General features: G+C 34.9%; 56 protein-coding genes and 3 tRNA genes (2 of these 59 running past the window's edge). 27 read left to right on the top strand and 32 right to left on the bottom strand.

The window, feature by feature from the left end; genetic code table 11:
* The 3 genes in view from MHHB_RS03475 to MHHB_RS03485 are tightly spaced (at most 46 nt apart) and all read left to right on the top strand, a layout consistent with a single transcriptional unit that may run on beyond the window.
* Positions 1-672, top strand: partial view of a TIGR02253 family HAD-type hydrolase gene (locus MHHB_RS03475; RefSeq protein ID WP_131007221.1) — the 3' portion only. 18 nt of this gene lie to the left of the window's left edge; 672 of the gene's 690 nt are visible here — the last part of the coding sequence; its start codon lies off the left edge, out of view; it ends in the stop codon at positions 670-672.
* Between the two features lie 6 nt (positions 673-678).
* Positions 679-1,461, top strand: coding sequence for an adenosylcobinamide-GDP ribazoletransferase (cobS, locus tag MHHB_RS03480; protein ID WP_131007222.1), 783 nt, complete (start codon positions 679-681; stop codon positions 1,459-1,461).
* 46 nt (positions 1,462-1,507) lie between these two features.
* Positions 1,508-1,852 carry a roadblock/LC7 domain-containing protein gene (locus MHHB_RS03485; RefSeq protein WP_131007223.1) on the top strand — a complete coding sequence of 115 codons (345 nt, stop codon included), beginning with the start codon at positions 1,508-1,510 and terminating at the stop codon, positions 1,850-1,852.
* Between the two features lie 12 nt (positions 1,853-1,864).
* Here MHHB_RS03485 and MHHB_RS03490 read toward each other — a convergent pair whose 3' ends face one another.
* The 6 genes from MHHB_RS03490 to MHHB_RS03515 all read right to left on the bottom strand — a co-directional run bounded on the left by MHHB_RS03490 (position 1,865) and on the right by MHHB_RS03515 (position 7,671).
* On the bottom strand, positions 1,865-2,827 hold the full coding sequence (locus MHHB_RS03490) for a PLP-dependent aminotransferase family protein (protein ID WP_131007224.1): 963 nt from the start codon (positions 2,825-2,827) through the stop codon (positions 1,865-1,867).
* A 661-nt stretch (positions 2,828-3,488) separates the two neighbouring features.
* On the bottom strand, positions 3,489-3,848 hold the full coding sequence (locus MHHB_RS03495; protein WP_131007225.1) for a molybdenum cofactor biosynthesis protein MoaE: 360 nt from the start codon (positions 3,846-3,848) through the stop codon (positions 3,489-3,491).
* Positions 3,849-3,859: 11 nt separating this feature from the next.
* Positions 3,860-4,612 (bottom strand): TatD family hydrolase, encoded by a 753-nt coding sequence (locus tag MHHB_RS03500; RefSeq protein WP_131007226.1) that lies wholly within the window; start codon positions 4,610-4,612, stop codon positions 3,860-3,862.
* Between the two features lie 256 nt (positions 4,613-4,868).
* Positions 4,869-5,558, bottom strand: coding sequence for a DNA/RNA nuclease SfsA (sfsA, locus tag MHHB_RS03505; protein WP_229701921.1), 690 nt, complete (start codon positions 5,556-5,558; stop codon positions 4,869-4,871).
* 221 nt (positions 5,559-5,779) lie between these two features.
* A complete protein-coding gene (locus tag MHHB_RS03510; RefSeq protein WP_229701916.1) occupies positions 5,780-6,679 on the bottom strand; it encodes an MraY family glycosyltransferase in 900 nt (299 codons plus the stop codon).
* Positions 6,680-6,687: 8 nt separating this feature from the next.
* On the bottom strand, positions 6,688-7,671 hold the full coding sequence (locus MHHB_RS03515) for a transcriptional regulator (RefSeq protein WP_131007228.1): 984 nt from the start codon (positions 7,669-7,671) through the stop codon (positions 6,688-6,690).
* Positions 7,672-8,518: 847 nt separating this feature from the next.
* Between MHHB_RS03515 and argJ the strand changes: the two genes are divergently transcribed.
* From argJ to MHHB_RS03560, 9 genes are all read left to right on the top strand, one after another.
* Complete coding sequence (gene argJ / locus MHHB_RS03520; protein ID WP_131007229.1) at positions 8,519-9,733, top strand: bifunctional ornithine acetyltransferase/N-acetylglutamate synthase; 1,215 nt, start codon at positions 8,519-8,521, stop codon at positions 9,731-9,733.
* A gap of 84 nt (positions 9,734-9,817) precedes the next feature.
* Positions 9,818-9,895, top strand: a tRNA-Arg gene (locus MHHB_RS03525).
* A gap of 23 nt (positions 9,896-9,918) precedes the next feature.
* Positions 9,919-9,993: transfer RNA gene (locus MHHB_RS03530), tRNA-Glu, on the top strand.
* Between the two features lie 42 nt (positions 9,994-10,035).
* Positions 10,036-10,767, top strand: a complete 732-nt coding sequence (locus tag MHHB_RS03535) for a biotin--[acetyl-CoA-carboxylase] ligase (RefSeq protein WP_131007230.1) — start codon at positions 10,036-10,038, stop codon at positions 10,765-10,767.
* Positions 10,768-11,277: 510 nt separating this feature from the next.
* Entirely contained in the window at positions 11,278-12,039 is a 762-nt protein-coding gene (locus MHHB_RS03540; RefSeq protein WP_131007231.1) for a 4Fe-4S binding protein, read from the top strand.
* Positions 12,040-12,675 carry a CBS domain-containing protein gene (locus MHHB_RS03545; protein ID WP_131007232.1) on the top strand — a complete coding sequence of 212 codons (636 nt, stop codon included), beginning with the start codon at positions 12,040-12,042 and terminating at the stop codon, positions 12,673-12,675.
* A gap of 130 nt (positions 12,676-12,805) precedes the next feature.
* Positions 12,806-13,228, top strand: coding sequence for a translation initiation factor IF-2 subunit beta (locus MHHB_RS03550; protein WP_131007233.1), 423 nt, complete (start codon positions 12,806-12,808; stop codon positions 13,226-13,228).
* 224 nt (positions 13,229-13,452) lie between these two features.
* The gene (locus MHHB_RS03555; RefSeq protein ID WP_131007234.1) at positions 13,453-14,559 is read left to right on the top strand and encodes a 60S ribosomal export protein NMD3; all 1,107 of its coding nucleotides are present in this window, start codon (positions 13,453-13,455) and stop codon (positions 14,557-14,559) included.
* Between the two features lie 554 nt (positions 14,560-15,113).
* Positions 15,114-16,787, top strand: a complete 1,674-nt coding sequence (locus tag MHHB_RS03560; protein WP_131007235.1) for a glutamate--tRNA ligase — start codon at positions 15,114-15,116, stop codon at positions 16,785-16,787.
* Between the two features lie 230 nt (positions 16,788-17,017).
* Here MHHB_RS03560 and MHHB_RS03565 read toward each other — a convergent pair whose 3' ends face one another.
* The 4 genes from MHHB_RS03565 to MHHB_RS03580 all read right to left on the bottom strand — a co-directional run bounded on the left by MHHB_RS03565 (position 17,018) and on the right by MHHB_RS03580 (position 20,698).
* On the bottom strand, positions 17,018-17,683 hold the full coding sequence (locus MHHB_RS03565; protein ID WP_131007236.1) for an METTL5 family protein: 666 nt from the start codon (positions 17,681-17,683) through the stop codon (positions 17,018-17,020).
* A 1-nt stretch (position 17,684) separates the two neighbouring features.
* Positions 17,685-18,563: an RIO1 family regulatory kinase/ATPase domain-containing protein gene (locus tag MHHB_RS03570; RefSeq protein ID WP_131007418.1), complete on the bottom strand. Its 879-nt coding sequence runs from the start codon at positions 18,561-18,563 to the stop codon at positions 17,685-17,687.
* Between the two features lie 184 nt (positions 18,564-18,747).
* Positions 18,748-19,146 carry a 4Fe-4S binding protein gene (locus tag MHHB_RS03575; protein ID WP_131007237.1) on the bottom strand — a complete coding sequence of 133 codons (399 nt, stop codon included), beginning with the start codon at positions 19,144-19,146 and terminating at the stop codon, positions 18,748-18,750.
* A gap of 13 nt (positions 19,147-19,159) precedes the next feature.
* A complete protein-coding gene (locus MHHB_RS03580) occupies positions 19,160-20,698 on the bottom strand; it encodes a homocysteine biosynthesis protein (protein ID WP_131007238.1) in 1,539 nt (512 codons plus the stop codon).
* Positions 20,699-20,947: 249 nt separating this feature from the next.
* Between MHHB_RS03580 and MHHB_RS03585 the strand changes: the two genes are divergently transcribed.
* Complete coding sequence (locus MHHB_RS03585; RefSeq protein ID WP_131007239.1) at positions 20,948-21,292, top strand: UPF0058 family protein; 345 nt, start codon at positions 20,948-20,950, stop codon at positions 21,290-21,292.
* A 30-nt stretch (positions 21,293-21,322) separates the two neighbouring features.
* Positions 21,323-22,684: a CCA tRNA nucleotidyltransferase gene (gene cca, locus MHHB_RS03590; protein ID WP_131007240.1), complete on the top strand. Its 1,362-nt coding sequence runs from the start codon at positions 21,323-21,325 to the stop codon at positions 22,682-22,684.
* Between the two features lie 108 nt (positions 22,685-22,792).
* On the opposite strand, the gene MHHB_RS03595 is transcribed toward cca, so the two are convergent.
* The 6 genes from MHHB_RS03595 to MHHB_RS03620 all read right to left on the bottom strand — a co-directional run bounded on the left by MHHB_RS03595 (position 22,793) and on the right by MHHB_RS03620 (position 26,719).
* Positions 22,793-22,871 (bottom strand) — tRNA-Met (locus tag MHHB_RS03595).
* Positions 22,872-22,994: 123 nt separating this feature from the next.
* Entirely contained in the window at positions 22,995-24,218 is a 1,224-nt protein-coding gene (gene glmU, locus MHHB_RS03600) for a bifunctional sugar-1-phosphate nucleotidylyltransferase/acetyltransferase (RefSeq protein ID WP_131007241.1), read from the bottom strand.
* A 71-nt stretch (positions 24,219-24,289) separates the two neighbouring features.
* Positions 24,290-25,108, bottom strand: coding sequence for an NAD(P)H-hydrate dehydratase (locus MHHB_RS03605; RefSeq protein ID WP_131007420.1), 819 nt, complete (start codon positions 25,106-25,108; stop codon positions 24,290-24,292).
* Between the two features lie 2 nt (positions 25,109-25,110).
* Entirely contained in the window at positions 25,111-25,671 is a 561-nt protein-coding gene (locus tag MHHB_RS03610) for a DUF3343 domain-containing protein (protein WP_131007422.1), read from the bottom strand.
* Positions 25,672-25,772: 101 nt separating this feature from the next.
* On the bottom strand, positions 25,773-26,243 hold the full coding sequence (locus tag MHHB_RS03615; protein ID WP_131007242.1) for a YeeE/YedE thiosulfate transporter family protein: 471 nt from the start codon (positions 26,241-26,243) through the stop codon (positions 25,773-25,775).
* A gap of 8 nt (positions 26,244-26,251) precedes the next feature.
* Positions 26,252-26,719, bottom strand: a complete 468-nt coding sequence (locus tag MHHB_RS03620; RefSeq protein ID WP_131007243.1) for a cytochrome C — start codon at positions 26,717-26,719, stop codon at positions 26,252-26,254.
* A gap of 127 nt (positions 26,720-26,846) precedes the next feature.
* Here MHHB_RS03620 and pstK point away from each other — a divergent pair, with 127 nt between their 5' ends.
* The 3 genes from pstK (at position 26,847) to map (ending at position 29,835) form a co-directional block, all read left to right on the top strand.
* The gene (gene pstK, locus MHHB_RS03625; protein WP_131007244.1) at positions 26,847-27,617 is read left to right on the top strand and encodes an L-seryl-tRNA(Sec) kinase; all 771 of its coding nucleotides are present in this window, start codon (positions 26,847-26,849) and stop codon (positions 27,615-27,617) included.
* Between the two features lie 205 nt (positions 27,618-27,822).
* Positions 27,823-28,923: an OBG GTPase family GTP-binding protein gene (locus MHHB_RS03630; protein WP_131007245.1), complete on the top strand. Its 1,101-nt coding sequence runs from the start codon at positions 27,823-27,825 to the stop codon at positions 28,921-28,923.
* A 9-nt stretch (positions 28,924-28,932) separates the two neighbouring features.
* A complete protein-coding gene (gene map, locus MHHB_RS03635; RefSeq protein WP_131007246.1) occupies positions 28,933-29,835 on the top strand; it encodes a type II methionyl aminopeptidase in 903 nt (300 codons plus the stop codon).
* A gap of 229 nt (positions 29,836-30,064) precedes the next feature.
* On the opposite strand, the gene hacA is transcribed toward map, so the two are convergent.
* Both hacA and sucD read right to left on the bottom strand, forming a co-directional pair.
* Positions 30,065-31,318: a homoaconitase large subunit gene (gene hacA, locus MHHB_RS03640; protein WP_131007247.1), complete on the bottom strand. Its 1,254-nt coding sequence runs from the start codon at positions 31,316-31,318 to the stop codon at positions 30,065-30,067.
* A 193-nt stretch (positions 31,319-31,511) separates the two neighbouring features.
* On the bottom strand, positions 31,512-32,372 hold the full coding sequence (gene sucD, locus MHHB_RS03645; protein ID WP_131007248.1) for a succinate--CoA ligase subunit alpha: 861 nt from the start codon (positions 32,370-32,372) through the stop codon (positions 31,512-31,514).
* A 180-nt stretch (positions 32,373-32,552) separates the two neighbouring features.
* On the opposite strand from sucD, the gene MHHB_RS03650 reads away from it, so the two are divergent.
* The 5 genes from MHHB_RS03650 (at position 32,553) to cobM (ending at position 38,863) form a co-directional block, all read left to right on the top strand.
* The gene (locus tag MHHB_RS03650; RefSeq protein ID WP_131007249.1) at positions 32,553-33,008 is read left to right on the top strand and encodes a 30S ribosomal protein S15; all 456 of its coding nucleotides are present in this window, start codon (positions 32,553-32,555) and stop codon (positions 33,006-33,008) included.
* Positions 33,009-33,097: 89 nt separating this feature from the next.
* On the top strand, positions 33,098-34,582 hold the full coding sequence (locus tag MHHB_RS03655) for a thiamine pyrophosphate-binding protein (RefSeq protein WP_131007250.1): 1,485 nt from the start codon (positions 33,098-33,100) through the stop codon (positions 34,580-34,582).
* 69 nt (positions 34,583-34,651) lie between these two features.
* Positions 34,652-35,587 carry a topoisomerase DNA-binding C4 zinc finger domain-containing protein gene (locus MHHB_RS03660; protein WP_131007251.1) on the top strand — a complete coding sequence of 312 codons (936 nt, stop codon included), beginning with the start codon at positions 34,652-34,654 and terminating at the stop codon, positions 35,585-35,587.
* An 826-nt stretch (positions 35,588-36,413) separates the two neighbouring features.
* Positions 36,414-37,916 (top strand): phenylalanine--tRNA ligase subunit alpha, encoded by a 1,503-nt coding sequence (gene pheS, locus MHHB_RS03665; RefSeq protein WP_131007252.1) that lies wholly within the window; start codon positions 36,414-36,416, stop codon positions 37,914-37,916.
* Positions 37,917-38,095: 179 nt separating this feature from the next.
* Positions 38,096-38,863 carry a precorrin-4 C(11)-methyltransferase gene (gene cobM / locus MHHB_RS03670; protein ID WP_131007253.1) on the top strand — a complete coding sequence of 256 codons (768 nt, stop codon included), beginning with the start codon at positions 38,096-38,098 and terminating at the stop codon, positions 38,861-38,863.
* Positions 38,864-38,903: 40 nt separating this feature from the next.
* Here cobM and radB read toward each other — a convergent pair whose 3' ends face one another.
* The 7 genes from radB to MHHB_RS03705 form a co-directional block, all read right to left on the bottom strand.
* Positions 38,904-39,545, bottom strand: a complete 642-nt coding sequence (radB, locus tag MHHB_RS03675; protein WP_131007254.1) for a DNA repair and recombination protein RadB — start codon at positions 39,543-39,545, stop codon at positions 38,904-38,906.
* 348 nt (positions 39,546-39,893) lie between these two features.
* Entirely contained in the window at positions 39,894-41,141 is a 1,248-nt protein-coding gene (locus MHHB_RS03680) for a tRNA(Ile)(2)-agmatinylcytidine synthase (protein WP_131007255.1), read from the bottom strand.
* 208 nt (positions 41,142-41,349) lie between these two features.
* Positions 41,350-41,826: a hypothetical protein gene (locus MHHB_RS03685; RefSeq protein WP_192893814.1), complete on the bottom strand. Its 477-nt coding sequence runs from the start codon at positions 41,824-41,826 to the stop codon at positions 41,350-41,352.
* 342 nt (positions 41,827-42,168) lie between these two features.
* Positions 42,169-43,371: a tripartite tricarboxylate transporter permease gene (locus tag MHHB_RS03690; RefSeq protein ID WP_131007256.1), complete on the bottom strand. Its 1,203-nt coding sequence runs from the start codon at positions 43,369-43,371 to the stop codon at positions 42,169-42,171.
* A 7-nt stretch (positions 43,372-43,378) separates the two neighbouring features.
* Positions 43,379-43,954 (bottom strand): zinc ribbon domain-containing protein, encoded by a 576-nt coding sequence (locus MHHB_RS03695; protein ID WP_131007257.1) that lies wholly within the window; start codon positions 43,952-43,954, stop codon positions 43,379-43,381.
* Between the two features lie 82 nt (positions 43,955-44,036).
* The gene (locus MHHB_RS03700) at positions 44,037-44,507 is read right to left on the bottom strand and encodes a hypothetical protein (protein ID WP_131007258.1); all 471 of its coding nucleotides are present in this window, start codon (positions 44,505-44,507) and stop codon (positions 44,037-44,039) included.
* 425 nt (positions 44,508-44,932) lie between these two features.
* Positions 44,933-45,265 (bottom strand): DUF4870 domain-containing protein, encoded by a 333-nt coding sequence (locus MHHB_RS03705; protein ID WP_131007259.1) that lies wholly within the window; start codon positions 45,263-45,265, stop codon positions 44,933-44,935.
* 262 nt (positions 45,266-45,527) lie between these two features.
* Between MHHB_RS03705 and MHHB_RS03710 the strand changes: the two genes are divergently transcribed.
* From MHHB_RS03710 to MHHB_RS03725, 4 genes are all read left to right on the top strand, one after another.
* Positions 45,528-45,968, top strand: coding sequence for a transcription elongation factor Spt5 (locus MHHB_RS03710; protein ID WP_131007260.1), 441 nt, complete (start codon positions 45,528-45,530; stop codon positions 45,966-45,968).
* A gap of 68 nt (positions 45,969-46,036) precedes the next feature.
* Positions 46,037-46,519: a 50S ribosomal protein L11 gene (locus MHHB_RS03715; RefSeq protein WP_131007261.1), complete on the top strand. Its 483-nt coding sequence runs from the start codon at positions 46,037-46,039 to the stop codon at positions 46,517-46,519.
* 273 nt (positions 46,520-46,792) lie between these two features.
* Entirely contained in the window at positions 46,793-47,290 is a 498-nt protein-coding gene (locus MHHB_RS03720) for a hypothetical protein (protein ID WP_131007262.1), read from the top strand.
* A 42-nt stretch (positions 47,291-47,332) separates the two neighbouring features.
* Positions 47,333-48,259 (top strand): hypothetical protein, encoded by a 927-nt coding sequence (locus tag MHHB_RS03725; RefSeq protein ID WP_131007263.1) that lies wholly within the window; start codon positions 47,333-47,335, stop codon positions 48,257-48,259.
* A 94-nt stretch (positions 48,260-48,353) separates the two neighbouring features.
* On the opposite strand, the gene MHHB_RS03730 is transcribed toward MHHB_RS03725, so the two are convergent.
* From MHHB_RS03730 to MHHB_RS03740, 3 genes are all read right to left on the bottom strand, one after another.
* Positions 48,354-49,235: an AIR synthase related protein gene (locus MHHB_RS03730; RefSeq protein WP_131007264.1), complete on the bottom strand. Its 882-nt coding sequence runs from the start codon at positions 49,233-49,235 to the stop codon at positions 48,354-48,356.
* Positions 49,236-49,630: 395 nt separating this feature from the next.
* Complete coding sequence (glmM, locus tag MHHB_RS03735) at positions 49,631-50,974, bottom strand: phosphoglucosamine mutase (protein WP_131007265.1); 1,344 nt, start codon at positions 50,972-50,974, stop codon at positions 49,631-49,633.
* Positions 50,975-51,242: 268 nt separating this feature from the next.
* The gene (locus MHHB_RS03740) at positions 51,243-51,779 is read right to left on the bottom strand and encodes a V4R domain-containing protein (RefSeq protein WP_131007266.1); all 537 of its coding nucleotides are present in this window, start codon (positions 51,777-51,779) and stop codon (positions 51,243-51,245) included.
* Positions 51,780-51,930: 151 nt separating this feature from the next.
* Between MHHB_RS03740 and MHHB_RS03745 the strand changes: the two genes are divergently transcribed.
* Positions 51,931-54,609, top strand: coding sequence for a valine--tRNA ligase (locus tag MHHB_RS03745; protein WP_131007267.1), 2,679 nt, complete (start codon positions 51,931-51,933; stop codon positions 54,607-54,609).
* Between the two features lie 130 nt (positions 54,610-54,739).
* On the opposite strand, the gene MHHB_RS03750 is transcribed toward MHHB_RS03745, so the two are convergent.
* From MHHB_RS03750 to serS, 4 genes are all read right to left on the bottom strand, one after another.
* Positions 54,740-55,297 carry a DUF483 domain-containing protein gene (locus MHHB_RS03750; RefSeq protein WP_131007268.1) on the bottom strand — a complete coding sequence of 186 codons (558 nt, stop codon included), beginning with the start codon at positions 55,295-55,297 and terminating at the stop codon, positions 54,740-54,742.
* A 245-nt stretch (positions 55,298-55,542) separates the two neighbouring features.
* On the bottom strand, positions 55,543-55,686 hold the full coding sequence (locus MHHB_RS03755) for a 50S ribosomal protein L40e (protein ID WP_131007269.1): 144 nt from the start codon (positions 55,684-55,686) through the stop codon (positions 55,543-55,545).
* 20 nt (positions 55,687-55,706) lie between these two features.
* The gene (locus MHHB_RS03760; RefSeq protein ID WP_131007270.1) at positions 55,707-56,222 is read right to left on the bottom strand and encodes a DUF367 family protein; all 516 of its coding nucleotides are present in this window, start codon (positions 56,220-56,222) and stop codon (positions 55,707-55,709) included.
* 279 nt (positions 56,223-56,501) lie between these two features.
* A protein-coding gene (gene serS, locus MHHB_RS03765; protein ID WP_131007271.1) for a serine--tRNA ligase crosses the window boundary here: on the bottom strand, positions 56,502-57,671 show its 3' portion. Its footprint extends 369 nt past the window's final position; 1,170 of the gene's 1,539 nt are visible here — the last part of the coding sequence; its start codon lies beyond the right edge, outside the window — the gene reads right to left on this strand; the stop codon is at positions 56,502-56,504.

Here is a 57,671-nt window from a genome sequence, read left to right on the forward strand (position 1 = left end):
TTATTCGATTTAGATGATACCCTTTACGATTCTACCACCTTTGTAGATAGGGCTAGAAAAGAGGCCATAAAGATGATGATAGATGCTGGGTTAAATGCTACAGAGGAAGAGGCTTATAACATCCTCCAGAGGATTATTAAACAGAAAGGTTCGAATTACGGTCACCATTTTGATGATCTAGTAAAGGCTATAGAGGGACAGTACAACCCTAAGATAGTTACCATGGGCATAATCACCTATCACAACGTTAAATTTGCTCTTCTAAGACCTTACCCAGATACTATAAAAACCCTCATAGAGTTAAAAAAGATGAGATTGAAACTGGGGGTAGTTACAGATGGTATTACTGTAAAACAGTGGGAGAAACTTATAAGGCTAGGGATAGCAGATTTCTTTGATGAGGTTGTAACTTCAGAAGAGTACGGACTTGGAAAACCGAATATCGAGTTCTACAGATATGCCCTTAAGAAGATGAACTTAAAAGGGGAAGAGGTAGTATATGTAGGGGACAGAATGGATAATGACATTATACCGGCGAGTAAAGTAGGTATGCATACTATAAGAATACTTAGGGGTAAATATAAAGATATGAAAGGTAAATGTAAATACGAAGTTAAAAGTTTAAGGGAGGTTGTAGATATAGTAAAAAAATTGATAGAGGAAGGAGTGTAGGATAAGATGAAAAAACTAGGTGATGCCATAGATGGGATTAAGGGATTGATCGCCTTTATGACTAGGATACCTGTAGGAAACTTCCACAGTGATCTCGAGGAGATTTCTAAGTACCTACTGTTTGTCCTGTTGATAGGAATGTTTATAGGATTCTTAGGATCTCTTGTAACCTTTCCCTTTTACTGTTTGAAGGTGGATGCTCCTATTTTGATAGGTACTTTAGTACTTTTCACCATGTTATATATACAAGGTTTCCATCATGTAGATGGGTTGGGGGATTACGGAGATGCCTGGATGGTAATGGGAGGTGCCAGGAGGAAATTAGAAGTGATGAGAGATGTATATGTAGGTGTTGGGGCCCTTGTGTTCATATTTTTCATAGAGATGATCTCCTTAACATCCATAGGTTACCTCTACTCTAAACTTCCATTCCTAACATTTTTGAAGTTAATGATACTAACAGAGGCATCTTCTAGGTTAGGACTTCTCACCTGTGCATGCTGCGGTATTCCCTCTAAAGAAGGTACAGGGAGGTACTTTGTTAAGAATACTAACGAATATCATCTATCCTTAGGTTATCTCATAATGATGATACTCTCATTTCTCTTAGACATGCCAAAGATTGGAGTGTTATGCTCTACTGTTGCTGTGTTCTTTGCTATGGCTGTTGCAAAGAAATCTAACAGTGAGATAAACTGTGTCACTGGAGATGTGTTAGGGGCCACCGTCGAGATGACAAGGGCAGTGGTTTTACTAAGTGCATACCTCGGGACAAATTTATATATATGATCACAGTAAAAAATAGAGAACTACAATAATTATTTTGGTGAATACTATGATCGATAGAATCTTGGCAGATCTGAACAAGGTAGAAGGTATAAAGGGTTCAATGGTTGTAGGTAAGGATGGACTTGTAATAGCAGCCCAGATGCCTCCTGGAATAGATGTGGAGTTAATAGGTGCAATGGCCTCAGCAGCCTATGGTTCTGCGGAGAGAACAGCATCTGAAATGAACCAGGGAGCCTTACAACAGATGATGATAGAAGGTGAGCATGGTAAAACACTTATGACCGATGTGGGAGATAGCATATTGGTAGTACTTACAGATACCAATGTAAATTTAGGATTAATAAGGTTAGCCATGAAGAGAAGTACAGAGAAGGTTAAGAATACCCTTTAAATTGAAAAGTCTTTACAGTATATTTTTAAGTATATTTGCTATCTCATAGATATCCTCGAGAGAGAGGGAGTTAATATCTATCTTCTTCATCTCGAGTACAATACCTTTTTTCAATACCCTTTCATAGATAGGGCATTTAGTGATGAAGGATTTTCCATTATCCAACTTTATAACTTTATTTATTTTTTTAGACACCTCTCCTGGATTTTCATGTTCCACAAATACACATACCCCCTCTTCACCTTTGAAGTAGGCTTTCTCCAATTTCTCCTTTAGAATATCACAGTATTCTACCAATTTTCTATACGTCTTTCTTGCATTGAGAGCTTCCTCTTTCATAAGGCCGTATATATTAATTACCTTGAAGGCTTTTAAGAGATTCTTTAACTCTTCTATCTTACCATTATCCCTGAGAATATCTTCTATTTTTTTATTTATACCTAGGAATCCTCCATAATCACAGTTTATTATTTTAGGAGATCCTGTTGAACAAACTACTATATCTCCATACCCACAGGTTCCCCCTACGCCTCCGGAGGCATCTTCTACAAGTATCACATCCATGTCTTCACACACCTTTTTTATCTCCTCCATAGGCTGATGTACTAAATAGCCTCCAAGGGTTGTTAAAAATAGAGCGTGGATATCATTTTTCCTTAAAATATCCTCCAACGTACATGGATCCACCATGCCTAAGTTAGTTTTAAGTTTCACAACGTTAAATTTAAACGTCCTTGGATACTCTAAGAAACCTTTCCATCCTCCCATATCAGGTACTAAGATATTTTCACATTCCTTTTTTTCAATATTTCTCAGTATATAGGAGGCTACATATAATCCAGCGTTTCCAGAAGGTAGTATAGATATATCCATCTCGTATTTCAGTAGATCTTTTATGACTGTTATCAACTCCTTAAGGTCTCCTTTAGATTCTACTATCCCTCTTACGGAAGGTTTTCTATATGGGAGTATCATGAGATCACCAGGATTTTTTTATATTATAAAAAACTCTTTATACTATAACAATTATCAACCCAATAAAAATATTTATTATAATTAAGATTGTTATAACTTAAAATGAGAAAAAAGAGTACATCTCACCGTTATTTTCTCGAAAACTTTGAGTACTGGAAAAAATAAGACGGACTTTTATTAATTTTCTATTTCTATTATATAAGTATAGAGCAAAAATTATTATTGGGAGGGTTTTTTTACCTTCTTTTTATTAATAATTTTATCTCAATTAATAGAATCGCCCGTGTTTATTATTTAATGTTAATTTCTGTTAAACTTTTAAACTAACAACAACTATTTGGTATCCCAATAAAAAAATTCTTCTTCTTTTAAAATTTTATATTTAGGATTTTTTAAATAGTCATAAATCGATAAATATGAAAATTAATAATAAAAATAGTAGAGTCTTAAATTTAGGTACTCTTTCCATTAAATGGACTATATTGTGTACTGGGAAGGTATTACAGGATTTTATATTAAACCTTCTTTTTTAAGAGTTTTTTATTTTTTTATTTAACTTTTTTAAATTATATTATTATTTTATTTATAATAAATCTAATTATTATTTTAACACAACCAACTATCCAAAAGAGAAATAATTGTATATACACAATACACAACTTCAATGATACTTTTTTATCTCATCTATGATATACTGGCAAGCTAAAAATGCCTCCTTTCTATGTTTACCAAATACATAAATAGATGTTACTATATCCCCAACCTTTAAGTAACCTACGTTATGATACACCACCACATCTATAATATCAAACCTTTTGAGAGCATCCTCCACTATATCTCTTATCTCCTTAGATATATCATCTACAACCATACCGTCTGAAGGCATCTTTTTTCCACATATTATATCGTAATTCCTCACATAACCTGTTATAGATACATAGCAACCCATTTCTCCCTTATATTTTTCTATAAGTCTATTTATAGCGTCTCTGAATTCCTCGTAGTTGTTATATACCTTCATTACATTATCACCTATAATCTGTAGAAATCCCTTGCATTTTTATACGTACTTTCAACTATTTTCCTCTTCTCTAGTCCCCTTTTTTTCATAAGTAATCTTGTCCTGGGAAGTGCGTAGATATCTGACTTCAAACTCCCTAAGTCACTACTCAGTATAAACTTCCTATCGTAATTTTCTATAATCTCAACAGCCTCCTCTGGATTTATCTTCGTAGGTTGTACTGTCAAACCAACATACACATCCATATCAATGAGATCTACAGTATCTCTATTTATATGATCTATCATCACTAGATCCTCCTCTATCTCTACCTCTTTAAGTATCTTCAGAATCTCCTGTAAAGCCTTACCTTTATCCTTCTCTGGTGTGTGGATCACTACAGGCATACTGTACTCCATAGCCAGTTTAAGTTGCTCCTTTAGGAGATTTTTCTCATCATCTCTCAGATAATGGAGTCCAGTTTCTCCTACGCCTACAACGTTTTTATCTTCTAAATATCTTGGCATCTCCTCTATCAACCTCTGCCATTCCTTTGGATACCCCATTGGATGTATTCCTATAGCTACTTTAACATCTACCCCTGCCATTAAACCCCTCTTAGTTTCCATCCCTATCAGTCTCTCCCAGTGATCGAGATATACCTCTGGGACACTCATCCTATAGGGATTGTGGGCACAGGTGACAATCTTTTCAATACCACATAGAGCCATCTTTTCCAGGTCTTCAAAACTTCTAACATCCAGGTGCGTATGGGCATCGATCATGAGGATCACCAATTTATGATTTTAAGTAACATTATGATAATACTTATTGCATTATCTATGAAAAATCTGGTTAATAAAGGTTTGTAGATGGACGGAGATCTCGAAATATTTGGTCATTACATTTAAATTACTTCGAGGAAGGACAAGGTTTTTTGGATCAAAAAAATTTATTTGATCTTAATTACCCAGTTAATTTTTATTTTTAAGTAATAGTCATTATATTTACTATTTTATCATTATAATTTTACTTATATATTTAATATCTACCAATAGAACCAAGTTTCAAAGTAGAGTTAAAATATACCTTCCCATCTTCCTCTACCTTAATCTTAAACCCTCTAAAATCCACTCCCCTCTCAAGAGCCCTGTAGAACATCTCACTGAATTCCTTATCTATCTCCCAGTTGGGAAGGAAGTACTTACAGTCTCTAACTGCCATTATAAGTATTACAGCATTATAACCCATCTCTTTAGCCTCTATTAACTCCCTAAGATGCTTTACACCCCTTTTCGTCGGAGCATCTGGGAAGTATCCTATACCTCCCTTCACGAGGTTGCAACCCTTTAACTCTACAAAGGTGTTGTTATCCACTAGAAAATCAAAACGACTGTTTTTAAATTTAACCTCCTTCTCTATCTTCCTAGGCGTAAAACCCAATATGCCCTTTGCTATGGCTCTATGTGCTATAAAAGAGTGGAGAGATGTATTTACAAGTACCCACTCTCCCCTAACATTAACCGTTATCAATGTGTAGTCGGTTTTTAACCCCTCCCTGTTTTTCACTACCCATATCTTTCTACCTCTAACTAGTATATCCCTGAGACGTCCAGTATCTGCTATGTAGCAATTTCTCTCCTTACTATCTATAACTATTTTCCCTAAAAACCTGTTCACCCTTTTTATAAATTTACCAACCTCCAGGTTTCCAAGATTATTTAGATCCATAAGTTCCAAAATTTCACCTTTACGTAGTTAAAAGATTAACTAGCTCCTATCAAAAGTAAATGATTAAAAGAATAAAAAAATAAAAAAAGAAAAATTAGAATATTAATAAGAAAAAGATAAAAACTCTTTTAAAGAGAAAAAGTTTTAATATAAACCTTATTGTATTATTTTTTATTTGATATTAATTATTTTTTTAATAATTATTATTCCCGATTTTCACCTTATTGCCTTATTACCCTAAGTACAACAGCCAGGATTCCAAAAAATATCTCTATTATCCACAGAGTTAAAACTAACTCGTACTCCCTCATTGGATATATTTTTAAAATAAGTCTTGGGAGGGAGAGGTACCCCCTACCTGGATCCAGTTTTCCGTCTTCCCGTAAGGTAGTAGGTTTGTGGTCTTCTCTCTTTGTAACACCTGCGGAAAGGTACTTCAAGAATGCATCTATAATGTAAGGGGTCATTATAATAATAAACTCAGGTATGGAGTATCTAATAGCGAGAGTAACTAAAAATGCTCCTATAGGGAGAGTGCCCACATCTCCTGGAAACACCTTAGCTGGATACTTATTAAAGAGTAGCAGTCCTAAATAAGAGGCTATAAAAATAAGAATCAACCTGAAACCATCGTATTCTCCATTTAACAATAACACTATACCTAAAAAAAATGCCGAAATTATTCCTAGTCCTATCTCCAATCCGTTGAATCCAGCTAACATATTTGTAAAGTTTGAAAAGATAGAGACACCTAAGATCATAAGAAGTGTTTTAACATCGAAACCAAAGATTAGATACCCTACAATACCTCCAATAATACCGAGGAGTACTATCTTCTTAAAAGGTGACAATTTAAAGAGATCGTCATAGATACCTACAAATCCAGTTAGAAGTAAAATAAGGGATATTTTAAAATCCAATAACATGAATAACAGAGAACTTATTAAAACAGGGACAATACCACCCATTTCAGGGATCTTTTCCTTACTCCTCTTGTGGAGATCAAAACTGTACTTATAATTTACCATAAACTTTATAAAAGTTCTTGTTAAGAGGTAAGAAAGTAGAAATACAGCTACCAAAAGTCCTAGGAAGTAACTATCATTTAAAAGAATAAACACCTTTTCACCTACTTACTGGCTATATATTCTAACAGATCTGAAGCGTCTTCCATCCTCTCCAACTCTCTTACATTTATAGTCTTTACATAACCTATACTGTGGTTGTTCTCCTTCCCTAACACTAGAAGAGAACCACTGTTCAATACGTAAGACAGCTGACTTACAATTAACATCTTCTGTCTAGTCTCCTCAGTTTCTCTCTCTTCTATGTTAGTTAGTACCAGAGTACAGAGATGGCTATACTCGTCACATTCCACGTCTTCCTTCTCCACAACAGCATCGAAGGGCGCTCTTTTAACTTCTGTAGTGTTAAATCCTAACTGGTTGAATATGCCTATTACATACAATTTAAAATCTTCTTCTTTTCCATTTTCAGATTTATAACTATCCCTCTTATTCTCTATGTCTATATTATTTATCTCTTTTTCATCTATCTCCAACGATATGCCCTTTATTAACGGTGTATCTAAGTACTCTTCTATTCTTAGAGCAACCTCTATAGTAGGATTTGCTAAATTCTGTTCATATTTATATATCATCTTTCTTGAGACGTTGGAATATTCTGCCAACTCTCCCACTGATATGTTTAAACTTTCTCTAACAGTTCTCAAGGTTTCTCCATCTATATTTACGAAGAAACCACCTCTTCCAGCATACACGATTGGAGGACTACCCTCTAAGTAGGACTCAAAGGTTTTAAGTGTTATAGCTTTTATATTATACCTCTCGTATACTACCCCATCTTCCATTGGAAGATTTCTCGTCCTAATACCAATTAAGAGAGGGACAGCACCTAGGATTTTAGAGAGTTTCAATAATTCTACAGATTGTTCATAACTTAAACTATCTATGTTTTTTAACACCTTTATTAAATATTTTATATTATCTTTCCTGGCAAGTATATCGAAACAGGATCTACCGAAGGTCTGTGAAACTGTAAAGTTGAATCTCTGTAATATCTCAACACATTCTGAAAGGATGATCTCTCTCATATTCTCACCCCCATTCTATACACTCATCGTAAATTAAATTTTATATATTTAATAATATAAATAAATTACTGTCCTTGTCTCACTACTCAGAGTACTCCGAGGTAAAGTATTGTACTATAATTCCAAGAATTCATAATGGATTCTATCCTTCATTAGTAGTTGTTGGCAATATCCTTTAAAGTTTGGAATCAGAATGGTTAAAAACAGTGATGTAAATGAGAAGGTCGGGAAAAGCATCTATATCTTATTTAAGAGTTAGAATTGATCCACAGGGCACGAAGTAAAGTTCCCAAAATCCAAGACAAATAGACAAATAAGTTCTTAACTTCAAACCTAAAATAAACTCTTCATCCTGTATCTCCAATCCCGAAGACATTTTTTCTTTCATCTATGAATATTTAGACCTCCACTGTAAATCTTTTTTTAACTCGTAAATAATGAAATTTAGGTAAAATTGTATAATGTTTTTAATCAACTTTTTTATAAATTATTGTTATAAATCCTATCGTAATGGATAGGATATTATAGGAAAAATTCAAACTTGGTTAGTTAAAAAATAAAAAAATTCTGAACCAGTGAGAAAATATATAGTAGAACCTATAAATACTATAAGGACAACCATTGAGAATTTTTAAATAAAATAAATAAAAATTATAAAAATAATTAAAAATCGAAATAAATGAAATTAAGCCCTTATCTTCTTAGGGGTTGTATTAACTCTTAACTGTATTTATGAATAGAAACTTGGCAACAGGTGTTTGGGACAATTTCAGTTTTATTATTTTTTATTAAATGGACTTCAGGAAGGTTTGGAAGTGTTAGATTATTTAAAAATTTAGGTGAGAATATGAACTTTAAAATAATAAATAACGGTGTTACAGCTCCAAAAGGTTTCAAGGCAAACGGGTATAAAAATGGAAAGTATGGAGTAGGTATAATATACTCTGAGAAGAACTGTACAGGTGCAGGAACCTTTACAACCAATAAAGTTGTTGCCCATCCTGTTAGGATATCCAAGGAAGTTCTGAAGAACAACAAGGATAAATTAAGGTGTATAGTAGTAAACAGTGGAAATGCCAACTGCTTTACTAAGAACGGATACGAAGATGGAAAGAAAATGATATCTAAAACTGCTGAGCTCCTTAATATCCCAGAGGATTCCATCCTAATAGCTTCTACGGGAGTTATTGGAAGGAAGATGCCCATGGATACAATACTCTCTGGAATAGAAAAGACATGTAGTAGATTGAAGGAGAGAAGTAGTAACTACGACTTCGCCCTTTCCATACTTACCACAGACAGGTTTCCAAAAACCCTAGCCCTTGAATTTGAGGTAGGTGGTAGAAAGGTGAAGATAGGAGGTACCGCAAAAGGAGCTGGAATGATAGCACCTAATATGCTCCATGCAACTATGCTCTCCTTTATTACAACAGATATAAAGATAGATCCGGAAGATTTAAAAATAGTACTCCAGGATATAGTAGATAAAACCTTTAACAACATCGTTGTAGATGGAGATACAAGTACCAACGATACTGTATTTATCCTTGCAAATGGAGAGAGTGGAGTTAGATACGAGGAGTGTCCTGAGTTGTTCAGGGAGGCTCTTCACTACCTATGCAGGGAACTGGCTAAGATGATCGTAATGGATGGAGAGGGGAGCACAAAGATAATGGAAGTTGTAGTAAAGGGTTGTGCCTCAAAGGAGGATGCTATCAAGGCTACAAAGAGCATCGTTAGATCCCTACTTGTGAAGACATCTCTCTATGGTGGAGATCCAAACTGGGGTAGAATAGCCGCTGCAGTGGGATACAGTGGAGTAGAGATGGACATGAACGTTATGGATATTGTGATATCCGACTATAAGAGGGAGATCTATCTAGTTAAGGATGGAGATCCTATAGATGAAGAGAGTGAGGAATTTAAAGTGGCAGAGGAGATCATGAAAAACGACAAGATCAAGATAGTTGTGGATCTGAAGATGGGAGATTATGAAAATACCTCTTACGGTTGTGATCTAACCCATGACTACGTAACCCTCAATTCTGAATACACTACTTAAAATATCTAGATATATAAATTAACGAAAAGTATATATATGAGAACCTATACTGTAATTTATGCTTTTGAAACTTCTCTTTTTCATGGGCCCGTGGCCTAGCCTGGATACGGCACCGGCCTTCTAAGCCGGGGATCGGGGGTTCAAATCCCCCCGGGTCCGCCATGGATCTTTTCAGTATTAACATTGCTCCAGTGGTGTAGCCCGGCCAATCATGCGGGCCTTTCGAGCCCGCGACTCGGGTTCAAATCCCGACTGGAGCACTTTATCTCGTTTTTCACTGTTTTAACAATCTTTCTTATACCATGGATCTGAAAGTTATCCATCTAAAGGAGATAGATTCTACAAACAGATACTGTTATAAATTAGGTAAGGAAGGTAAAAGGAACTTAGTTGTTATTGCAGACATTCAAAGTGCTGGAGTGGGAAGGCTCGGAAGGAGATGGTATTCTAACTACGGTGGGCTCTACTTTTCGATACTACTTGATCTAAAAGAGTATTTAAATAACAGGAAGGATAGTATAGGTAAGTTGAACTTTATAGGTTCTATCTCCGTCTATGAGACGTTGATAGAGTATTTACCTGAGAACCTGAAGGGAGCTATAGGTATAAAATTTCCCAATGACATTATCGTTAGTGCCGATAAAGATAAAAAGATATGTGGTATCCTCTCAGAGATAAACTGGGATTACAAGTTTGTCGTCTTAGGTATAGGTATAAACATCAACAACCATATTCCCGAAGATATAAAAGATACTGCAGTATCTCTGTGGGAACTGTGTAAAAGGGAGTACGATAGGTTTGAGATCCTTCATAAGTTTCTCAGTAGGTTTAAAGATAACTTCCATCTAGAAGATAAAGAGATTCTAAAAAAATATGAAAAATACTCCAAAACCCTTGGTAGATACGTCAAAATAATAACACCGAAGGAAGAAATTACAGGAACAGTTTTTAAGATTGACTACGGAGGTGTATACCTCTCTACTTTTGAAGGAATTAGGCATATAAATGTTGGGGATTGTATTCATCTTAGATGAGTTTTAATTTCTCTATCTTAATTTATTTTTTGACTGCGAGACTAAATGTTTTTTAGTATTTAGCAGTTTTTTTGACCTTTAATTTTTATTTTTATAAAAATTTTTATAATAAATATTAGTTTTTTATTTTTTGATTTAATCTATAATTATTATATAATTGTTAGATTTCTACTACTTCCAAACCTTGAAGAAAGAGAGAGCTCAAAAATTCCCATCTTAATCTCGGGGTTCAGCTAATAAAAAATAAGAATAAAATGGATGAGTGGTTAAATTTAAAATAAATCCTCAAAACTACAATCTTACGCAGTACTTAGAAAATATTACCGGTAATATAGTAATTAATATACCTACCTCTTTTTAACTGTTTTTATTTAAAATTTTCTTGTTATATAGTATTAAAATTCTTTAATGGTGGTCAAAGGCATTATTATTTTGATTAAAGTATATATAAAGTATATATAATAAAAATAATAGAAATCTCCAAAACTACAGGATTCTGGTGTATATAAAATGATCACTATTAAAAAATCTATTGAAGACATCCTGTCCCAAATCTCTGAAGATCTCTCCCTCACTAAGGATGAAATATATAAAATAGTAGAGGGAGCAAGGATATCTAAAAAATACATCTATGTAATTCCAAAAAAATGTATAAGATGCGCCCTCTGTTATGACGAATGTCCAGTAGATGCTATAACAAAACCATCTATAAAGAAACCTGCAGAAATAATAACTGATAGATGCATTGAATGTGAAATATGTGCTAGAACCTGTCCTGTGAATGCTATAAATATCTTACAGTGTACTGGAGATGTCAAGGAAAGAGAGTTGATTTACACCTTAAAAGAAGTGGAAGTAGAACGTAGAACTATAAGGTTGAAGAGATACAACATAGATTTAGATACGTGTGTAAAGTGTGGTATCTGTGGTAGGTTTTGTCCAACTGGTGCAATACATGTTGAGAGGAGAAAAAGTTTCAAGGTTGATTTAAACCGCTGTGTTGGATGTAGAGCTTGTGAAAGAGTATGTCCAAGGAAGGCTATATCCGTTGAAAATGAAATGGGAGAAATACCTTTTCATAAGGAGATTACAGTGGATAACAGTAAGTGTGTAAAGTGCTTAGTATGTATATCAGAGTGTCCTATTGGTATAATAAGAGAAGTAGAGGAAGGAGTAGAGATAGACAGTAAGTCCTGTATATTCTGTGGAAGGTGTGAAAGAGTATGTCCAGTTCATGCTATTGAGATTAAAAAATTAGAAGGTGTTCAGTAGATGAAGGTAAGAGAATTGATGGATATCAACTTTTTAAGGTTGTATAAAGACTACTCCGTTGAAGAAGCTATCCAACTTATGCATAGGAAAAAGAGATTCAGTGCCCCAGTTTTAGACGAGGAGGATAGGTTAGCAGGGTTAGTACTTTCAGTGGATCTAGCAGTGGTGGAGGATAGATCTATCCCAATCTCAGAGGTTATGTATCCTTCCGAGAAGGTGATAACAGTTAGGGAGAAGGATCCTGCAAGAGATGCTGTTATAAAGTTTGTTAAATACAAGGTTGTGAGTATTCCAGTATTAAACGAGGAGGATAAGATAGTAGGAGTTGTGAGAAGTTGCGATATAATAAAAACCTTGGCAAAGTTGTACGATATTCCTGTATATAAACTTTTCAAGATCTTAGAGAGAGAATTGAAGGGTGTAACTTGGGAGGAGCTCATGGAAGCTTCAGCAATAGTAACTAAAAATACCACTGGAGAAGATATAACACCAGAAGAATACGAGAAAAGGATAAGAAATACAACCTTTGGCCAGGCTCTCTGGGCATGCGGAGGTTTAGAGAAGTTCTTTGCAGGACTGATTAAAATAGGGGAGGTTGTTATTGCCAGGAAGGTTGCAAGGTTTGCTAGGAAATGAAGAGTTGTCTTCAATGTCTAACTAATATTTTCACTTCATATCCACGTTTCTCTTAGCAGTATTATCTTTAACTACATCATATTTATATAGTAAAAACCATAAAGGAAATTACAAAATTAGGTGGTAGTATATGGAGAACAAGATCTACTACGATTACGATACTCTACTTAAGAGAGCATTCAGTCAACTTCCAGAAGAGGTATTTAAGGATATAAGGTTTGAAGTACCACTTGCAGATAGTATCGTTGAAGGTAATAGAACTGTAATAAAGAACTTCAGGGATATTGCAAAGGTGATAAACAGGGATATACAGTTCTTTGCAAAGTATATAATGAGGGAATTAGGTACTGCAGGAAACGTCGAGGGACAGAGATTGATACTTCAGGGTAAATTTAATAACTACCTTATAAACAGTAAGATTAAGGACTTTATAGAAGAGTATGTCCTATGTGAAGAATGTGGAAAACCAGATACCAAGATTATCAAGGAAGGTAGGCTTCATTTCCTCAAGTGTATGGCCTGTGGAGCTATAAAACCTATTAAGTTGATCTGATTATAACTTAAAACTAATAACAAAAAAAAATAATAATAAAACAAAATTAAAAATGATTATATAAAATACTACACTTCTTCTATTGCCCAATGTAAAATCGGAGAATAACTTTTTACTTTTTTACTGTACTAACTCTTTATTAGGTTAAATTTTTAAGATTTTTTATTTTTTAATTTTATCCTTATTATTTTTATCAATATTACTGTATATAACCAGGTGGGAGTATGAAAGGATTTTGCTACAGGTGTGGTTACGAAGGTGAGTTGATAGAAGGGCTGTGTAAAGAGTGTTACGCCCAGGTTTATCCTCTGTTTCACATACCTAAAGAGATAAAGATTGAAGTATGTCATATGTGTGGCTCCTACAAGAGAAGAACGTGGCAGGATCCAAAAGGTGAAGACCTGTACTCTATACTAGAAGAAATCGCCTACTACGCCACAAAGGACAACTTAAAGAAAGCTCATAAAAATATAGAGATTGAGATAATACCACAGGAGCCAGGACAACTACCAGGAGGTAAGAGAACTAAGGTAGAGATTCCTGTAAAGGTTGTTGGAAGGGGAAAATTGCCAGGAGAGGATAGGGAGAGGACTATGGAGCAAGATGTGAAAGTATGCCTACAGATGGTTCAATGTCCAAGGTGTTCCAGATATATGTCTAACTACTACGAAGCCACACTCCAGATAAGGGCCATGAACAGACCTCTAACTGAAGAAGAAAAAGAAGAGATAGATAAGTTCGTAAGGAAGGAGGTTGAAAAAAGATTGAAAAAAGATAGAATGGCGTTTATATCTAAATTTATACCTAAAAAGGAGGGGTTGGACTATCAAATAGGTTCTATGGGTGGTGCGAGAAACATTGCTGCAAGTATAAAATCCAAGTATGGAGGAAAGATTAAAGAAACTGCTAAATTGGTTGGAGTTGGTAAGGATGGGAGGAACCTATACAGAATTACTATAGTTGTGAGAATACCGGAATACAAAATAGGAGATATAGTTGAATACAGGGATAAGGTGTACAAGGTAGTTTCTATAAAGGAAGATAAACTATATCTGGAGGATATAACAGATAGTAGGGAGAAAATACCTATTCAGTGGAGTACCGCTGAGAAGGAGACTAGGCTACTAAAAAGGGAAGAGGAGTGCCCTACCGCTACAGTTATCTCAGTGTCTCCAGAAACAGTTGTAGCAATGGATGATAGAAACTACGAGATATATGAATACGATAACGTATTTGAAGACATTAAAGAAGGAGATGTCCTTAGGATATACAAAAGGAATAACGTTAGTTATATAGTAAGTGTAGATAAAAAGATGAAAAGGGACAAATAAGTAATTCTATTAAGTAAAGTAATAATTAGTTAACCGTAATCACTATTTAGGTGTGGTGTAAAAAATCCAGTTTTATTAAAAATCTTAAAATTTAATAATGATTATAAAAACAAAATAATAAAATAAAAAATAAGAAAAAAGAGCGTTAAAATAAAAAAATTCTTATATATCTCGAAATAAATAACTAAAATATCAAAAAACTAGTTTAATTTAGCTTAGAATAGATATATGACTCTCATCAATCTCTCCAGAAATATTGAGGAAGGATAAATATAGATTTAGGAAATTTTACAACCATCCTTTTTTTGTTATTTTTATATTGTTCCAGATATTTTCTGAACACTGAAATAGATATCACCGTTTGTATTTGGAAAATCATCCTTTTTGATTTATTCCTTTTGATAAGAACTACTTCTATTATTATTGTGATGGAGAGTTATAATCATTTATTAAATAGTTTTGTTAAAGGTGATATACGTTGTTTTATTTTTATATTAGTAGATATAGTAATAATCCATCATCTAATAATCTTCTAAAAGAAGAAGGGTGAAAGGTTGAAGGAAATAATACTTAAATATGTACTTCAAAGTTCCCTATTAAACAGTGGGAAAGTAAATCCAAAGGGAGTCATGGGAAGGATAATGGCTGACAACCCTCATCTAAGGGGTAAAGCTAAAGAGGTATATAACTTAGTACTTGAGATATCTAAGGAAGTTGAATCCATACCTCTCGAAGAACAGAAAAAAAAGTTAGAGGAGATAGCACCAGATATGGTAGTTGAAGAAGGTAAGGAAAAAAAGAGAGAGTTGATATTGAAGAATGTTAAAGATAGTGTAGTTATGAGATTCGCTCCAAATCCTTCTGGCCCTCTACATTTAGGACACAGTAGGGCAGCAGTGCTTAACGACTACTTCGTAAAGAAGTACGGTGGAAAGTTCATACTGAGACTTGAAGATACAGATCCTAAGAGAGTACTCCCAGAGGCATACGAGATGATAGAAGAGGATCTAGAGTGGTTGAATATAAAGGTAGATGAGAAAATTATACAATCTGAAAGGATGGAGATATACTATGAACACTGTGAGAGATTAATAGAGATGGGACATGCCTACGTATGTAGGTGTGATCCTGAAGAGTTCAGAAATCTTAAGAACCAAGGGATACCCTGTAGGTGTAGGAATAGATCTGTGGAGGAGAATTTGGAACTCTGGGAGAGGATGTTAGATAACAGTTTAGAGGGAGCTGTAGTAAGGTTGAAGACTGATATACAACATAAAAACCCCTCTGTTAGGGACTTTCCAATATTTAGGATGGAAGACACCCTCCATCCCAGAACTGGAGATAAATATGTAGTGTACCCTCTTATGAACTTTTCAGTCCCAGTTGATGATCACCTACTGGGAATTACCCATGTTCTAAGAGGAAAAGATCACATAATTAATACAGAGAAACAGAGATACATCTTTGAATATTTCAAATGGGAGATACCTGAGTATATCCACTATGGTATTCTAAAGATAGAAGGGACTGTACTAAGTACTTCTAAGATGTACGAGGGGATAATTAAAAGGGAGTACAGTGGATGGGATGATCCAAGGTTGGGAACCTTAAGGGCTCTGAGAAGAAGGGGAATTAAACCTGAAGCTATATACAGATCCATGTTGGAGATTGGAATAAAACCTGCAGATGTGAAGTACTCCTGGGAAAACCTCTATGCTATAAACAGGGAGATAATAGATAAAGATGCAAAGAGGTTTTTCTTCGTGGAGAATCCAAAGAGGTTAAAGGTGTTGGGGGCAGAACCTAAAACACTATATCTGAGGATGCACCCCGACAGGGACCTGGGCACTAGAGAGCTTCCATTTGAAGGAGAGGTCTATATCTCAGACGATTTAGAGATTAACGGAATGTACAGGTTGATGGAGTTGTACAACATAATTGTGGAGAAAATAGAAGGGGATGTTGTATATGCAAGATACCACAGTGAGGATTTCAAAATACTGAGGAAGAAGAAGGGGAAGGTAATACACTGGGTACCAGTCAAGGATGTTGTAAATACTGTAGTAATTGATACAGAAGGTAGGGAACATCATGGATTTGCAGAGAAGGACTTTAGAAATGTGAATGTAGGCGATATTGTCCAATTTGAGAGGTATGGGTTTGTAAGAGTAGATAATAAAATAAGAGATGGGGAATTAAAGGTCATTTGTTACTTTGCTCATAAGTGACAATAGGGCTATAGGGCTAACATAAAAAATAATATTAAAAAAGTAATAATAAGAATGAATACAGATAAAATAAAAAGTTAAATTAGTCTTTACCTTCTAATCTACATTGAAGTACTGAAGAAGTAGGAGCGAGTTTTATCTCTTTTTTTGTAATTTTATTTTATTACATTAAATTTAAAACATTATAAGTATTTTAAATAATAATATATCCTTATCTGTTATTCCTCCCTCTATTCTATCCTGAAGATATCTACAGGTACATCTACATATTTCTTACTGTGAAAAGTGAAGATTCTAGGTATTCTAAACCTACTCTTGAAGATATGAGTAATACTCCTACCTCTTTCCTCAACGTAATTTATTACAAAGTCTCTAGTTGAAGAGTTGTGAATAGTATATATAACGTCCCCTATCTCTAGAGCCTTCTCTAAAAATATCCTATCTGCATGTCTCTTCTGGGAGCCAAAGGGAGGGTTCTGTATAACTACAATTTTTCCCTCATCTTCTAAGTATCTCTCTATATAACTTCTATCTATATCTTTAACATCCATATCTACGAAAAACACTCCCTTATAAATCTCCTCAAAATCTACATCTAAATTTTTCGATACAGGTATCTTCTCTAACTTTCTCAGATTTTCTCTTGCACACTCCACAGATTCCCTGTCTATATCTACACCTAAAACCTTCCCTGCTCCGAGAAGTTTTGCTCCTATGGATAATCTACCAGTTCCACAACCTAGATCCACCACAAAGTTATCCCTTATATCATCCCTTGCAAAGAATAACAACTCACTGGCGAGTTTTCCCCCTATAGTATATTGTTCTAGATGGGGTTTTGGGTTTGGATGGGGATCTAAGTTATCTAAGATCATCTCCAGGTGTTTCTTTTTCATATCACTTACCTACTACGTAGTTGTATATCTCATCTACACTCTCCCTTATGCCATACTTCTTAAAGTACCTCAGTAAGTTTCCTATATCCCTCTTTAAGTAGTACTCAATGTCCATTTTAAACTCTCCAGGTAATATATCCAACACTATCTTATCTTCCCTCACCTCTATAGCCTGTGCAAAGTCGATGATCAGAAAATCTCCCTCTTCATTTATCAGTATGTTGAATTCACTTAGATCCCCATGGATGTATCCGATGTTGTACATCTTCTTTATCTCTTCCACGATATCCCAGAATAACTTCTTAATATCTATATCTAACTTAGTCAGATCCACCCTTTTCAACTCCACACCATCCCACTTGCCCATAATAATGGCATGCCTGTTTTGATCTATAGGTTCTGGAACCTTTACAACTGGATAAAGATCGTTCAACACCTGGAATTCTCTCTCTGCCGTCAATCTCGAGGCGTAGAGCCAACTTATATGTCTCTTATCTGCCAAGTACAGCCTGTATCTCTTCCCCCTTGTGAAACAGGTCCTCCCCAACTTGTGAAACTTCAAAACAGCCTCTCTGTTGCTAGTTAGTAGTACCGTAAATACATCCCCTTCCTTTCCCACACCTAACTTATTACCTATTGCCTTTATAAGATCTCTCTTTATAAATGTATTGAGTGCCAGCCCGTCGTATCCCTTATGAGACAGCCTGTAGCCGTAGGTACTTCTATTCACAAATTTATGCCTATTAAGTACTTTCAATCTGTATAGTACCTCGTTACTGTCTAACTTAGATTTTTTGATTATTTCATCGACAGGTACCCACTCATGGTGTCTCATAGATATCTCTATTATCCTAAGAATTTTCCAATCCCTATCTCTCATTTGTTTAACAGATTCAACTAGATCTAGTATCACACTTCCATCACCTTTTTTCCTAATTTTAAAGTATTTTATATCTTAGTTTCCATCAAAAGTAATAGTTATCATTGATTATCCTTTTCTTATTTTTCTATTTTTTATTTTTATATTTTTAAGAATGATGATAATAATGATAGGATATTTTAGTTTAAATATCAAATATCTTAATAGCCTTTAGGGGACATACCTTGACACAGTTTTTACATCCGATACACTCTTCTTCGTTAAATACTACGCTGTAGTCTTCATCTTGGTATATGGCCTTAACTGGACAGTGTACTATACAAGCCCCACAGTCGATACATCTCTCCTTATTTTTCTCTATTATCTTTGGAATATCTTCATATTCACCGTATTTTTTCAACAGATTTAGAGCTTCTTCAATTTGTTTCTCACTTCCACTTAACTCCAAGATCAGGAAACTCTCCTGAGGACTCATTTTAGCCATTAAGATATTTATCATGACCTTTGTCTCTAAGATCACCTTTGATATCACCGGTTTATCTATGTACTTCTCGTATACCCAGTAGTATATCCTTTTTTTCATAATTTTCACCATGTTAGAATTTCCTATTTCCCAACAACTTTGAGAGATCCTCTGCAGTTACAACCCCAACAACTTTTCCACTCTTATCTATTACTGGTACTCCTGAGATATCGTATCTACTCATCTTCCTCGCTACAACATCTATTGGTTCATCGAGTGTGGAACTGATAACATGCTTCGTCATTATCTCACATATGGAGTTTATATTTTGAGCTACAGCTCTTGCAATGTCCCAGGATGTTACTATCCCTATCAACCTTCCCTCTTCATCAACGATAGGTAGATGGTTTATATTCTTTTCAGTCAGTATCCTAGCAGCCTCCTCTATAGATATATTCTGTTTTGCCACAATTGGAGGTCTACTGAGAATATCTCTTACCAACTTAACCTCTGCCTTCATAGGTTTACATGAACCTTTTCCTAAGGGAGCTACAGACTCCGAAAGCATGAACTCTCCATTTAGTATCCATTTTTTAAGTTCTTCTGCAACTTCCCGGGATTTTTTATAACTTGAAACAGAGGCTGTCTTAACAGTTTTCTCTACTAATCTTTTCAAATCACTATCGTATATCTCGATGGTAACTTCTCCCTTTCTGAGTTCCTCGTAATTTGTCCTTGCCACCACAGGTCTATCCCTTCTAGGCACTCCGTAATCTAAGACAGGTACCTCGATATCTTCATCCTTTACAGCACAGGCTTTTGCAACTTCTTCATTTAACACGGGAATGGGAATACCTATCCCTATATACAGGGTACATCCGTAATTAGGTATAGTAGCAGCTCTTAAAAATTTAGGACTCATCGTCTTTAAATCCCCTTTAACCATTAAAGTTCCAAAGGCCTTATCTGGGTCGTGCTGAGTACCTTCTCCTATTACGTATCCAATACCCCCACCTAGGAATATCCTAGTACCTATACCAATAGTGTTGAAAGTTTTCTTCTCCCTGTTGTAGTCGTTTTGGAGAGGATTTAACTGCCCAGCTCCCGAGTAGTTTATATTGGAATACTCTGGAAGTAAGGTGCCCATATAGGTATATATTTTCTCTTCTCTACTGTTTGTAGCTGCGGCGTAGGTTTGATAACAGTTTCTTGGATTTACTAGTATAGCCTGATTTAAATCATCCAACGTTATAGTTGTTGACACCTTCTTTCTTGGATAGCAGTCAGTTGTATATCCTTCTGCAACGAGTTTTACCTCTTTCCCTGCTACAAGATCTTCTATAACATGGGCTCCACCGTAGTTGATATCTATATCGTCATCGGAGTTTGGCTGTGCAGCACCTAAGTAGGCATCAACTGCTGCTAGTCCAGAGTAGGCTTCCACTCCATTTAGGTATGTCTTCATCATCTTTATTGGAGGATCTGCATGGCCAAAGTTTAGAAACACTCCACTGGAACACATGGCTCCAAAGGTACCAGTTGTGACGACATCTACTTCCTTTACTGCACCTTCAGGTCCCATCTCTTCTACAACTTCTATCATCTCTTCAGCTGTTAATACTACAGCATCTCCTTTTTTTATCTTCTCATTAATCTCTCTAATGGTTTTCATACTAAACCCCTACAGGTAATTATTTAAGAGAATAAAAATAGAATATTATCCAATAATTTTTATAACTTACTAAAACCTTAATCCCGTAGGATAATCTTTAAATATATTATTAAATCTACATGGTGAAGATATTACCATGGGAAATCATAATTACAGCATATAATGTTTTTAGAGTGAATAAAAAAACAGAGATACTTTTTAAAGAGTTATCTATTATATATTAATTTTACAATAAATGTGTGGGATAGAATGAACAAAGAACAACTTATGGAACTCCATCAGTTTTTCATCCATGTATATAAGGAGTTAGTACCTGAGGATTATAGATGTCCCTATCTAGAACTCTACAAAAAGCTAGATGTTAAACCCCACCATATTCACAGGTTGAAAACTGAACAGAGTGCTGCAATCTTTTTACTTTCTGCATGTATTGCCAGTTATATAGCCGATAACGACGACATGGTTCCTAAATCGTTATCTATAAAATTACTGGAGAATGCTTTTAGGTATTTAAATACAAAATCTAAGAATTTTAACGATATAGAGAAATATAAACAGTTAATAGAGAAAATCAAAGAATCAGGTAGAAAATAGTAGAAGAAATAATTAATCTTAGGGAAAAATATGGAGAATATGGAAAGCATTAGCAAAATACTAAAGGATGTACTGGAGGATATAACTCCAGGAAAGAGGGAGAAAGAGGAGTTGAATAAACTCTCTAAAACAATTATAGATGGACTCTACACTATTATTCAGACAGAAGGGCTATGTGATATAGTTGAAGACATAGTACAAGTAGGATCTACAGCCAGGGACACCCATCTAAAGAATGACTACGACATCGATATTTTTATAAGGTTTAAAAGGGGTGTAGATAGAGAGGTGTTGAAAGAGACTATTTTAAATATAGGTAGGAGGGTTATAGAAAATTTGGGAGGTACTTCCTGGATAGAATATGCTGAACATCCTTATGTCTCGGGAAGAATTGGAAAATACGATATAGATATAGTCCCATGTTATAAGATTGGTTGGAACGAGGGAATAATCTCCGCTGTAGATAGAACTCCCCTTCATAACCAATTTGTAAAGGATATCCTTAAATCAAAACATCTAAACAACGATATAAGACTGTTGAAGAAGTTCTTAAAGGGTGTTGGAATATATGGCTCAGATTTAAAAACTAAAGGTTTCTCTGGTTACTTATGTGAGTTGTTGGTTATACACTATGGTGGTTTTATCAACACCTTGAAGAACGCCCAGAAGTGGAAGATTGGGGAGAAGATTGTATTAGATGAGATTTTCCAGATTTACGGTATAGGCAGAGACTATAGATTTTCAGATTTCGATCATCCTCTTGTAGTATATGACCCTGTAGACCTTAAGAGAAACGTGGCAGCTGCTCTCAGTAAAGAGAACTTCTGTAGATTTATATTCTACTCCAGACAGTTCCTGGAGAATCCCTCTAAGGAGTTTTTCTACAACTATCACAGAAAACTAACAGAGAGAGTAAACAGTAGGGATAGAGGTGCCTTGCTTACCTTAAAAATAGAAAGGGATAGCAATATAGTAGATGATATTATATATCCCCAGATGGAGAAGCTACAGAAAAGTATAAACAAGTTGTTAATTGAAAACGATTTCCAAATATTAGACTGTGAAATTTATGCCACTAAAGATGCCTGTTATCTATCCTGGGAGTTCTTAGTATGGGAATTTCCAAATGTAAAGGTAAGGGTTGGACCTCCAGTATTCAACAGAAAAGTTAGGGACTTTGTGAAGAAGTATCCTAAGCATTTTATCAAGGACTGTAGGGTATGTGCCTACGTAGAAAGGAAATATAAAGATGTCTACCAACTCTTCGAAGATATAGTATCTGGGAAGTTGAAAAATAGGATAAAACATCCTAAGTATGTATCCCCTGTGAATGGTAAGGTGTACAGAGATATATTTGTAAATCGATATATGTCGATTATGAGAATAAAATAATAATAAAGTTGAAAAAAACATTAAATATATAAAGAATAGAACAACTTAGGATCCATAACTCCAAATAGAGAATATATGGTTGTTGGGATAGATATAAAAATAAAAAAATGGTAGCGGGGCGAAGATTTGAACTTCGGATCTCCGGGTTATGAGCCCGGCGGGATCGGCCTGGCTACCCCACCCCGCTTCACAGCAGTAAGTATAGAAGTACTTTATTATATATAAACCTTTTGGTTTTGTGCAAAATTTTAGCACAATAATTATTGTAATTCTTGGCCCTTTAAATTAATTATAGTTGTATAGAGTGTTTTTATAGCCTCTTTACCTTCTTTTCGTCTATTTTATAGATAAAAGTGTTGGACTTTACATCCTTATCTACCAGGAGATTGGGACCTATCCAAGAGTTACTCCCTACTTTCACTCCAGGCATAAATGACACTTGAATGCCTGTCTTCACGTTGTCCCCCATTATCACTCCAAGTTTTCTAACACTTTCAACAACTCTACCTTTTATATTTACCTTTACCGGCTTGTTGTCAAATCTCAGATTTGCAGTTATGGTGTTGCAACCGAAGTTACAGTTCTCTCCTATTATACTGTCTCCAATGTAGGACAGATGGGGGATCTTTGTACCTCTCATTATAATACTGTTTTTTATTTCAGACGAATTTCCTACAAAGGTGTCCTCCATAAGGACTGTATAGGGCCTGATATAGGTCAAAGGACCTACAACAGCTCCAGATTTTATAACAGCAGGGCCTTCGATTACTGTGTTATGCCTTATCACAGCATCTTCTTCCACTACAACATTCCCCTCAATTATTACATTCTCTCCTATTTCTCCCTTTATCTCTCTCTTTATCCCTTTTAAGATATGTCTATTGCTATCTAAGAGATCCCAAGGCCTACCGATGTCGTTCCAATATCCCTTTAGCTTTATACCCTTTATTTTTCTCTCCCTTATAAGTTCCTTTATGGCATCTGTAAGTTCCACTTCACCTCTCTCTGAAGGTTCTAAGTCCTCAAGTATATCTAAGATATCACTCTGGAATTTATAAATACCTCCGTTTATCAGGTTGGATTTCGGATTCTCAGGTTTTTCCTCTATCTCCACTATATTACTTTCCCTGTCCAATACAACCACTCCAAACTCTTTAGGATTTTCCACCTCTACCAAACCCATGGCGTTCTCATGGAGCAGGATTTCTTTTAGGCGATCCTCAAAGACAATATCTCCATTTATCACTAAAAATTCGTCCCCTAAAAAATTCCTTGCACTTAAAAGGGCGTATCCAGTTCCATCTATATCTCCCTGTTCCACGAACTTTACTTTGGGATGATCTCTAAAGTAATCTATAATCACATCTTTTTTGTATTTCACAACGAGATAAATATTATCTACAAGATTTTCAACTTTTTCTATAATATACTCCAGGATAGGTTTCCCTCCTACTGGAAGCATAGGTTTAGGTCTATTTTCAGTTAAAGGTAGTAATCTTGTACCTTTTCCAGCACATAGAATAACCGCGTCCATTATCTCCTCTATCTCAATGTTATTTTTTTGGACTATTAAACCTACTATTAGAATAGTATGTTATAAAAGATTTATAAACCTAACATCTCAAGAGCTTTAGGTATTTGAAGTATCAACTCTTCAATCTGCGTCTTTGGAGTAGGATTTACTATCTCCCCAAGTAATCTGTTTATCTTACAACCTAATATACAGGCCTCCTCTGTTCTATAACCACAACTTATAAGGGACGATACAATTCCTGTAAGGGTATCTCCAGTACCTCCAATACACTCCATAGTTTCAATTCTTGGATTGTCTATTTTCTCTATTATATCCCCATCCTTCACTATATAATCAACTTCTCCTTTGACAACCATATACCTAGGCATCCTGTTTCTGTAGGCTCTCTTTATCAACTCTGGTACCTCTCTATCGTCTACCTCAGAGATAAATCCCCTAACGTAAGCTGGATGTGAAGCCTTCTCATCTGCCAAAAAAGCAAGTTCCCCTACATCTGGGAGAAAGAGGTGGAATTTATCCCCTATTCCAGCAGCCTTTGCAGCGTACATTCCTCCTGCATCAGCTACTATCTTTGGAGAAAAATCTATTTCCATTATCTCAGAAATCTTAGGTTTTATATAGTGTATTACCAACAGATCGTCATCAACATCCTTTAGATGTTTATATATCTTTAAACTTCCCTCTCCTGTGCCAATATCTCCTGCAGTTATAACCTCTGGTAATTCCTCTCCAAAGTACTCGTGAACTTTAATGGAAGCCCCTATTAGTGCTCCAGTACCCATGGATACAGGAAACTCCTTATTACCTATAACTATTCTATTTTCTTTCAGTTTTCCCTTTCCCCTAACAAGATCCAACCCTTCTATCGGTAGAGTACCTGCTATTATCATTTTCACATCTCCCCATATTTCTCTTTAACTATTCTCCTGGCCTCTTCAAAGGATTTATTCAATGTATAGGCACATAAGGTGTATCCTAATGCCTTTGGACTCTCCCCTTCAGGAATCTCCAGTATATTCCTTCCCTTCAATTTCATTGCAAGGTAGGGCACATCTGGACATCCTCCTCCAGATATATTTAGGATGTTTCCCTCTCTATCTACAGTTATTTTCATATTTCCACATCTTACCATAATGGAACCATCATTGAATTCCTTTACCTTTGTAAGCTGAAGAGGCTTTAGAGAAGGATCACTTAGGGGGATGAACTTTAGAGGTTTTAAGTTATTTTTCTCCAGTTCCCTTTTTATCCCTATCTCCTCTACCATGTCGTACTCTAAAGCTAGATCACATCCTTCTCTGATCTCAGGAGGTGGGGCAACAACCTTTATAGAGTATCCCTTTAAGATCTCCTCCGCCTTTATAGCTTCTTTAACACTTTTAAAAATTATCAGCCCTCTATGGCCCTTCTTTTCTTCTTCTTTCTTTTTAACCTTTTTAAAAATAGAGGAGATAAAAGAAGGGATAAATCCCACGATATCACCATTATAACAATAAAAATTATTTAAAATAAATTAATAAATTATTATAAAATTATAAAATTATAAAATAATATTTATAACAACATCTTTATAACTGGTAGTACAAATAGATGGAACACTACAGCACCAACTAGTAATCCGAGGATATAGGTCATTGCACTTTTATTTCCCTCGGCTGCCATAACATAGTTTCTAAAAGGACATCCACCCTGTATAACAGATAAAAATCCTACTCCTATTCCACCAATTATTGTAACTAAGAAGTGTGCCATAAATCCAGCACTACCTGCAGCATCCCCCGGTATGGCAGTTAGGCCCTTCTCCAAGATCCATGGAAAGGAAGGGATCATACCTAATCCATAGAATATAATGTATCCTATTAAAGAACCTCCAAGAAATCCCAGGAGTCCTTTTATAAGCCATGTATCTCTAATTAGATAAAGATCTCTCATTCCCCCAATAAAACAGAGTGCAGCTCTCTGCCCAAGATATCCAATTAGGATACCGAATATAAGTGTCCCTATAGCAGGTAGATATTCCCCCATGATATCACCTATGCTATTTTAAGATTCCTTTTTAGATACAGTTCACTTCCTATTACAACTCCGATGAACAATCCTAGAAGGCCGATTATACCAAATATATCTCCATAACTAGTTCTTAAACTCATTCTAATAGGACAGCCTCCCATTAAGAGGGCGAAATTTATCACAAGGAATCCAAGGATGAAACTAACCCCTAAGTTTTTGGTGGATCTAAGCTTAAAGTCTTTGTGGATAACAGCACCTATTAACGCCCCTAAAAATATACCTACCACAGTTAAAACAGGGAAAAATTTCGATACTGGAGCTAACCCCAATGTTGTACCTGCTATACTGTTCACTATCCAGTTTATCAAATCCCTTGTATGACATGCAATACATAAACCGTAGGCTGGAGGAGGTGTAACTTTAAAAACTGCCTGCAGAATTGCTCCTGAGAGTCCTGCAAATAACCCAGCCTGTAGCGGTGATATCTTCATATTACCACCTCTAACCCAGTCTTTAGCGGTAATTATGTTATTCAGTTATATATAATTTTCTTAATAGAATTTTTAATATTCTAATTGCTATTAATATTCTTAATAAGTATATCTTAATGTGATAACTATGCTGATAATACTTGTGGGCCTCCCATCTGTGGGGAAGAGTACCTTTGCAAAGAGACTTTCTAAGGAACTTTATCTCAGAGGTGTAGATAACATAGTAATAGGGAGTGATGTTATAAGAGAATGTTTTCCAGTGTGGAAGAGAGAATACGAGGAGTATATAAAGAACACAACCTATCAATTTATAGACAGTGCCTTAAGAAAGTTCTACGTAATAGTAGATGATACTAACTATTATAACTCAAAGAGGAGAGATCTGATAAGTATTGCAAAGAGGAGGAACAAGGATTACATGATTATTTATTTAAGAGCACCACTGGATGTTATATTAGAGAGGAATATAAAGAGAGGGAAGAAAGTCCCAAATGAGCTGATTTTAGAGATGTACAATAAATTTGATGAACCTGGAATGAAGTATGCATGGGATAGACCCGACATCGTAGTGGACACCCATCGGGAGATAAATTTTGATAAAATAGTCAATATTATTCTCGATAAAGGTGTTAAGAAGTCTAAAATAGAGAAAAATAGAAAAGAAGACAACTCTAAAAAACAGATATGGGATAAAGTAGATAAGATAACCAGGGATGTTGTTGGGGAGTATATTAAAAAGGATGTTGTGAAGGGAAAAGATATTAGAGTGATTTTAAAACTTAGAAAGGAGTTTTTAAAAAATCTGAAGTCTAATATTTTAAATGATGAGAGGTGTTTGGAAAATATAAGATCTGATTTTAAAAGATTTTTAAATGAAAGACTGGATAACGATAAATAGGTAAAAAATTGTTATTAAAAATAAATACCTTCCTCGGTACTTCCAGATACATATGAATCTTTCTAACAGGGACTAATGTTATTATTATTTTTATTTCTAATTTTTTAAATCTAATTATATTAATCATTATTAATAAATTTATAATAAACTCTTAAAATAATGTTAGGAGAGAGATGTTCTAAACTTTACAACAACGGTGATCCTTATGAAGATAGAGGAGGAGATAAGGAGAATAGAAGAGGAGCTTAGGAGGACGAAGTACAATAAAGCTACTCAGAAACATATAGGTATATTGAAGGCAAAGCTTGCTAAGTTGAGGGATCTTCAGAATAAACCAAGGGGTGGAAGTTCAGGGTACTCCTATGCAGTTAAGAAGACTGGAGATGCTACAGTAGCATTTGTTGGGTTTCCATCAGTTGGTAAATCTACTCTATTGAATAAACTTACCAATGCAAATTCAGAGGTGGGTGCTTATGCCTTCACAACTTTAACCATAGTACCAGGTATCTTGGAGTATAAAGGGGCGAAGATACAGGTGTTAGATGCTCCAGGGATTATAGCAGGGGCTTCTGTGGGAAAGGGGAGAGGTAGTGAGGTACTCTCTGCCGTTAGAAGTGCAGATCTAATACTGCTTGTGGTAGATGTCTTTACACTTGATCATCTACCTGTATTGGAGAAGGAACTTTACAACGTAGGTATAAGGTTAGATGAGAAACCTCCAGACGTTAAGATAGTTAAAAAGGACAGAGGAGGGATTACTGTAAGTAGTACTGTACCTCTGACTAAGATAGATGAGGAGACTATAAGGGCAGTGCTCCAGGAGAACAAGATTCATAATGCAGATGTTGTAATAAGGGAAGATATTACAGTGGATCAACTTATAGATGTGATAAGTGGAAACAGGGTATATATTCCATCCCTTGTAGTAGTCAATAAGATAGATCTGGCAGATGAGGAACTTATAAGGAGAATTAAGAAGAAGTTGGAGGATAGGGAGTATGTGTTGGTATCTGGATACAGGGAGATAAACTTGGAGGAGTTAAAGGAGAAGATCTATAACACCTTAGGGTTTATCAAGGTTTATCTTAAACCTCAGGGTAAAAAACCTGATCTAGACGAGCCATTAGTACTCTTGAAGAACTCTACAGTTGAGGATGTATGTAATAAACTTCATAGGGATTTTGTTAAGAACTTTAGATACGCCCAGGTTTGGGGAAAATCTGCCAAACATCCTGGACAGAGGGTAGGACTTAACCATGTCCTTGAGGATGGTGACATACTAACTATAGTGACAAAGAAGAGATAATGGGATAATATGGATAACTTAGAGGAGAAGATGGAGAAGTTAAAGAGGGCTGGAGAGATACATGTTAAAGTAATGGAGGAGGCTGTAAAACTTGTTAAACCAGGAGTGAAACTTCTAGATGTAGCTGAGTACGTTGAAAGTAGGATAGTAGAACTTGGAGGAGGTGCTGCCTTTCCCTGCAACATCTCTATAAACGAGGTTGCAGCTCACTACTCCCCATGTTATATGGATGAAAAGGAGTTTTCAGAAGGGGATGTTGTAAAGTTAGATATTGGAGTCCATGTAGATGGGTATATAGCAGATGGTGCTATAACTGTAGATCTTTCAGGATCTTATAGTGATTTAAAGAAAGCATCGGAGGATGCTCTCAGATCTGCAATTAAGGAGATAGTGCCACCTATGAAGGTAGGAGAGATAGGGGCTATTATCCAGGAAGTTATCGAGAGTTATGGGTATAAACCTATATCTAATCTCTCTGGTCATGTGATGGAGAGATATTTACTACACTCTGGAATAAATATTCCAAATGTGAGAGAAACGTCTAACGAGTGTATAGATGTTGGAGATATTGTGGCAATAGAACCTTTCGCTACAGAAGGTTTCGGACAGGTTGTAGATGGTAGTGAGAGATATATATTTAAATTTCTCAGGGTAAGGCCCCTTAGATTGCCCATTGCAAGGAAGTTGTTAAAACTTATAGAGGATAAGTATCCCTATTTGCCCTTTTCCGAGAGGTGGATATTAAAGGAGAATGTGAGATACAGATCGGCCCTGAGGAATTTAGTATCTTCAGGCTGCATATATGCCTATCCAGTACTGATAGAGAAGAAGAGAGGTATAGTCAGTCAGGCTGAACATACTGTACTACTGACAGAAAATGGTGTGGAGATTATAACTAAGGGACTGTTGTGATAGTATGAAAGAGTAACTCAATTGGTATATTAAGGTATCACTTTTTTAGGAATAGTTAGGTTAATAAGGGAAAGTGGGATACAATAGAAGAATATATATTTTTCTATGAAATTTTTTGATAACAACCTCATTAGGTATTATACATCAATAATACATTTTATAATAATTCTTTTGTTAAATAATATTGTTTAATATATTAAATAGGTTTAAATACTAGACTATTTCAAAATCATTCATTAGTTATATATCCCTTAACAGCACTCTTTGCCGCAACTACTGGAGATGATAAATATATTTTTGCATTAGTACTACCCATCCTGCCTTTAAAGTTCCTATTAGAAGTAGATAGACATACTTCACCATCTCCCAAAACACCCTGATGAGCACCGAGACATGGACCACAACCTGGAGGACATATAATAGCACCTGCTTCGAGGAATATCTTTATCAGTCCTTCCTTTAAAGCATCCTCAAATACTTTCTTTGAAGCAGGGATAACAATCAGCCTTACATCTCTATGCACCATCTTACCCTTTAGATATCTTGCAGCCATTCTAAGATCTTTCAGCCTCCCGTTGGTACAGGAACCTATAAATACCTGATCTACAGGAGTACCTACTACATCAGAGACAGGTTTAACGTTATCTGGATAGTGAGGACATGCAACTTGCTCTTCCATGTCTGTAATATCTATATCTACTGTCTTGTAATAACTCTCCTCCTTCTCATCTACGGATATTCTGTTTCGTATAAGATATGCTAACTCTTCATTACTTACCTTATCCCTTAGATACTCATAGGTTTTCTCATCTGCCTCAACAATACCAACCTTCGCTCCCATCTCTACAGCCATATTACAGAGTACCACCCTATCCTCTACATCCATTCTCTTAACAACCTCTCCCCCATACTCTATAGCCATATATATAGCTCCTCTTCTTCCAACCTCCTTACAAACCCTAAGTACTATATCCTTGGATGTGATTCTATCATTACTCCCCACGATATTAACCCTTATAGTCTTAGGTACCTTTATCCAGGTTTTACCAGTTGCAAATATATAGCCCATGTCTGTAGCTCCAAAGCCTGTTGCAAATGCACCGAGGGCACCGTAAGTACATGTATGACTGTCCCCTCCAGCGATAACCATGTTAGGTTTCACATGTCCTTTCTCAATTAACACCTGATGACATATGCCCTCTCCTTCCCTATAAACATACTTTATTTTCTGCTCCCTTACAAACTCCCTTGTAATTTTATGCATATTTGCAGCCTTTACAGTATTTGCAGGGATGTTGTGATCAAAACTGATTACTATCCTCTCCCTATCCCAAATCTTACTGGCTATCTCCTTAAAGGCTTTTACAGCAAGTGGTGTAGAACCGTCATGAGTCATAGCCAGCTCTATATCTACCTCTACTGTATCACCCTCATAGACTTCTCTACCTAACTTTTTAGATATTATCTTCTCTACTAACGTCATAATACCCCTTCTTACTTTTCATTATTAATTTGAAAATTAGTTATTAAATGAAGATAATAAAAACAGATGGTAAAAGGAGTAGTAATATACTTCAGTATACTTCAGAAGGTTTAAAAAGACTTTCTAATAATCTTTATTCCCATTTTTATAATTATTATTACTTTTATAATTATTATTACTATTATCACTATTACTATAAAACCTCCTTCAATACTGTAGGTATTTCAGAGATTCTCCTTACAACGTAGGCACCTGCATCTCTTAAAGCCCTCATTTTACTCTCTACAGTGCCTAAACCTCTCTCGATTATTGCACCTGCATGACCCATCCTTTTACCCTCTGGTGCACTAATCCCTGCGATGTATGCAACTACAGGTTTCTCCATCTTTTTTATATATTCACTTGCCCTCTCCTCACTACTACCTCCTATCTCCCCTACCATTACAACAGCATCTGTATCTCTATCCTTCTCAAATAACTGGAGGATGTCTATAAAATCAGTGCCTACTACAGGATCCCCCCCTATTCCAACGCAGGTGGACTGTCCATAACCACTAACTACCAACTGGTTGGCTATCTCGTAGGTTAAGGTACCACTCCTGGACACCATTCCAATATATCCTTCCTTTAAAACCCTGGCAGGTATTATCCCTAACTTACCAAACTTAGGAGAAGCTATACCTGGTGTATTCGGCCCTATGATTTTAACCCCTTTCTTTCTTCCGTAATTCACTATATCCACAGTATCATGCACAGGTACATGTTCAGTGATGATCACTATCAATTCTATACCTCCATCTATAGCTTCATAGACAGCATCCTTCACTGCAGGTGCTGGAACGAAGAGCACAGAAGCATTTACATCATGCTCCTCCACAGCTTCCTTTACAGTGTCATAAACAGGTATCCCATGTATTTCCTTTCCCCCTTTTCCAGGTGTAACTCCTGCCACTATCTTAGTTCCAACGTCTAACATCTCCTTAGTATGGAAACTCCCCTGTCTTCCAGTTATACCTTGGACAATAGCTCTAGTGTTCTCATCGATCAGTATCACAATTTCACCTAAAATATATTCTCAATCTCTTTAAAAAAGGAGGTAAAAACTTTTATCTAACTTTTATCTAACAATATCTTAATATACTTTACCAAAAGATATTTATATTATCAGTAGATACTTCTAAGAAATCGTAAGATAACAAGAAAGATAACATGATAATAACTAGATGGTGAAAACATGGCAAGGATGCACGCAAGGAGAAGAGGAGCCTCAGGTTCTAAGAAACCTCTAAGGACAGAACCTCCAAAGTGGATTACCATGACTCCTGAAGAAGTGGAACAAAAAGTTGTTGAACTGGCAAAGAAGGGATATCAATCTGCAGTGATTGGGCTTATCTTAAGGGATACATACGGTATTCCAGATGTAAAACTGATAACTGGAAAAAGTATAAGTAAGATAATGAAGGAACACAACGTCTATCCAGAAGTACCTGAAGACCTGTTGAATTTGATGAAAAGGGCAGTTAATTTAAGAAATCATTTAGAGAATCATCCAAAGGACTTACATTCCAGGAGAGGATTACAACTGATAGAGTCAAAAATTAAGAGATTAGTTAAATACTATAGGAGGAAGAAGGTACTACCTGAGAATTGGAAGTACACACCAGAAACTGCAAAGTTGCTGGTAGAGTAATTACAAATTTTTATATTATTTTTTACTTTTAATTACTTTTAATATTATATTATTTTTATTACTATTTTCTTTTCTTTTAAGGGATTTATATGAAGTTCAGTGATTATATAGTGGATTTTTTATTAGATAGAGGTATAAAAACAGTATTTTCCTACCCTGGAGAGCAGATAATAGATATATACAAGGGATTGGAGGACTCATCTATAAGAAACATTCTAGTTAGACATGAACAGGGAGCTGTACACATGGCAGATGGGTATGCCAGGATTACTAACTACGTAGGCGTATGTTTGGTAACTGCTGGACCTGGAGCTACAAATTTGACAACTGGAATATTTACCGCATATAAAGATTCTTCCTCGATTTTAGCCATTACAGGAAGATGTAAAAGAAAGTATATAAATAAAAATTACTTTCAGGAGATAACTATAGATTTTCTAAATATCTACAGAGGGTACTTCGTAGATAAGCCAGATCCTAATATTATCGTCAGGGCGTTTAACGAATGTCTAAATAGTAAAAAACCTGTATCCCTGAATATACCCAAGGATATTGGTAGTATGGAAATTATAGTAGATAATAACTATAATGAAAATAATAATTTAAAAGAAAAAATTAAGATTATTGAAGATAACAGAGACGTTAAAAAACCTTTAATACTTATAGGCCAGGGAATATACGGCACTTTAAAATATAGAGACTTAATGAAGATAAACAAAATACTTAAGAAGTTAAATATACCTCTTGTTACCACATTCCCTGCAAGGGGTGTTGTCGAAGAGACTCATAACTACAACCTGGGGTTAGTTGGAAGGAGAGGTACTCCTACTGCAAATAGATATCTACTAGAGAGTAACAAGATAATCTCCATCGGAACAAGTTTGTCCTACAACACCATACCTGAAGGTATAAGGGAGAACACTTTAAAAAAGATAACACCTCTTAATGTAAGAATCAACTCTCTAGATGATATTAAGTGTATAGTCGAAGAAATAGAGAAAACCTTTCCAGAGGTAGAGTCTCCAGAGAAAGATACCTTTATATTAGATTTAGGAGACTACTCCTCCAAGGTGCTGGAAATACTGAAAAACATACCGGAAGATAGTATTGTTGTTACAGATGCTGGAAACCATACAGTTTTTGTATCACTGCTTAGAATGTGCAAATTACCTAGAAGTATTATCTCTTCCCATGGTATGGGTACCATGGGTTTTGGACTTCCTGCATCCATAGGTGTCAAGTTGGGATGTATAGATTACAACATCCAAAGGGAAGTAATCTCCATAAGTGGAGATGGAGGTTTCCAGATGAACCTCCAGGAACTCTCCACATTGGAGGAGAACAACTTAAAGATACTTCTTATAGTGATGAAGAACAATAAGTTGAACAGTTTCTGTAGACTTAAGAACCCAGATTTCAACAAAATAGCAGATGGATACGGTATAGATAACATCTATATCGAAGATATCGATGATATTAAGCCAAATATAAGATACTACCTCAGGAAAAATAAACCTTACTTGATGGTTGTAGAGTGTGAAGATGAGAAACTACCTGAACCATTTCTACAATAATTTTTAAAATCATTTTAATTTAAATATTTAATATTATTAATATAACAATAGAATAAAGAGGGATGAGAGATGGAAGAGTTGTTCCAACTACTTACAAGGAATATACACTTCAACATAACAGAGTTAAGTAGTAAAACCTGGAACCAGAACTGGAGGGTACCTGAAGGTCTTATATCTATAATTGGCCTGAAACATGGGAAGAATCCAGTTTTCTACTATGGAGTTACAGCCAACTACAGGGAGGAGTATGTAATAAATAAGGGAATCTCCGAGAATGGAAACAAGTTCATAAATGTAAGGGTATACTTTAAATTTGATAGAAAGGATATTCTGGAGAAGGAGAAGTATATAGTTGCAAATGGATTTCACGGACTTCTTCTATGTGTTAAGATAGATAAAGATAAGTTTGTAAAGGTTGCCGAAAAACTACTACTACAAGAATACAGAAGTGGAGATCCTCATATAGTAGAGGTTTTAGAAAAGATGAAAGATAGGAATGTATTCAACAGTGTAGAAGAGAGTATTAGATATATTGCCAACAGAGATTACAACTGGCTAATAGGGAGGTTGAAGTATAAGGCGGGGCTTCTTAACTACTCTGGAGAGGGTTACTGGTTACTCCCTCTAAAGACAAATATGGAGATAACTAGAGGTTTCAAAGTGACAGAAAAAGAGATTATTGTAGATCTGGAAAATGTGGAACTTTTCAAAAACTACATAGTATATGTGGATACTAAGAGTAGAATAGTTAGATACAACAGATACAGGTTGTGTAAAAGTGGGTTTTCACTGGTAGACGAGATAAGGAAACAGATGAGAGATGATATATGCCCATGGTGTGGTGGGAAACTTAAGTTAATTAAGACAAAAAAGGGGGAGTTCTTAGGATGTTCCAACTACCCAAAATGTCTTTACAGGAGGTTTTTAAAGAAAGGGGAGGAAAATAGATTAAAAGTTGAAAGGAGTGAAAATGTCTCATACGATCAGTCCCTTCTGATAAGGTGATAGTTAGAAGGGATAGACGCCTCCAATATTTTGACGAGGCTGCTACTAAACAGGCTGTAGTTCTTAGGATTTTAAAGGCCTTGGGGTGATCCCTTTAACATAGATGAGGTTTATCCAAAGTATTCTGTAGGTGGTGGGAAGGTAGATTACGCCCTTTAAATGTAACGGTAGAATTAAGGTGTTCATCGAGGTTAAGAAGGTGAATGAAAACTTAGAGAGACATCAGGAGCAACTTTTAAACTACTCCTTTAAGGAAGGTGTAAAACTTGCAGTACTGACAAATGGTATCAGTTGATGATTCTATTTACCACTAAGTGAGGGGGTTGGGAACAGAGGAAGTTCTATACAATTTTACAAAGAATCCTAACAATTTAAGAGTTTCTATAGGATAGATAATACAGATATCTATATGGAAACTAGTCTCAGTTCTAAAGGTGTAGTTAGGCTCTCTAAGAGGATACTATTCCTTTTTGGGTAAAAGAAGAGAATCTCCTTAATCGAAACTAAAGAAGAAAGAGGGATACTGAGTAGGAGATATCAATAATTAACAATAAAAATAACTGATATAAAAAACAATAAGGTAAATAATAATAGAGAATTTATAAAATAACAGATAGAAATTATCACAATAAAAAACAATGGACTATTTCCAGAGCACTGGAATAAGATGAGGAATTTTTCGTGATATATAATATAGGAATTTTCTATTTCAAAACCTTTTTCGTTATTTTTTTATAATTGTTATAATAATTGTTAATTTTTATAGGATTTTTAATGGGAACGGGATTTTTATACTTTTTAGACATACAAACATATAAGTGATAGTATGGAGTTGCACATAGACGAGAAAAAACTCCTAAAAATATTCCAAGATAGTGGAAAAGAGGAGATACCTGTCAAAGAGTTATCTAGGAACGAACTAATGGGATCTGAGACAAAGGTTATGAGAAGTGCCCTATGGCTCTCAGGTAAGGGGTTGGTGGATATTGTAGAGAGGAGAAGAAAATACGTAAAACTAACTGAGAGAGGTGAAAAAACCTTAAAGGAAGGACTTCCCGAGAGGAGGATAGCAGAGTATCTGAAGAAGAAGGGTATCACTCATATACCTATAGAGGATGTTAAAGATATCCTGGACAAATCGGAGATAAATCCTGCACTTGGATACCTAAAAAGAAAGGGTATAGCCAAAATAGAGAAAGGGGTTATACACTTTAAAACTTTGGATTATAGAGATGAAGAAGAAGAGGTACTTAAAAATATCAAGATAGACGGTAATATAGAAAAATATCCTCCTGATATCCTAAATATACTTAAGAAGAGGGGACTGGTTGAGATAGAGGAGACAACAGAGAGATCTATCAGATTGACGGAAAAAGGTAAGGAGTATATAAAAGAACCTATAGAGATAAAGGAAGAGATCACCCAATTAACTAGAGAAGATATTATCTCAGGTAGATGGAAAGAATGTTACATTAGGCCCTACGATGTAGGAGTTCCTACAGAAGAGGTTTATCCTGCAAAGTATCATCCGTTAACTAGGATGATATACGAAGTTAGAGAAGTACTATTAAGTATGGGATTCAAGGAAGTAAAGAGCCCAATAGTGGAGACAGAGTTCTGGAACTTCGATATACTCTTTGAGCCCCAGGACCACCCTGCTCGGGATATGCAGGATACCTTCTTCTTAAAGTACCCTAAGAGTGGAGAGATCCCTGAGGAACTTCTAAGAAAAGTTAAAGAAGTACATGAGAGAGGGACTGTAGATGGGAGAAAGGTATCTAAGGGATGGAACTACGAATTTCAGGAGGAGATATCTAGGAGAACCGTTTTAAGGACCCATACTACGGTATCATCTATTAGATACTTGGCATCCTTATCTCAGGAGGAGAAGGAGAAACCTCATAAAGTGTTCTGTATAGACAGGGTATTTAGAAATGAAGCTATAGATTACAAACATCTACCTGAGTTCTACCAGTGTGACGGTATAGTTATGGATAAAAATGTTAATTTTGACAACCTTATAGGTATATTGGTGGAGTTTCTAAGGAAGTTAGGCTTTGATAGAGTTAGGGTAAGACCTGCATACTTCCCATTTACAGAACCTTCCTTAGAAGCTGAGGTGTATCTGGAGGGTAAGGGCTGGCTCGAGATATTGGGAGCAGGTATGTTCAGACCTGAAGTTCTTGCACCCCTGGATATAGATAAACCTGTGCTGGCCTGGGGAATTGGATTGAGTAGATTAGCGATGCTTAAGTTAGGGCTAAAGGATATAAGGGAACTACATAGGAATGACTTGAAATGGCTGAAGAGTGTTAGATATGCACCTTAAATTATAACTACAACTCGTAGGTATATGAAAATAATATTTTTAAAAGGTTTAATAGTTTAATAGAAAAATCCATTTCTACTTTCTTAATACTCGGTGTAAACCAGAGGACGAAGTTTAGATTTTATTTTTTTATCTGTATTTTTTATCTAGATTTTTATTTGATTTTTATTTGGGGTATTATGGCAGGGAAGGTAATAATAGTAGGCGCAGGACCTGGAGATCCAGAGTTGATAACTTTAAAGGGAAAGAAGGCTATAGAGGAAGCAGATATTATCGTATATGCAGGTTCTCTTGTAAATAAGGAAATTTTGAAATATAACAGGAAGAACGCCAAGATCTACAACAGTGCCACTATGGATCTGGAGGAGATAGTTAAAGTAATGGTAGATGGAGTAGAAAAGGGTTTAAAAGTTGTAAGGTTACACACAGGGGATCCCTCAATATACGGTGCAATCAAGGAGCAGATAGATGAGTTAAAAAAGCATAATATAGAGGTTGAAATAATACCTGGAGTAACATCCCTATCTGCAGCAGCAAGTTCTTTAAAGGTGGAATTGACACTTCCAAAAGTGTCTCAAACTGTTATAATCACAAGGCCTGAGGGGAGGACACCGAAACCTGAAGGAGAGAGTTTAAAAGAGTTGGCCAGACATAGATCCACTATGGCTATATTCTTAGGAGTAGGAATGATAGATAAGGTTGTATCTGAGTTGATAGAGGGGGGATACAGAAAGGATACTCCAGTTGCAGTTGTTTATAAGGCCTCTTGGAAGGATGAGAAGGTAGTTAAAGGGACATTGGAAGATATTGCCCTCAAGGTTAAAGAGGCTAACATAAGGAAAACTGCATTGATAATAGTGGGAGATGTACTATGTCCTAAGGAATATGAGTATTCAAAACTTTACAACAAAAACTTTGAAACAGAATATAGAAGGAAAAAGGTGTAGAATTTTGAGATTTTTAAGAGGAGAGGAAATAAGTGTAAAATCACCTCTTGAGAATTTCAATTCCCTCATTTACTATCCTAAATTTAACCCTCTCTCCTTCTTTAATGTATCTATGTTTTTCTAAAATGGCTTCCCTGATTTCGTTTATCCTTTCCATTCTTACAATAGTTTTACTCCAATATTCTAGTACTATACCACCTATAGGCTTAACTCCAGTGTATGTATCACTAATCTGATTAGTTAACAAAACTGCTACGTTCTTTTTTTTAGCAAGTTTTAACAAGGTAAGTATCTGTTTTCCAAGTATCCTGTTAAGAAGGGCGTTCCTATGAACGTCGTCGGAGAGTTCCAACCTATAGAGGGAAGATATCCCATCTATGATTACTAAACCTATGTTTTTTATATAAAAGAGTTTTTCAAGGACTTTGGACTGTTCCTCGAAAGTTTCTGGTTCATAGAGTGTTAAGTTCTCGAGAACCTTTTCAAAATCCCTTCCAGATATTTGTCTTATTCTCTCAACAGAGAGTCCTCCCTCTGTATCGACATATACTACTCTATAACCTCTCCTCACAAAGTAGACCATAGATATTATAGCAATATTTGTTTTTCCCACACCTGGAGGGCCATATATCTGTGTTATAGTTTTCTTCTCTATATTCCCTCTTAGTATATCCGATAGCATAACATCACTTTATTACTGTGATTGTTTAATTAAACATCCCTAATGCTCTTGTAGAATTTGACATATAAATTTTGTATAATAACATTATTACTTGTTTTATCGAAGAATTATAAGATATAATAATAATATCTATATTATCCCAGTTCCCATCAAAAAAAGGTAATAACAATTATTATTAAAAATAAAATAACAATAAAATAAATAACAAAAAACTGTTTTTAAAATAAAAAATAAAATAAAAACTTCTATCCAACTATAAATACATTCTCTCCTACTCGCCTGAACATTGAGGAAGAGATGACTCTTTTCTAAGAATAGATTCTGTTAACTCTATTCCCCATATATACTTTAAAACAGCAACAGAGGTTTACTTAGATGTCTCCTTGCAGAAGGCGGTACTTCGTAAAATCCCTCTGAGATATCTCTCTTTACTTCTATCAGTTTTATGCTGTTATAATTTACTCTCTTCTTACACCTGTTACATACGTATCCACTTTTAACCCCTTTTGATTTCAAAGTACCTCCACAGGAACATTTCTTATCCTTCATATATACCTTAGCCAATTTAACAATTTTCAACTTCTCCAGGTTTATACCAAAAGGTTTCTCCCTTACAGTGCCGTACACACCTACCATGTCCCCCTTTTTTAACTTTCTTACAATATCCCTAAATCCTTTTGTAGGTTCATAGGCCACACAGGAAATCTCCCCAGTATTATCACAAACCTTAAAGATTACAGCTCCTCCTCTTATACTCTTAGGGTCTTCTGTAACCACTCCATGGACTATAACACCAGTGTTTGGATAGATATCTTTTATCTTCATTGGTCTTAGATGAGCATCTGTACCCTGGTTAGTTTTAAATATCATATATCTATCTATCTTCTCTTCACATTTTACCATCTTCATAGCCTCTAAAAGTATCTCTTTGTTTACCCCCCTGATACCATAGAGAACTGGACACTTAGTATTAGGTGCAATTATCTGCTTATCTCCATCAACGTTGTTGAAGGTATAAGGAAATGTCTTCCTATCCATCTCTACAACAGACTTATCGTCGATTATCCTTTTCTTTCCCCAGTTCTCCTTTTTTCTATAGGTGAGAAGTTCATAGGTATAGGGCCCAGAAGATGCTATACTTCCTAAAGCCCCTATGATACCGTAACCTTTTTTGTAACATACGTATTCTCCACCTACTTTCTCAACCATCTCTTTTGCATAATCTAAATCCACAATATCGTAAAGTACCTTCTTGTAGTATTTTTTTAAAAGTTCCCTGTTTTTTTTATAGTCTTTCTCCATTAGAAAAACCACTCCTGGATTTGTATTTTCATCTTCAAGGTCTGAGTACTTTTCTACGTACTTTAAAACAGTTTTTTTTATATAGTCTATATCCCTGTCCTTTAAATTCTCTTCGAGAACTCTTAAAGAAATCCCTCCATTTCCCCTTGTTTTATATTTAACCATCGGATTCATCCGTATCAATTTTGGAGTATCCATCTTGTATCTCTTTTCCAACTCCTCCATTAGAAGTGTGCCAATATAGGTAGTGCAGTATCTCTCTCTACTATCTGTGTCATCTATGCCTATAAACATTGCCCTCACCCCAATTAAACTGTTAAAACCCGGAAAATAAAAGATAAATTGAAGGTAATAAGTAATTACATACCTTTAGACGCTCTTAGATACTAGAATAGTAATTTTAATATTACTTTTTTAGTGGAAATGGATAATTAAGAATAAAATTTATATAAAACTGGAATTCTCTTAGATGATTTAGAGAAATTAGTGTCCCAATTCGAAGTTATTCTATCCTAACAGACAGATTTTTAGTTATATAGAAATCTAGATTTTTAGTTATATTGAAATCTCTAAAGGAAATGTTAAAGGAAATGTTAACAATATTTGGAGGCAAGGGGTTTTGCATATACCTCAAGTTATCTCCAGTGATGTTTATGTAGGAGATATTATCGTGATACTCTTTTCTAAACACTATAGTGGTTGGACTGTTTACTACAATCTCTTTGTTAGCAAACCTTATAGTATAATTAATATTTCCTATAGGTCTAAAGGTTGTTGAAAGGGTAACATCCTTTGAGTAAGATATTAAAGCGTAATTCTCAAAAACATCCATTATAGAATGTCCTCTTTCCACGATTTCTGAGTATCTGATATTGTTTAACGTATTAAATACGTTATAACTGAGTATTGCAGTAACTATCAGTATAAAGAGTATCGCCATTACAGCATCGATTGAGATCTGACCTCTATTGAACAGCATGATATCCCTGTAACTGTCGGTGTAATATATTTAATACTTACAACTATATAATAATTAGTTAAAAAAATTTATATTTAGACATTACAACATTTTTAAATATATTAAAATGTAAATAAAAAACTTAGTTCTTATCAAACTGATAAGGTTCAAAAAAATAATAATAACTATAAAAAAAATAACATGATAAAAAATAGAAACTCCTATCTCAAATGCAAAATTAAAAAATTATCTATTATTATATAATTTTTAGTTATTGCCTTAATGGTAATTGAGATGGTTGTTTTATAGCAACAAACTTGGAATTTTTTGTCTTCTTCTATTATTTTATTCGTCAGTATATTGCTAATAATTGTCCAAGAAATACAGTATAGTTGGGAATATCAACACCCCCATTAGATAGGACATATTCCCTCGAGACTTCAAGGATAGGATTCCTAAAGCAGATGCCACCAGGAAAACTATAAAGTAATATATGGGATACTTAGATAAATATCCTAAAATTACTACGATGAATAAACAGAGAAGTAGTACATAGAGAGAAATCTTCCCGTAATTCACCTTAGATAGATACTTTAAAATGTACTGTGAAAGAGTAATGAGTATATAGAAGGCACATCCTGTTGCCATCACTAAAGGAATAATGATACTACTATCCAAAGGTATGGAGAGATTCTTTATAGCCACTGCAGTTCCACTTCTCCCGTATCCTATTATTAGGAGGGAAAGTATAGAGAACACCTCGTTGGACATGGTGATAGCACCTTGAGATACTAAAAAACCTTTTATACTGTTCTCCCTTATTAATTTACTTAGAAAGAAGTTTATCTGGGATCCTCCAATTGCAGGTAGAAATATCCTTAGGAATCCTCCAAAGGTCCCTACACATGCATACTTTATGAGGGATACATCTACCTCCGGATAGGTAATTCTCTGAGGAGGGATTTTCTCGCTTTTTATATTTTCTAAGAGGAAAGGTATTCCAAACATTCCTGTAAATATACTGGTTAATATATTGTCCACTGGAAAGCGGTTGTATAAGACCACTATTCCAAACAATCCTGAGAGAAGGAGTATAAGGCTGTTCCAAAACACGTTATCTGTAAATATTAAAGATAAAAATACCAACAGTATCAATATATAGGGAATATAAGGTTTAAATAGAGTATAGGTACTCTCTAAATCAAAACCTATGTAGAAAATTAAAAATGCCAATATAACAGAGAGTAGTACTCCTATAAAACCTCCAATACCACACAGGACTATTCCTTCGTACCCCCTACCATTAGAGGTTAACCTATGTAGAGGTAAAACAGAGACTGCAGTTTCATCCTGGGGCACACCTATAAATGCCGAAGGTATATAGTTTATAAAATAGTGGGTAATTACCATGCCTATTAGAAGATATAAATAATTCTGTGGAGATAGATAATTGTAAAGTAGAGTAACAAAGGGCACTAGAGTGTTTGGATGTATTCCAGGGATCATTCCAGTGAAGGTTCCCAGTACACATCCGAAAAATAGAAAGAATATGTTGGTGATGTCCATATTGTCATTAAGTTCTTTTTATCTTTCTTAGTCTATGACCACAGTAGGGACATACCATCCACGAAGGATCTACACGCCTTCGGCACTGGGGGCATACTGGTGTTCTTTCTTTCTTCTCCTTTAATTGCATACCACAGTGTGCACAATACGTCCAACTCTCCAAAATATACTTATTGCAGTTACTACATCTTTTAAAATTTTCAAGGGTCATGCTGTCGATGTCAGAACCACAGTTAGTACAGTAGTTCCAACCTACATCTATAACCTCGTTACATTTATTACATCGAGGTATATCTATAGTGAATTTAGAACCTAAAGCTTTCTTTACCTTTTGAAGAGTTATCAATGCCTCCCTTTTTATTATTTCATCCTGTTCCATCTCGTATATTTTTTCAATGGACCGTATTATCTCCTGTAAGCTCCTTTTATCTACCATCTCCATGTACTGCAAAGACTCTGGACGTAGATCTGCTATATCTGCTACCCTTTTTAAAGTTACCAATTTTGTAGCAGGTACCCGACTTTTAAGCCCCGTTAATATACTCATTTTCTCTTCTTCAGAGATAGGGATTATCGTTACCATACTATCCCCTTTTAAAGTTTAAATTATTATCTAAAAAATTTTATATTTATTAGTTTCTTTTTATAAAAATAGTGATTATTTTTTATTGTATAATTTTTAATTTTCCCAACTTAATAATTTTATTGTAATACAGATATATATTGTTAGATAGATCTTTCTTAGAGATATTTAACAATCCTGCCAACTCGGCGTTTCTTCTGTCTATTTTAAATTTATAATACTCGGCAAGTTTTCCTCCATGACTGTAGTAAGATATTATTTGAACTTCATCAACATTTTTGTATTTATTGAATATATACCATACAATGTAACAGAGTTCAATTTTAGTTTGAGCATCTAAATTTCCTCTACTTATCTCACTTAAATTCTCCAAATTTTTTATCTGGTATACTATAGATACATTTTTTCCGTTGATGGTAGTAAATTCCACATGATAGACATCACACTTCGCTAAAATGTCTTCAGAACTTGATATATAGTGTTGAACAAGCCAAACTATAGGTATTGCTACTAAGATTATAGTTACAATAAGTATTATAGACTCTTTCTCCATAGTTTCCCCGATTAGATATTATATCTTTACACTTTTTACACTTAATTATATATTTTTGTTATCTGTTAAAAATACTTTTTATATATTTTTAATTTAATAGAAAACTTTTTGGAAGGGATGAGTTGATGAAGAATGATATCTAATTTTGCAGTATATCATGAAGAGATGATGCAGTTTTATTAAACTGGAAAAAAATCTCTAAAAAATATAAATCTCTCAACCTTGATATCTAATAATCTCATTCTGAAAAGAGTTGCACTACCAGTGAAAAAGTGGATAAAGAGGAGTTACTACTACTGATATAATATACTTCAAATCTTAGATAATAGAGAAAGGTAGAGACAGACAGAACCTTATAATCCCTGACATAATTTTTACATATCTGGAATTATAAAAATAGATATAAAAATAATAAAAATATAAATTTAAAATTTTTTAAGTAAATCTTCTGCAATGTTTCCAAATATTGGGAATTTGTACCTTTCTCCCTGATATGCTTTATACATGCCCAATATCCAAAAGACAAGACTTACAAGATTTACCAACAAAGTAATTAGACCTCCCAATATTGGAATAAATGCCGCTATCATGCCTATTATCGTCAAACTTAAAAAGGTTACCAAAGATTGCATTGCATGGAATTTAACAAAATCATTTTCTTTCTCCAAGACTAAAAATATAATACCAGTTAATACACCAAATAAATAACACAATAAACCTTCAATATTTTCATCTAAACCCAGAGTAGTTTTCGACATGGATAACACCTTTATCTGATATTTAATAATAATATTCACTATTCTAAAGTTTTATACTTAATAAAATGTTAGAATTCTCCTGTAAGTGATCATGTCTTACTTCAATTTGAGTTAAAAAGTATTAGTTGTTGAAGAAATTATAGTATAGGAGTAAAATATATATATTACTAAATTTTAAAATTAACAAAAATTTTTAGTTCTTTTTTAAATACTTTTCTTTTTTGATATTATTTTTAAATCTTTTTTAGAATTGGTGATTACTATGATATATGCAGTTAGAACTATAGCAGGTCAGGAGAAAAACGTCGCCGAGTTTTTAGCATCTAAGGCTGAAAAGGAAAAAATAGATATATACTCCATACTTGCCACTGAGGATTTAAAGGGCTATGTACTTGTGGAAGCTCCAAATAGAGGAGCAGTTGAGGATTTGGTAAGGAAGACGTTCAAGGTGAGAGGAATAGTACCTGGAGAAACCTCGGTAGAGGAACTGGAACACTTACTATCTCCACATAAGATAATAGAAAATATAGAGAAGGGAGATATTGTAGAGTTGATAGCAGGGCCTTTTAAAGGTGAGAGAGGTAGGGTTATAAGGGTGGATAAACATAAGGAAGAGGTGACCTTGGAGTTGATAGATGCGGCAGTTCCCATACCTGTAACAGTTGGTGTGGAACAGGTTAAAATAGTCTCAAAGAGTTCCTAAGTTTACAACGTAAGTTTTAAATAGAATGTAAAATTATAGAGATTATACAATTTAGAGGGGTGGCAAAAATGGGTACAGAAATAGTAGAAGTACTGATAACTGGAGGAAAGGCTACAGCAGGGCCTCCACTGGGTCCAGCTATAGGACCCTTGGGTATAAACGTCATGAAGGTAGTAAAGGAGATTAACGAGAAAACAAAGGCGTACGAAGGAATGAACGTCCCAGTTAAGATTATTGTAAATACTGACGATAAAACTTTCAAGATAGAGGTAGGTATACCTCCAACATCAGCACTTATAAAAAAGGAGTTGAACCTTGAAAAGGGCTCTTCAGAACCAAAGCACAATATAGTAGGTAACCTTACAATGGAACAGGCTGTAAAAATTGCTAAAATGAAGATGGACTCAATGCTCTCCTACACTTTGAAGAACGCTACAAAAGAAGTTATTGGAACTTGTGTATCTCTGGGAGTTACAGTAGATGGAAAAGATCCTAAGGAAGTGATAAAGTTGATAGAGAAAGGAGAATATGACGAGTACTTCAAAGAATAAATAATTTCTACCATTATATTCTTATTGTTTTATCTCTATTCATTAAGTAGTACTTGCTATTTTTTCTTCGTAGCCTGTGTTGAAACCTTTAAAAAGTATTGTTTTTGTTTTTTAATGATTAATTATTAGAAATGGCAAATAATAAAATAAAAATAACAGTAATAATTATAATATATTTAATAAAACATATATAGTATAATAATTAATTATTAAACAATTAATATTTAGGGTATGATGTTTTTATTTTTGGTATAAATTTTTTAAGGGGGGATTATGGATTCTGAAAAGATATTTATTATACAATCTATCTGCGAGGCAAAACTCTTTGATAAACTTAAATTGTTAATTTCTGGCAATGTTTCAAAGGTGTATAATATAAAAATAATAAATATCCTGAATCATTCTCATTATTTTTTAAAGATTATTGTAAAAACTACAAGTGACAAATGTAAAATGTTATGTGAAATTTTACAGGAATACGAATTTATCATCACGAATTGTCAGGAGATAGCATTTCCTTCATATCTTGTTAGAATATCAGGGGACATGGAAAAATGTTTAAATTTGCATAAGGAAATCTTAAATTCTTTTATAAACTCGGGGGCTCTTCCTATTAAATCTGAAATTATATCTGAAGATTTTATCACTGCTATCTGTGATATTGTAGTAACTAACAAAGATCCTTTAAAATGTACAAAATTTCTGGAGTTGATTAAAAAAGAAGATTTAACATACAAGGTGATACCTATAGAATCTTACGGATATTATTAATCATTATTAAATCTTATATTTAATAAGCAGGGTGGTTTGTTAATGGTCCTCCCCCTTTCATATCTAAAATCTCATAAATTAAAAAAACTCATTCTAAAGGGACACCTTTTAAAAGCCCAAAAGTTAATTGAAAGCGACATGTCTCTTTTAAAATATCTATTAGAATTTGTTGGATCTGAAGATACAAAATTATCTTCAAATTCTATATACCTTTTAACAAAGATAGTTTTAAAACATAAGATGAACCATAAAAAACTTTTACCTTATATAAAAAAGTTTTTGAATAGTGATTCCGATGAAATTGTATTGAATACTCTAATGTGTTTAAAGTTACTACTAAAAGAGAACCCGGATTATTTTAAATATGTTGAGAAAGAAATATACGAGCTTAATAGAAGATCTGTGAATGTATTGATAAGAGAAAATACCTGGGAACTGATAAAGAGTTATGGTGATATCAAAAAAATAGGTAATGTTAAACCTCAAAGGAGCTCTCTATACGAAAAACTTATAAAATTGAAGGAATCTATTAAACAACAGACATTAATTAAGAAGTTAATTGATTTAGGAGAATCTCTTCTTAACCTTTCTTCCGTTAAAAAATTAACAATCTCCGTAGAAAAGATAGAATCGTCCATAAAGAAAGAAGATTTAAAAGGGATGTTAAAACTTATTGAAAAGGGAAAATTGGAAGAACTAAGCCCATTGAATGTGGCATACTGTTTCTCTGTTTTAACAACTTTAGATAAAAAAGAAGAAATTGAAAAGTACATTGACAATGTTTTTAAATTGATCTTCAGTGATAACGAGATCATAAGAAACACCGCTCTTCACACAATTTACGAAATAACTAAAAAGTATCCAGATCTTATCTATAAAAGAATAGATACACTTAGGAATTACTGTAGAAAATATGGTAGAAACATACTGATTGAAGAGATATTTCAGGAACTTTCAAAGGCTATATAACTACATTCTGGAACTTTAGGACTTTTTACTTTTATTTTTTATTATTATTTAATTAAAACAGTATTTCTATTTTTGTTAGAGATTTTTTATCATTTTACTGTTTATAGGGAAACTTAGCAATAATATCTCTGAGAACCTCTTCACTGATGTACTCTCTATTCCCTACCTTAAAAACTTTCTCCTCAATGATCCTTCCAAATGGTATAACTGGGCACCTCTTCTCCACACATATATTCAAGATATCCTTTAAATTCTCCTCCTTAGTACTTACTATATAGGTCCCCAGGTATCTAGTGGAGCGGGGATAAGGTATAGCAGTTATCTCGGCACCTACCTTTGCCTTCACTATCATCTCAAGTATGTTACACAACCATCCCCCCCTGGAAGCATCCTTACAGGCGTTGATCTCAATACCTTTCTTCACTATACTCAAAAATGTATCGTACTTATTTTTAGCCCTCTGGATTCTCTCCCCGATATCTCCTTCTACAGGGTGTCCCAACATAAGTATAACATCTCCAACCTGGGCACCTCCATCTGTAATTACTTTATCACCTATCAATTCACCGAATACAACCACAGAGATACAGGAGTTTAAACTCTCTTCAGTTTGAGTGTTTCCTCCAACTATGGGGATATTTAAACCTAAGGACTGTCTTCTCAGCCCCTCTACAGCCATCTTTATTTCTTCCTCATTGTGGGCCTGGATTGCATCTAAGGCGTAGAGAGGCCTTGCCCCCATGGCTACAACATCACAGGAAGTATGTATAAGGGCAGTTTTTGAGCCCAACTTTAGGGGATAAGGCCCCTCAATGTTTATAACATTTTTACCTATTACTACGCTATCATCCCCTGCCCTAATACCCCTTATTAGATCTTTTACCTTAAGATCCATATCCCATAACCTTTTTCTTGGGTAATTTGTCTCCATCATGTGTTTTATGGCATGTTTTATTTCGTACTCTATACGTTCCATGTTATCATTCTCTGTTGTTATTTAACAGTAGAGTAATAATAAGAATCTTATAAAATAGTTATGATTAAAAAGAATAATATAAATTACCTATAATAAAAGTCAAATAAATAAAGAAATAACAGAAAAGAAAGATAAAAACTAAATATTTTATTTTATATTAGAATCCTAAAAATAAAGATAAACAATTGGTATAAAATATAAAAAGCTTATGTCATATACTCGAGAGATAAGGTGATATTTTTAATCCTTTTTAAGGAGTTTTCATTTGTTATTTGTTAATCTTTTACTATTTTTTATCCTAACTATTCTCCTTATTATTTTTTGTTGGGTATTTTTTATGGTTGTTATTAGTTTAAAATTTCTATATTTGTATGAAACAGGGTTATTAAAAACCATTATAACTCATTCTTTAAGGCCTTTCTCACCAGCTTAATACCTCTCTCTAGGAGATCCTTTGCAATAGTATTATCCTTCCCCTCAACTCTTATCCTTATATAGGGTTCAGTTCCAGAGGGTCTTATAAGTATCCATCCATTTTCCAAGTTAAACCTGGCTCCATCTACAGTCTCTGGAGTCCTTTGGAATATTCTCTCTCCGTACTCTATCACATACTTCATAACAGAGGATTTCTTACATTCTTCACAGGGTATCTTTTCTCTTAGATTTACATAGGATGGTACTTCATCTAAGAGGATACACAGTTTCTCATCGAAGTACTCCATCATCTCCAAAACTCTTAAACCAGATAGTATCCCATCTGGGGTTAGATGAACATCTCCATGGATCCAGGTACCAGAGGGTTCTCCTCCAAAGAGGGCGTTGTACTTAGACAGTGCCTGAGAGACTGCTACATCTCCAACCTTGGTTCTAACAACTTTAACTTTATCTCCCAGGTATTCATCTAAGGACATCGAGGCATCTACTGTAGTTATCACCACCTTACTCCCAGTCTTTTCCACAATATATTTAGAGAATATTGCAAGTAACTTGTCAAAATCTGCCATCCTTCCTCTTTCATCTATGGCCACCATCCTATCTCCATCTCCATCATGGGCTATCCCTATATAATTGCTCTCTCTCTCATTCAACCCTCTAACTACCTTCATCGTCTCCTGAAGGTTCTCTTTATTTGGCTCAGGCATTCTACCTACGAATCTCCCATCTAGGTGAGCATTTAGAGATATAACATGGGATCCGACATCTGTAAATAGATGGGGGGATATTACAGAACTTGCTCCGTTGGCACAGTCTACAACTACATTGAAACTTCTACTTATCGACAGGTGTTTAAGTATATGTTCCCTGTATTCCCTCAATGCGTTCTCATATCTTAACACTTCCCCAACAGAACTCCAATCAGCCCTTTTAAAGTTGTTTTTAGAGATTGTCTCCTCGATTTCCCTCTCTTCTTCGGGACTATAGGGAGTACCATCTCTGTTAAAGAGTTTTATACCATTATACTCTGGGGGATTATGAGAGGCAGTTATCATAACGCCTACTTCGAAATTCCTCGTGGAAAAACCTAAGGTTGGGGTAGGTACAATACCTATATCTATTACAGTAGCTCCCCCACTTAAGAGGCCTGCAGTTAATGCACTCTTTATTAGATCCCCAGTTGTCCTACTATCTCTGGCAACAACTACATCTTCTACCTTCTGAGATACAGCAAAACCTACCTTATAGGCTATCTGAGGATCTAAGTTTTTCATCCTTATACCAGAGGTTCCAAAGAGTCTCATAATATCAACCTGAGTTGTTAATGTTTTATTATAAGATAGAAAAAAAATAACTTTTGCAATATTTAACAATCTTGATTTTATTTCGTATATCATATTAATCTTAAAACAATAAAAAACAATAAATAAAAATATTTATAATAAAAATATTGTAAATCTTATAAATACGATAAAAAGAAGAAGTAGGTATATTAAATCTGAATTGTATAGTTATCTCTCAGCATACATGTCAGGTAAAAAATAGAAAAATAATATATAATAGTATTACTTATTATTTGGACACTTCTTTAAACTCACAGCAGTCATAACCATTGGCACAACACTTCGATTCTACAATTTTAACCTTCTTATTTAATATATCTTCTAAACATCCTGTTAGTACTCCCCTTTCAAAGTGACATACGGGTACGGGTTTACCAATGTTTGGGAGACCTGAACAGAATGCACACTCATATACACGAATTTTTATAGGATCTTCACTTACCAATTCTGGTATACCTATTCTTAAACTCTCAAAACATTCTATCATCTCATCTATGGATTTTACTCCCAATCTCTTTCCAAAATCTACTCCTGCATGGTACAGTTTCGACAATGCGTTAAATCCTAAGTACTTTACAAGAGAGAGGAGTACTGCTCTATACAGTACAATATCTATATATCTACCTAAGATGGGTCTATTAATATCACAAATTTCTTCAAAATCTATTGGTAGTTTATTGAATTTCTTACCTGTAGCGTTTTGTTGTTTTTCTTTTTCTTTAATATTGTTAATATTGAATAAATTAAATATTGTAAAATCTGTCATGGAAATCCTCTGGTGAATTTATGTAGGTAGTTAGGTTGTTATTTAGGTATATATAATTATAATAGTACCTATTAAAGTATAAATACTTTTTCGATAATTTATTAAAATTAATAATAAAATTAATTATAAACAGACAAAAAATGGGGAAACCATGGAGATGCCTAAGGAATATCCATTGGAACTGGAAAAGGTAGTGCAGAAGAAGTGGGAAGAGGAAGGTATCTACAGGTTTAAAAACGACAAAAATAAACCTCAATATATTATAGACACTCCACCACCATATCCTACGGGAAATATGCACTTAGGACATGCCTTAAACTGGACATACATGGATATAATAGCGAGATTTAAGAGGATGAACAACTACGACGTCCTCTTTCCACAGGGATGGGACTGCCATGGTCTTCCAACAGAGGTTAAAGTTGAGGAGATCTACAATATAACGAAATCTGATATAGATAGGGAGGAGTTCAGAAGACTCTGTATAGAGCTTACAGAGAAGAATATTAAAAAGATGAGAGAACAGGTAAAATCCTTAGGTATATCTATAGACTGGAGTAGAGAGTATATCACTATGAAACCTGAGTATATCAAAAAATCTCAAACTGCATTTGTCAGAATGTACAGGGATGGTCTTATATACAGAGGAAAGCACCCTGTTAACTGGTGTCCAAGGTGTCAAACTGCCATAGCTTTTGCAGAGGTAAATTACATAGATAGGGAGACTTACCTGAATTATATCAAGTTCCCTTATGCAGATGATGGAGATAAATATTTAACAATTGCAACTACGAGACCTGAACTCCTCCCTGCCTGTGTAGGTATCGTGGTAAATCCAAAAGATGAAAGATATAGGGATATAATTGGGAAAAGTGTTAAGGTACCCCTCTTCAACCAGGAGGTTAGAGTGTATGGAGACGAAGACGTAGAGATGGACTTCGGTACTGGAGTAGTAATGGTATGTACCTTTGGAGATAAGACAGACGTTAGATGGGTAAATAAGCATGGACTCGAGGTTAAAAAGGCTATAAACGAGAGAGGAGAACTTACAGAAATATGTGGTAAGTATGCAGGTATGAAGACAGAGGAGGCTAGGAGGGAAATAATAGAAGATCTTAAAAGGGAGGGCTATCTCCTGAAACAGGAGGTTATAAAACAGAACGTAGGTGTATGTTGGAGGTGTAAAACACCTATAGAAATCATCGTTGGGGATCAGTGGTTTGTAAATATAAAGGAGTTATTACCTAAGATTAGGGAAGTTATTGATGAGATCAAGTGGACTCCTGAATATATGAAGAAGAGACTACTACAGTGGATAGAAGATATGGACTGGGACTGGTGTATAAGTAGACAGAGAATATTTGCCACGCCTATTCCTGTATGGTACTGTCCAGACTGTGGAGAGATAATAGTTGCTAAGGAAGAAGATCTTCCAATAGATCCCACAGTAGAGTGTCCCTACACCTGTAAATGTGGAAATAAAAATCTTATACCTGAGAGGGACGTCTTAGATACCTGGATGGACTCCTCTATTACTCCGATGGTAATAACTGGATGGTTGGAAGATGAAGATTTCTTCAGAGAACACTATCCAGTGCAACTGAGACCTCAGGGGCATGACATTATAAGAACTTGGGCATTCTACACCATTGTAAAGTCTATAGCATTGACAGGTAAGAAACCCTGGAACGAGATAATAATAAACGGCATGGTATTTGGAGAAGATGGCCATAAAATGAGTAAGAGTAGGGGGAACATAGTAGAGCCTTCTGAGATCACAGAAAAGTACGGGGCAGATGCCCTTAGAATGTGGGCTGCTAACAGCTCCCTTGGAAACGACGTACCCTTTGCCTGGAAAGATGTTGATTACAACTATAGGTTCCTTAGGAAGTTCTGGAATGCTGCAAGATTTGCAAGGATGCACTTGGGGGATAATACCATAGAGAAGATAAAAGAGGCCATAGAGAAGGGGGACATTTCATTGGATAATCCTGTGGATCTCTGGATAATAAGTAAGTTGAATAGACTTATTAAGAAGGTTACGGAAGATTTGGAGGACTACAGGTTCAACACCATCGTTAATATCCAGAAGTTTCTATGGCACGAGTTCTGTGATAACTATATAGAGATGGTAAAGTACAGGTTATATAAAGAAGGTGAAGGATCTGAGAGGGATAAGTTCAACTGTTTATATACCCTCTACTACGTGATAACTAACGTTTTAAAACTCTTGGCACCATTTGCCCCTCACTTCGCCCAGATAGTGGGAGATATATACAAGGTAGATAACTTCCATACCACATGGTGCAAAGTCCAGGAGGATATGATAGATGAAGAGTGGGAGTGTATTGGAGAGTTGGCTAAGAAAGTAGTAGTTTCTATAAGGAGATACAAAGCCAACAAAGGTATGTCTCTAAATGCCAAGTTGGAGAAGGTTGAGATATATCTGATGGATAAAAAAGATTATGAAAGAATATTGAAGGTTGTAAAGGATATAAAAGGCACTTTGAATATCGAGAAGTTAAAGGTCATAAGTGGAAAGCCCAAGTTAGAACAGAAAATAGTAGAGGTTATACCTGATAAATCCAAGATAGGTCCACAGTTTAAGAGGGATTCTAAAAAGGTTATGGACTTTATAAGAAATGCAGACGAAGAAACTATAGAGAAAATACTCCAGGAGGGTCTTGAGACTGAATTTGGTTTATTAAGTAGGGAACATATAAAATCTATTAAGAGAGCACTCTTTAGTAAAGGTAAGATGGTAGATGCCGTAGATATAGAGGGGGTTGTAGACGGGATTGCTGTTATTGAAGTAGGAGGTGATAAATAATATAAAAATATGAATTATAATAAGATAAGATAAAGAAATAACAGAGAAAAAAGGTAAAAAACTCCTTAAAAAAAGGATTAACAGAAATTCTACCAAACTTCCTCTTATTTATAAACTATTTTTTTAATGGCTAAAATCTTATCTTCTCGTAATACTCACTGTATCCACCATGATAATGTGGAAGCTCTTTAAACAACGTCCTTTCCAACTGAAGTATATTATCATACTCCTTCTGAGACACTGAACCTATGAGACACCTCTTCCAGGCCTCCTTACATTTTAAACTACACGGTATAAAACCTGATGTTATCACTATGGCAATTTTTCCCTCTTCCTTCAAATCTTCAACTTCCTTAAGATGTTCTTCATCTATGGCGAACCTTACAGATTTGAAGGATTCGATACAACACGTTGGATATCCCATCAACTTTCCATACTCTTCCGCAAACTCTAATCCAGAGTAAACACCTATGTAGGATGATACCATAGGGTCTATAGCAGGTCTAACTGGAGGTTTGTATTTTCTAACGATTTCAATCTGTTTTTTAAGTCTGGAGATTACAAGGTTGTATATATCATGATCCATATTCCGTATATAGAAAGATATATTTTTTAGATCATTTTCAGGGTTTTTTCTAATAGATATTATTCTCTTAAGAATATCCTCCATAGATTTGATAGTATTCATATTTAATCCTCTAATTATTCTCTATTGGCTTATAATAGAGATTTAAAAATGAAAGTAAAAGGAATAAAAGAGAAAAATCGTATGATCTGTATCCTCCGATCTTTAATACAGTAAAAAAAGATTCAAGGGAAGACAGTTACAAAAGTTTTGAATAAGTACCCAACTGAAAGTCTCACCCTTTGAAGGTAAAATGGGATAGACACTAAAAATTTTATTTGTTTTTAGTGAGATATAATAGTTATGTTTTATCCTCTCGGTTCCTTTGCCTTAGGTCTCAACTTTGGATATCCACACTTTCTACATCTTTTAGCTTTCCAAGGATTTCTTGCATTACATCTTAGACAGATCTTCTTTTTAAATAACCTGTTCATAGCTTCCTCAAATGCCATGCTATCACCATATTTTTTAATTACCTTTTTGCTATTCTACTTAAAAAATCTTTCTCTATCTCTTCAATCTCTTTACATCCTTTACCTGCATAACTTTCAAGTAGGTCTCTATTTAAATCTATAAATGTCTTTGCCCATTTAAAACCATTTAATAGAGATATGGCCTCATTTTTATAGTTTGCGATATATAAGGTTGCAATACATGCCTCCAAGGTTGAAAGTTTGTAGGGTTTTCCATAGTTTACGGGGTTGGCAGCTATAAGGAAAGGAAGACTCCTCTGATTTTTAAATCTTATCCTTTTAAATATCTCTTTGGCATGTTGCCAGGAACAATCGAGAGCCAATATACCATACCTTTCTATGATGTCTCTATCCTCGATGGACACTAAAGTTTTGGAGTAGGGATTTAGTAGCAGGGCCTTCTTAGGTATCTTACGGTAGTCCTTTATAATCTTTGCCCTATTTAACTTTCCCATCTTAAGTGCGGTGCATTTCTTCGGATCACACTGATTTTTATGGTATATGTATATCTTCAAGAAATTCACCTTTAATGTTACGCTTTATTATATTTCTATCATATAAACCTTTTACACCAATTTTAAGAGTATTCTAATGTCTTGGAAAAGGAATTCCTCATCGACAAGATCTATCTATAAATTATAGGAGTTAATAAGGATATTTAAAGAGAAAGATTAAAGATTTTTTATTATTTTTATTTTTGATTTTTAATTCTTTTGTTATTTTTATTTTTTTTTTGAATATAATTTTTAAATTGTAGTTTTTATAAAAAGATGGTTAAAAAATTCTCGATACTATTACGGCCAGTTGATGACCTTTGGAATCTCAGGTGGCTTTCCATACTTTTTCTGAATAACCTTTGGCCAATCGTCGTAGTTGAAACCGTATTGTGCTAAGAACCCCACAACCCACCTTGTTATACCGTAACCTGTACATCCAGTCCACACCTTCCTCCCCCTGTAATCTCTTATGTTAAAACCTTCCACAAAGTGAGTTCCATGGACATTTGCAGAAGTTACTGCAACTCCTCTTCTCTCCTCCTTTTCATAGGGTAACCATAACCTCATCTCATACTTAGGTATCTCTGGAAATTCTATATCCCTATCTTCCTTCTTCCTTCCTTCTAAATAGAATGGGTCATCTCCAACTACAGTCCAATACTCTAAGTCAAGTTTTTCAGCCAGTTTCTCGGCGTATCTCAATGTCTCGTCCCTAACCTTTTCAACGAACTCTGGACTACCTAACATTACACACTCTATCCTTAAGAATTCATTAACTCTATCAAGTCCTCTAGCTCCACCTCCTTCCCATCTATACGTCCAACCACTCCTATCTACGAATTTTACAGGCTTATCTACATCTACCAACATATGCTCGAAGAACTGATAGAAAGGCTCACACTGGGCAGGGGCTAGTACATAACCAGGATCCCTAAGTAAATCCCTTAACTTCTTAATAGGTATCTCCCTCTTTATCATCATTTCAGTGACAAATTCCTTAAACATTTCAGGATCTCTCTTTGGAGGGGAAACATAGTACATTCCTTCCGGGAGTCCTTCTAAGTATCTCATTTTGTACATGATTTCTAAAGGTATCAACTTGGGAAATAGACACTCTTCAAATCCAATTTTATTAACACACTCCTCCATTATAAGTTCTTCAAATATCCTAAATAGTTTTGCCATTGGAGGTGTGTAGAACCATTGCCCTTTACCTGGAAACCTCTTAACCCATCCTAACTTCTCCGCAACCTCTGTAGGATCCTCCTTAAAGGTTATACTTCTCTTTGTTTTATACTCCCTTACTACCGTACCTGGTTCTATAACACATACACGGCGGGTTAGATCTTCCTCAGATTCTACGTAATTCTTTACAAACTTTATAGCCCTGTCTATAATATTTCTCTTAAGTTCCTTTTCCCCTATGTTTCTGAATACAAGTTTTAATGTGTTATCTTCAAAGATCAC

This window comes from Methanofervidicoccus abyssi (genome assembly GCF_004310395.1).
Taxonomy (GTDB): domain Archaea; phylum AGJL01; class Methanococci; order Methanococcales; family Methanococcaceae; genus Methanofervidicoccus; species Methanofervidicoccus abyssi.

What these genes read in the sequence shown, in the direction of transcription:
- cobS (WP_131007222.1), top strand. Translation starts at nt 679, where the DNA reads ATGAAAAAACTAGGTGATGCCATAGATGGGATTAAGGGATTGATCGCC.
- MHHB_RS03485 (WP_131007223.1), top strand. Translation starts at nt 1,508, where the DNA reads ATGATCGATAGAATCTTGGCAGATCTGAACAAGGTAGAAGGTATAAAG.
- MHHB_RS03490 (WP_131007224.1), bottom strand. Translation starts at nt 2,827, where the DNA reads ATGATACTCCCATATAGAAAACCTTCCGTAAGAGGGATAGTAGAATCT.
- MHHB_RS03495 (WP_131007225.1), bottom strand. Translation starts at nt 3,848, where the DNA reads ATGAAGGTATATAACAACTACGAGGAATTCAGAGACGCTATAAATAGA.
- MHHB_RS03500 (WP_131007226.1), bottom strand. Translation starts at nt 4,612, where the DNA reads ATGATCGATGCCCATACGCACCTGGATGTTAGAAGTTTTGAAGACCTG.
- sfsA (WP_229701921.1), bottom strand. Translation starts at nt 5,558, where the DNA reads ATGGATCTAAATAATCTTGGAAACCTGGAGGTTGGTAAATTTATAAAA.
- MHHB_RS03515 (WP_131007228.1), bottom strand. Translation starts at nt 7,671, where the DNA reads ATGAGAGAGATCATCCTTTCAGAATGTGTTGAGATATTACAGAGATTC.
- argJ (WP_131007229.1), top strand. Translation starts at nt 8,519, where the DNA reads ATGAACTTTAAAATAATAAATAACGGTGTTACAGCTCCAAAAGGTTTC.
- MHHB_RS03535 (WP_131007230.1), top strand. Translation starts at nt 10,036, where the DNA reads ATGGATCTGAAAGTTATCCATCTAAAGGAGATAGATTCTACAAACAGA.
- MHHB_RS03540 (WP_131007231.1), top strand. Translation starts at nt 11,278, where the DNA reads ATGATCACTATTAAAAAATCTATTGAAGACATCCTGTCCCAAATCTCT.
- MHHB_RS03545 (WP_131007232.1), top strand. Translation starts at nt 12,040, where the DNA reads ATGAAGGTAAGAGAATTGATGGATATCAACTTTTTAAGGTTGTATAAA.
- MHHB_RS03550 (WP_131007233.1), top strand. Translation starts at nt 12,806, where the DNA reads ATGGAGAACAAGATCTACTACGATTACGATACTCTACTTAAGAGAGCA.
- MHHB_RS03555 (WP_131007234.1), top strand. Translation starts at nt 13,453, where the DNA reads ATGAAAGGATTTTGCTACAGGTGTGGTTACGAAGGTGAGTTGATAGAA.
- MHHB_RS03565 (WP_131007236.1), bottom strand. Translation starts at nt 17,683, where the DNA reads ATGAAAAAGAAACACCTGGAGATGATCTTAGATAACTTAGATCCCCAT.
- MHHB_RS03570 (WP_131007418.1), bottom strand. Translation starts at nt 18,563, where the DNA reads ATGAGAGATAGGGATTGGAAAATTCTTAGGATAATAGAGATATCTATG.
- MHHB_RS03575 (WP_131007237.1), bottom strand. Translation starts at nt 19,146, where the DNA reads ATGAAAAAAAGGATATACTACTGGGTATACGAGAAGTACATAGATAAA.
- MHHB_RS03580 (WP_131007238.1), bottom strand. Translation starts at nt 20,698, where the DNA reads ATGAAAACCATTAGAGAGATTAATGAGAAGATAAAAAAAGGAGATGCT.
- MHHB_RS03585 (WP_131007239.1), top strand. Translation starts at nt 20,948, where the DNA reads ATGAACAAAGAACAACTTATGGAACTCCATCAGTTTTTCATCCATGTA.
- cca (WP_131007240.1), top strand. Translation starts at nt 21,323, where the DNA reads ATGGAGAATATGGAAAGCATTAGCAAAATACTAAAGGATGTACTGGAG.
- glmU (WP_131007241.1), bottom strand. Translation starts at nt 24,218, where the DNA reads ATGGACGCGGTTATTCTATGTGCTGGAAAAGGTACAAGATTACTACCT.
- MHHB_RS03605 (WP_131007420.1), bottom strand. Translation starts at nt 25,108, where the DNA reads ATGATAATAGCAGGTACTCTACCGATAGAAGGGTTGGATCTTGTTAGG.
- MHHB_RS03615 (WP_131007242.1), bottom strand. Translation starts at nt 26,243, where the DNA reads ATGGGGGAATATCTACCTGCTATAGGGACACTTATATTCGGTATCCTA.
- MHHB_RS03620 (WP_131007243.1), bottom strand. Translation starts at nt 26,719, where the DNA reads ATGAAGATATCACCGCTACAGGCTGGGTTATTTGCAGGACTCTCAGGA.
- pstK (WP_131007244.1), top strand. Translation starts at nt 26,847, where the DNA reads ATGCTGATAATACTTGTGGGCCTCCCATCTGTGGGGAAGAGTACCTTT.
- MHHB_RS03630 (WP_131007245.1), top strand. Translation starts at nt 27,823, where the DNA reads ATGAAGATAGAGGAGGAGATAAGGAGAATAGAAGAGGAGCTTAGGAGG.
- map (WP_131007246.1), top strand. Translation starts at nt 28,933, where the DNA reads ATGGATAACTTAGAGGAGAAGATGGAGAAGTTAAAGAGGGCTGGAGAG.
- hacA (WP_131007247.1), bottom strand. Translation starts at nt 31,318, where the DNA reads ATGACGTTAGTAGAGAAGATAATATCTAAAAAGTTAGGTAGAGAAGTC.
- MHHB_RS03650 (WP_131007249.1), top strand. Translation starts at nt 32,553, where the DNA reads ATGGCAAGGATGCACGCAAGGAGAAGAGGAGCCTCAGGTTCTAAGAAA.
- MHHB_RS03655 (WP_131007250.1), top strand. Translation starts at nt 33,098, where the DNA reads ATGAAGTTCAGTGATTATATAGTGGATTTTTTATTAGATAGAGGTATA.
- MHHB_RS03660 (WP_131007251.1), top strand. Translation starts at nt 34,652, where the DNA reads ATGGAAGAGTTGTTCCAACTACTTACAAGGAATATACACTTCAACATA.
- pheS (WP_131007252.1), top strand. Translation starts at nt 36,414, where the DNA reads ATGGAGTTGCACATAGACGAGAAAAAACTCCTAAAAATATTCCAAGAT.
- cobM (WP_131007253.1), top strand. Translation starts at nt 38,096, where the DNA reads ATGGCAGGGAAGGTAATAATAGTAGGCGCAGGACCTGGAGATCCAGAG.
- radB (WP_131007254.1), bottom strand. Translation starts at nt 39,545, where the DNA reads ATGCTATCGGATATACTAAGAGGGAATATAGAGAAGAAAACTATAACA.
- MHHB_RS03680 (WP_131007255.1), bottom strand. Translation starts at nt 41,141, where the DNA reads ATGTTTATAGGCATAGATGACACAGATAGTAGAGAGAGATACTGCACT.
- MHHB_RS03685 (WP_192893814.1), bottom strand. Translation starts at nt 41,826, where the DNA reads ATGCTGTTCAATAGAGGTCAGATCTCAATCGATGCTGTAATGGCGATA.
- MHHB_RS03690 (WP_131007256.1), bottom strand. Translation starts at nt 43,371, where the DNA reads ATGGACATCACCAACATATTCTTTCTATTTTTCGGATGTGTACTGGGA.
- MHHB_RS03695 (WP_131007257.1), bottom strand. Translation starts at nt 43,954, where the DNA reads ATGGTAACGATAATCCCTATCTCTGAAGAAGAGAAAATGAGTATATTA.
- MHHB_RS03700 (WP_131007258.1), bottom strand. Translation starts at nt 44,507, where the DNA reads ATGGAGAAAGAGTCTATAATACTTATTGTAACTATAATCTTAGTAGCA.
- MHHB_RS03705 (WP_131007259.1), bottom strand. Translation starts at nt 45,265, where the DNA reads ATGTCGAAAACTACTCTGGGTTTAGATGAAAATATTGAAGGTTTATTG.
- MHHB_RS03710 (WP_131007260.1), top strand. Translation starts at nt 45,528, where the DNA reads ATGATATATGCAGTTAGAACTATAGCAGGTCAGGAGAAAAACGTCGCC.
- MHHB_RS03715 (WP_131007261.1), top strand. Translation starts at nt 46,037, where the DNA reads ATGGGTACAGAAATAGTAGAAGTACTGATAACTGGAGGAAAGGCTACA.
- MHHB_RS03720 (WP_131007262.1), top strand. Translation starts at nt 46,793, where the DNA reads ATGGATTCTGAAAAGATATTTATTATACAATCTATCTGCGAGGCAAAA.
- MHHB_RS03725 (WP_131007263.1), top strand. Translation starts at nt 47,333, where the DNA reads ATGGTCCTCCCCCTTTCATATCTAAAATCTCATAAATTAAAAAAACTC.
- MHHB_RS03730 (WP_131007264.1), bottom strand. Translation starts at nt 49,235, where the DNA reads ATGGAACGTATAGAGTACGAAATAAAACATGCCATAAAACACATGATG.
- glmM (WP_131007265.1), bottom strand. Translation starts at nt 50,974, where the DNA reads ATGAGACTCTTTGGAACCTCTGGTATAAGGATGAAAAACTTAGATCCT.
- MHHB_RS03740 (WP_131007266.1), bottom strand. Translation starts at nt 51,779, where the DNA reads ATGACAGATTTTACAATATTTAATTTATTCAATATTAACAATATTAAA.
- MHHB_RS03745 (WP_131007267.1), top strand. Translation starts at nt 51,931, where the DNA reads ATGGAGATGCCTAAGGAATATCCATTGGAACTGGAAAAGGTAGTGCAG.
- MHHB_RS03750 (WP_131007268.1), bottom strand. Translation starts at nt 55,297, where the DNA reads ATGAATACTATCAAATCTATGGAGGATATTCTTAAGAGAATAATATCT.
- MHHB_RS03755 (WP_131007269.1), bottom strand. Translation starts at nt 55,686, where the DNA reads ATGGCATTTGAGGAAGCTATGAACAGGTTATTTAAAAAGAAGATCTGT.